The sequence below is a fragment of the Streptomyces abyssomicinicus genome (assembly GCF_008974245.1).
In the GTDB taxonomy this organism is placed as follows: domain Bacteria; phylum Actinomycetota; class Actinomycetes; order Streptomycetales; family Streptomycetaceae; genus Streptomyces; species Streptomyces abyssomicinicus.
The window spans coordinates 506338-564008 of the sequence record NZ_BBZI01000007.1 but is presented as its reverse complement, the minus strand read 5'-3'; the positions used below and the strand labels follow the sequence as shown (position 1 = coordinate 564008).

Here is a 57671-nt window from a genome sequence, read left to right as displayed (position 1 = left end):
GCCGGAGAAGTTGAGCAGGCCGACCTGGACGGTGCGCAGGTCCTGGCTGTTGGTGAAGGTCAGCGCGATCAGCAGGTCGTTCCAGATGAAGAAGAACTGGACCAGGCCGACGGTGAGCAGGGCGTTGCGGACCATGGGCACGCTGATGGTCCAGAAGGCGCGCAGGATGCCGGCGCCGTCGAGGGTGGCGGCCTCGAGGAGTTCGCGCGGAACGGTCCTGTAGTAGGTGGCCATCATGAAGACGGTCAGGGGCAGGCCGGTGCCGGTGTAGGTGAGGACGAGCGGCCACAGGGTGCCGGACAGGCCGGTCTGGAAGTAGATGGTGAACAGCGGCAGCAGGATCATCTGCGGGGGGACCATCATGCCGGCGAGGAAGACGAGGAGGGTCAGGCTTCGGCCCTTCCAGACCATGATCTGCAGGGCGAAGCCCGCCGCGGTACCGAGCAGCAGGATGAGGGCGAGTGCGGGGACGACGGCCAGCAGGCTGTTCTTGACGTAGAGGCCGATGTTGCCGGTGGTCCAGGCTTCCGCGTAGTTGCCCCATTCCCAGGTGGTGGGCAGGCTCCAGGTGGAGTTGTCGAGATAGTCGCTGTTGGATTTGACCGAGGTCAGGAACATCCAGATCAGCGGGTAGACCTCGATGATCAGGAGGACGGCGACGGCGAGCCGGACCCACATGCGGCCGCCGGCCTTGCGTGCTGCGCGGAGCGGCGACCGCTCGGTGCGCCGGTGGCCGGTGCCGGCGGTCTTCTGGAGGGTGTCGATGGCCATGGCGTTCAGCTCTCCGTGTTGTCGCGCCGCGAGACGCGGTAGACCGCCAGGCTCACCAGGAGGCAGACGACGGTGAGGAGCAGCGCGATGGTGCTGCCGTAGCCGTACTCGCTGTAGGTGAACGACGACTGGAACATGTACAGGGTCAGCGGGGTGGTGCCGTTGCCGGGCCCGCCGTTGGTGAGGGCGACGACGGAGTCGAAGACCTTCAGGGTGCCGTTGATGCTGAAGATCAGCGACGACATGAGGACGGGCATCGAGAGCGGCAGGACGATGTGGCGGATCAGACGCGGGCCGGACGCGCCGTCGAGCCGGGCCGACTCGAGGACCTCGTCGGGGATGTCGACGAGCCCGGCGAACAGCAGGACGGCGTAGAACCCCATGGAGCGCCAGATGTCCATGATGATCAGGACCCAGAAGGCGCTGCCGGCGCTGCCGAAGAAGTCGACGGACTCGAAGCCGAAAGCGTTGAGGAGGGAGTTGACCGGTCCGGGCTGGGGGGCGACCTGGAAGAGCTTCTGGAAGAGCAGGCCGACGGCGACCGTCGGGAGTACGACCGGGAAGAAGGCCAGGGTGCGGACCGGAGCGGACGCCTTCTTGAGGAAGAAGACGTAGAGCAGGGCCAGGAGGTAGCCGGCGACGACCTGGCCGGCGGTGACGACGACCGCGTACTTCAGGGTGAACCACAAGGCGTCGTGGACGGCCGGGTCGTCGAGGAGCCGGCTGAAGTTGTCCAGGCCGTTGCCGGTGAAGCCCTCGATGGAGTTGCCCTCGGTGAAGGAGTACCCGAGCGACCACACCATCGGGACCAGCATGATCAGTGAGTAGACGAGAAGTGCGGGACCGAGCAGGATCGTGATCGCCCTGCGGTCACCGAGTACGCGGTGCATGAGTGGTGTCCACTTCGTTTCTGGTGAAGGGGCGGCCGGACGGGGACGGGCGGCGCGCCTCGGCCCGGCGGGCCGCCCGTCCCGCGGGGGTTACCGACCGCCCAGTGCGGCCTGGACGGTCTCCATGAACTGCTGGGGGCTGACGCTGCCGTTGACGAGACCGGCGGCCGTGGTGTTGCTGACCGTGGTGGCCTTGGTGCTGAAGAGCGCCTCGAACCACAGGACGTTCTGCTGGGAGGAGCTGATGGTCTTCCGGACGGTGGTGGTGACCTCGTTGGCGTCCTCGACCGGGGTGTTGACCTTGAAGCCGGAGATGGCGCCGTGGTCCTTCAGGGCGGTGCTGCCGTAGTTCTTGGAGATGCAGCCGAGCCAGTCACCGGTCTTGTCGTTGAAGGTCTTCGAGCCGAAGGTGACGGCGAGACCGATGTTGGAGGGGTACTGGTCGATGGAGCCGGCTCCGCCCTTGACGGCGGGGAAGGGCATGAAGCCGACGTTCTCGGCACCGACCTTGTTCTGCTCGGGGTCGGCGATGTTGGCGAGGGCCCAGCTGCCCATGTAGAACATGCCGGACCTGCCGGTGAGGAACTGGTTCATCGCGGTGTCGTAGTCGATGGAGCCGACGCCCTTGCCGAAGTAGCCCTTCTTCCCGAGGGCGGCGACCTCCTCGGCCGCCTTGACGTACTCGGGGTCGGTCAGCTCGGCGCTGCCGTCGGCGACCTTCTCGAGGGCGTCCGGGCCGAGGCTGCGGTAGAGGTAGCCGCTGATGAGGCGGGTGAGCGGCCAGCCCTGGGCGCCGGAGGCGGAGAACGGCTGGACGCCCTTGGCGTCCAGCTCGTCCGCGGCGGCGAGCAGTTCGTCCCAGGTGCCGGGGACGGCGATGCCGTTCTCCTCGAAGAGCTTCTTGTTGTAGAAGAAGCCCTCGATGTTGTACTCGTACGGCAGCGCCATCAGCTTGCCGCCGTACAGGGCCTTGATCGTGGAGACCGCGGCCGGCTCCAGCTGGTCGAGGGCACCGTAACGCTTCAGCTCGAGCTCGATGTCCGCGACCTTGCCGCTCTTGGCGAGCTGCTTGGTCAGCGCGGGCGCGTTGCCCGCGGCGAACTGGGCGGGCAGGGCGTCCTGACCGGCGAGCAGCTGGAGCTTCTGGTCCAGCTGCGCCTGGGGGACGGTCTCGGTCTTCAGCGGCAGGGCGTCGTTCTCGGCCTTGCAGGAGCCCTCGGAGAGCGTGGCCAGCGCCGTGCGCGTGGTCGTGTTCTCGGTGACGCCGAGGTAGGTGAAGTCCTTGGGCGCCGCGGAGGTGCCACCGCCGCCTCCACCACAGGCGGTGGCGAGAAGGGCCATGGACATGGCGCCGGCCGAGACAAGAGTCAGGCGGCGGGCACGGAGCATGCGGTGGGGCACTGGAGACTCCCAGGGATCGTGAGAGAAGAAGAAGCGCTCAGCGGGCGCGAGGGGCGGCGGGAACATCGGCCGCGCAGAGACGGAGGGTGTAGAACGTTCTCCATCAGTCTGGAAACACCATGGCGTCATCCCTCTGGCGTCGTCAAGACACAGACGCGTAACATCGGCTTCGCCTGGTCGAACACAGGAATCCCTTGCCGGCTCCGGGCGTAGAACGTTGCACCGTGAACGAGGAGATCAGGGTTCTCATGGCTACGGACAGCTCAGCCAGGAACGCCAAGCGGGTGACCATCACCGATGTCGCCCGCCACGCCGGCGTATCCACCGCCGCGGTGTCCAAGGTCATGCGCAACGCCTACGGCGTCAGTCCGGCCATGCAGGAACGGGTCCGGACCGCCATGGCCGAGCTGGGCTACCGGCCCCATGCCGCCGCCCGGGGCATGCGGGGACGCACCTACACGGTCGGCGTCCTGCTCGACAACGTCCGCAACCCGTTCTTCGCCGACATCCTCGACGGCATCCGCGACCAGTTGGAGGACAGCGAGTACACGGTGCTCATCGGGGCGGCGGGTTTCGGCGCGGAGGACCAGGCGCGCACCGTCCGGGCACTGGTGGACCGTCAGATGGACGGCCTGATCCTCATCGCGCCCGGGACTCCGCGCCCGGAGGTGCTGGCGACGGCCGCGGTGACCCCTACCGTGGTCATCGGCCACCACGACGCCTCCGACGTCCACGATTCCGTCGTGGACGCGGACGACGTGGGCGCGGGGCTGGTGGTCGACCACCTCGTCGCGCTCGGCCACCGGGACATCGCCCTGGTCTCGGCGGCCGGCAACAAGGCCGGTCGCTGGCAGCGGACTCCGGAGATCGCCCTCGCCGACGGCTACCTCCGAGCCATGGACCGCCACGGCTTGTCCGGCCGCGCACGCGTGCGTCACGCCGCCTACTCCGACGACGGCGGCCACACGGCCGGCCTCGCCCTGCTGTCCGGTGACGACCGTCCCACCGCGATCCTGACCGGCGCCGACGTCGCGGCTCTGGGTATCTACCGCGCTGCCGCCGATCTCGGGCTGTCCATCCCCGGCGACGTTTCGCTGGTCGGCTACAACAACACCGCGATCGCCTCGCTCGCTCCCGTCCAGCTCACCAGCGTGGATCAGGCCGGTCACACCATGGGCGCGACCGCCGCACGCATGCTGATCGAACGCGTCGAACGACGGCGGGACCGGGCCATGCAGACCACCATGACCCCACGGCTGGTCGTCCGGCGCAGCACCGCGGCACCCGGCGTCCGGTAGCCGCGGGTCGCTGGAACGCGCCCTTCGCCGCGTGCGGTGGCGTTGCCGCCGTCGGTCCGCCGGCGCGGCGCCCACGCCGTGGGCACGCGTGCGGGCCGTGCGCTCGTCGAGCGCACGGCCGGGCAGACTCCTCAGCACGTCCACGAGGCGGGGACACCCGAAAAGGGGGGGACACCCGAACCGGTCATGCCGTTCCACCTTGGGCGTTCCGCTCGGCACCTTGCCCGGATCACTGCCGGACACTTTCGGGCGAGCCGGCGGGTACGGGGCGACGGGCGGCCGTGAGGAGCGCCGCGGCGAGGACCGCGGTGGCCACCCCGAGGAGGGCGACGGCAGTGGCGAGGCCGCCCGCCGGTTCCTTGCCGGCCAGCAGGACCAGAGGGCAGAGGAACTCGCCGAGGAAGAAGGCGGCGGTCCACAGACCCATGCCGCGGCCCCGGTCGGCGAACTCCAGGAGGGACATGGCCCGGGTGACCAGCGACGGCAACAGCAGGCCGGTGCCGACACAGTTGACGACGGCGCCGGCGATCAGGAGGGGGAGGCTGTCGGCGAGGCCCATCAGCAGGAAGCCCGCGGCGCAGAGGAGGAGCAGGGCGGGCAGGCGGTGGCGACGGTCCGGGGAGAGACGGGTGAAGGGGACGGAGCCGAGGACGGTCGCGGCGCTCGCCACCGCCGTGACGGCCCCGATGGTGCCGGTGGAGTCGGTTCCGAGGGCGTCCAGGAGGTAGGCCATCTCGACGGGGACGGTGTAGAAGACGACGGCGCCGAAGACGGTGAGGAGGCAGACGCCGGCCATACGCCGGACGGGGAACGGACGCCGCGGGAGCGGCGCCCCGGTCTCGGTGCCGCGCTTCGACGGGCCAGGCGCCGGCAGGACGCGGGCCATGACGGGCGCGATGAGCAGGCCGACGGCGTAGAGCCAGAAGGGAGCGCGCCAGTCGGCGGCCCCGAGCACTCCCCCGAGGACGAAGAAGACCGTGGCCGAGGCGGAGGCGCACATGGTCTGCAGGGCGAGGTAGCGGTCGCGGAGCTCCCCGCTGTAGTGGTCGCCGATCAGGGTGGTGCAGGCCGTCATGATCGCCGCTTCGGCGATGCCCACCAGGACACGGCTGATCAGGATGGCGTGGAGCGACTCCAGCCAGAGGGGCGCCGTCCCGAAGAGGGCGTACAGGACGGTGGCGGCGACGAGCAGGCGCTTGCGGCCGAGCCGGTCGACGATCATCCCGGCGAAGGGGGCGAGCAGGGCGAGCGCGAGCGCCGGGACGGTGAGGACGAGGGGGACCAGCGCCGCGCTGCCCGGCACGCCGCCGAAGTGGTCCTGCATACGGGGCAGCACGGGCGCCAGGAGCACCGCTCCGAGGACGGGCAGACAGCTTCCGGCCATGAGGACGACGGCGGGAAGGCGTCCGGCCGGGGCGGTGTCGGGTACGTGTTCGTGGGACGGCGGCACGACGGAAGCGGGCATCACGGCACTCCAGTAAGGGGAGGGGTGAGAGTGGCACCCGGTCGAGGTGGCTGATGGGGGTGGCGCCGGAACCGGGGCGGAATGCCCTCGACTATGCGTGTCGCCGACCGCGCTGCCCACCCTCCCCGCCATCCGGTTTCACGATGGCTGCCATCCGTTCCGTGGATCGGAGCTCCGCCGTGTTCCCGTAGCCCCTGCGCGAAGTGGCGCACGGGGGCATTCAGGGCTGCGTGTCCGCGATGCGGCGCCCGACCCTCGCCGCGGTCTCCCTGAACCAGATGTGGGCCGCGTCATGCGTTTGCACGGGATGCCACCACAGGGCCTCGCGGAGCGGCACGGCCTCGTAGGGCGGGTCGAGGACGCGTACGGCGGCGATCGGGGCGAGCCGGTGCGCGAGGCGGGCCTGCACGAGGGCGATGCGGCGGGTGCCGGCGACGAGGGCGGGCAGGGCGTGGAAGCTGTCGCAGGAGACCTCGACGCGCGGTTCGATGCCGAGCATGCCGAGCTGGCGGACCGCCGGGGCGTCGTAGGTGCGCTGGTAGGTGACCCAGGGCAGGCGGGCGAGGTCCTGGCGGGTGAGGCGGTCCTCGACGCTGGGGTGGTCGTCGGCGACGACGAAGACCCAGCGGTCGTCGTAGAGGTCGGTGGCGGGGAAGCCGCTGATGACGCCGTGGGGCATCAACAGGCCGTCGGTGGCGCTGAGCAGACTCGCGGTGTCGTCGACGACGGTGAGGGGGGTGCGGGTGAAGCGCAGGCGGATGCCCGGGGCCTCCTCGTGCACGACGCGGGCGAGCTCGACACCGAAGACGTCGACGGCGTAGTCGGAGGAGACGATGCGGAACTCGCGGGTCTCGGTGGCCGGATCGAAGTCGGCCTGACTGGTGAAGAGACGTTCGAGCACGTCGTAGGCGGTGGCGGTGCGGTCGAGGAGCACCTGGCCGAGGGCGGTGAGTTCGTACTGGCTCCCCTCGCGGGAGAGGAGTTCGTCGTCGAAGTGGCGGCGCAGCCGGGCCAGGGCGGCGCTCATCGCGGGCTGGCTCAGACCCACGCGCTGTCCGGCTCGGGTGACGTTGCGTTCTTCGAGGAGGGCGCGGAGCGCGACCACGAGGTTGAGGTCGAGGCGGGCCAGGTTCACGAGGCGAAGTCCCTTCCGGACCGACCCATCTCCAACTATTCGTCGTACTGATGGCAGTGATCCACAGAATCTATTTCCCTGATTGCGCGATGCGGGTCCAGATTAGTCCCATCGCAATCAGGAGGACATGTCGGTGAAACCTCGATCCGCTTCTGCACTCTTCGCCGGGCCCTTCGCCCTCGGCACTCTCGCGGCCGACGACGGCCGCGCCTTCCCCGCCCTCGTCGACAGCGAAGGACAGGTCGTCGACCTGCGGACGGTGCTGGACGAACCGGCGCTGACGATGCGCGGCCTGCTGGAGCAGTGGCCAACGGCGCTCCCCCGCCTGCGGGAGATCGCCGCCTGTGCGGAGCCCGTGCGGCGTCCGCTGTCGCAGTTCCGTGTGCTCGCGCCCGTCGAGCCGCGGCAGGTGTTCCAGTCCGGCGCCAACTACCGGCAGCACGTCATCGACCTGCACGTCGCGCACCGCGCGCCGGGCGACGAGCGCCCGGACGAGGAGCGCCGGGCCGAGGCGGCCGAGATCATGGACCGCCGCGCCGCCGAGGACCTGCCGTACGTGTTCATCGGTCTGCCCACTTCCCTCACGGGCCCGTACGACGACGTCACGCTGCCCGCGTGGGCGGGGAAGCCGGACTGGGAGCTCGAGCTGGCGGCGGTGATCGGCCGGCCCGCGTACCGGGTGACGCCCGAGGAGGCGCTGGAGTACGTGGCGGGCTACACCATCGCCAACGACCTGACCGACCGGGCCACGGTGTTCCGCCGGGACATGCCGCAGATCGGCACGGACTGGCTGCGCAGCAAGAACGCGCCCGGCTTCACCCCGCTCGGCCCCTGGATCGTGCCGGCGGAGTCGGTCGGCGACACCGGCGACCTGCGACTGACGCTGCGGCTGAACGGCGAGGTCATGCAGGACGAGTCCACCAAGGACATGATCTTCGACGTCGCGCGCATGGTGGCCTACGCCTCACGGACCGCGCAGCTCCTGCCCGGTGACCTCGTGCTCACCGGCTCCCCCGCAGGCAACGGCATGCACTGGGGCCGGCTCCTGCGCGACGGCGACGTCTTGGAGGCCTCCATCACCGGTCTCGGTACGCAGCGCACCCGTTGTCTCGCGGAGGAAGCGTGAACCGCGCCGACCCCGAGGGCGCGATCGCCCAGGCCGCCGAGGAGTGCTCCAACTGGGGCCGTTGGGGCGAGGACGACCGCCTCGGCACCGTCAACTTCCTCGACGACGCCAAGCGGCGCGAGGGTGCCGCGCTGATCCGCCGCGGCGTGAGCTTCTCGCTGTCGCAGCGCTTCGACATCGACGGCCCGCAGAAGGGCTGGAGGCGGCGTACCAACCCGGTCCACACCATGCTCGACACCGGCACCGACGCGGCGCTCGGCAACCAGGGCCTGCCGCACGGGATCGGCGGCGCCGACGACGTGATCGCGATGCCGCTGCAGTGCTCGACCCAGTGGGACGGCCTGGGCCACATCTTCGACCACGGCAAGGCGTGGAACGGACGTCCGGCCGAACAGGTCGTCACCTCCGACGGCGACCTGGTCACCGGCATCGAGCACCTGGCCCCGCACATCGCCGGGCGCGCCGTCCTGCTCGACGTCGGCCGCACGGCGGGCGAGGGCGGCGAACTGCCCGACGGGTTCGCGATCACCGAGGCGCACCTCGCGGCCGCCGCGGAGGCCCACGGGGTCACGGTCGGCCAAGGCGACATCGTCCTGGTGCGTACCGGGCAGCTCGCCCGGGTGCGCCGCGAGGGCTGGGGCGACTACGCGGGCGGCCCCGCCCCGGGCCTGTCGTTCACCACCGCGTCCTGGCTCCACCGCAGCGAGATCGCCGCGATCGCCACCGACACCTGGGGCTTCGAGGTGCGGCCCAACGAGTTCGACCACGCCTTCCAGCCGCTCCACCAGGTCGCCATCCCGCACATCGGCCTGCTGATCGGTGAGATGTGGGACCTCGAGGCCCTGGCCGAGGACTGCGCGGCCGACGGCGTCCACGAGTTCTGGCTCACCGCCGCCCCGCTGCCGATCACCGGCGCCGTGGGCTCCCCCGTCAACCCCGTCGCCGTCAAGTAGTCCCGGGCGCGCACCACCGTGAGAGGGATCTCCCCATGAGCACACCCCGCAGAGTCCTGGTCGTCGGCGGCGGAGCGGCCGGCAACGCCGCCACGATCCTGCTGCGCCGCGCCGGGATCGACGTCGACCTCGTCGAGGCGAAGGACGACTGGAACGCCACTGCCGGATCCGGCATCACCCTGCAGGGCAACGCCCTGCGCGTCCTGCGCGAACTCGGTGTCTGGGAGGAGGTGAGGGCCTCCGGCTTCCCCTTCGGGTCGGCCGGGATCACCGCCCCCGACGGCACCGTCCTGCACGTCCAGCGCGACCTGCGCACCGGCGGCGACGACCTGCCGGCGACACTGGGCATCGAACGCCCGCGGCTGCAGCGGATCCTCATCGACGCGGTCCGCGCGAGCGGCGCGACCGTCCGCCTCGGCTCCACCGCCACCGTCCTGGGCCAGGACACGACCGGCGTCGACGTCCGGCTGAGCGACGGCTCCGAGCACCGCTACGACCTGGTCGTCGCCGCCGACGGCCTGAACTCGGCCACCCGCGCGCAGATCGGCATCGCGGACACGCCGGAGCCGACCGGCATGGCCATCTGGCGCGCCGCCGCACCGCGGCCCGTCGGCGTCGAGCGCACCGACCTCGCCTACGGCGGTCCGGCGTACATCGCGGGCTACTGCCCCACCAGCGCCACCACGCTGTACGCGTACGTCGTGGAGAGGAACCGCGACCGCTCCTCCATACCCGTCGAGTCGTACGCCCAGGAGATGGTCCGTCTCGCGTCGGCCTACGGCGGCGCGTGGCCGGCCATCACCGCCACGCTCACCGACCCTTCGAAGGTCAACTACACGTGGTTCGACCGGCTGCTGGTCGAAGGGTCGTGGCATCGCGGCCGGGTCGTGCTCGTCGGCGACGCCGCCCACTGCTGCCCGCCCACGTTGGCGCAGGGCGCGGCGCTGTCGCTGGAGGACGCCTGGGTCCTGGCGCAGATGCTCACCGCCTCCGACGCCTGGGACGACGCACTGCTGCAGGCGTACTACGAGCGCCGGATCGCCCGGGTCCGCCCGGTCGTGGAGGGGTCGGTCCAGATCGGCCGGTGGCAGCTCGACGGCGTCCGGGACGCCGATGTCCCCGGGCTGATGGCCCGCACCATGACCATGCTCAGGGAGCTCCCGTGACCGCGCCGACCGTGGACGTCCACGCCCATGTCCTGCTGCCGCAGATCGAGGCGCTCGTCGCGGGCCTTCCCGGGCACGCCGAGGCCAAGGCCCTCGACGCCCGCCGCAACGGACCGGACGCGCTCACCGTCAGCGGCCCCATGGTCCGCGACCGCGTCCCGGCCCTGACCGACCCCGCCGTCCGGCTCGCCCGGATGGACGCCCAGGGCGTCGACGTCCAGCTCGTCAGCCCTTCGCCGTCGCATTACCACTACTGGGCGGACACCGACACGGCAGAGAAGGTCTACCGCCTGGCCAACGAGGCGACCGCCGCGCACTGCGCGGCGGCGCCCGACCGGCTGAGGGGCCTGGGGCTGGTTCCCCTGCAGCATCCCGATCTGCTCGTGCCCGCCTTGGACCACGCGCTGGAACAGGGACTCGTCGGCGTGGAGATCTCCAGCCACGCTCCCGGCCGGGAGCTGTCGGATCCGGCCTACGCGCCGCTGTGGACGCGCGCCGAGGAGACCGGAGCGGTCGTCTTCCTGCATCCGTTCGGCTGCACCCTCGACGAGCGCCTCGACCGGTGGTACCTGTCCAACACCGTGGGCCAGCCCACCGAGAACGCGGTCGCCCTCTCGCACCTGATCTTCTCCGGCGTCCTCGACCGGCACCCCGGGCTGAAGGTCGTCGCGGCCCACGGGGGCGGCTACCTGCCCACCCACATCGGGCGCAGCGACCACGCCTGGCGGGCCCGGGCCGACGCGTCGGCGGGCTGCGCCGAGCCGCCCAGCGGCTACCTGCGGCGCCTGTACTTCGACTCGCTCGTGCACGATCCGCACGTCCTGCGCGAGCTGGTCCGGGTCGCGGGGGCCGACCGGGTGCTGCTGGGCTCCGACTTCCCCTTCGACATGGGCTCCGACGACCCCGTCGCCGCTCTGCGCGCAGCCGGGCTCTCCGGCTCCGACTTCGACGCCGTCCGGGGCGGCAACGCCGCCGCCCTCCTCCGGAAGGACTGACACCGTGCGCCTGCTCACCCACCTGCGGCACGTGGACCTGGCCGTGCCCGACTACGACAAGCAGCTCGACTTCTACGCCGGCGTCTGGGGCCTGACCAAGGTGGCCGAGGACTCCGGGATCTCCTTCCTGGCCGCCGAGGGCTCCCCCGAGCAGTACGTCGTGCGCCTGCGCAAGGCCGAGGAGAAGCGTCTCGACCTCGTCTCCTACGGCGCGGCGAGCCGGGCCGACGTCGACACCCTGGCCGAGGAACTCCTCGCCGGGGGAGTCCAGTTGATCACCCGTCCGGGCCAGGTGGACACCCCTGGCGGAGGCTACGGGTTCCGCTTCTTCGACGTCGACGGCCGCACCGTCGAGGTCTCCGCCGACGTGGAGGTGCGGCAGCACCGGAAGATCGAGGAGAAGGAGGCCATCCCGGTCAAGCTGAGCCACGTCGTGCTCAACTCCCCCGATCTGAACCGCACCCGGGCCTGGTACGAGCGCCACCTCGGCTTCCGCCTCTCCGACACGCTCAGCTCCCCGCACATGGGCGAGGTCATGCACTTCATGCGGATCAGCAACCAGCACCATTCCATGGCCATCGCCCAGGGTCCGCACACCGCGCTGCACCACATCTCCTTCGAGATGCGCGGCCTCGACGAGTACATGCGCGGCTCCGGCCGCGTGATGCGCGCCGGGTTCCGCAAGATCTGGGGGCCGGGCCGGCACATGGCGGGCGACAACACCTTCACGTACTTCCTCGACCCGCACGGCAACACCGTCGAGTACACCACCGAGCTGGAGAACCTCGACGAGGACACCTGGCACCCCCACGTCTACGACTTCTCCCAGCCTGAGGTCACCGACCAGTGGGGCACCGCCAACCCGATGAACGAGCTCGTCGCCAAGGAGTCCTTCAACGACCCCGACCGCGGCGTCTTCGTCGCCCCGCCGGTCTAGTCGGGCGCCGTCCGATCCCCGGGAACGCGGCGGGCCATGTCCCCCGGACTGCCCCGCCGCGTTCCCGGCCCCGGCCCCCCGTGTCGTCCCCCGTTTCTCCACCTGGAGCCGCTCCATGCGCTTCGCCGCATTCACCCACCGGCACCGGAACCGTGTCGCTGTCGTCGAGGACGACGGCACGTTGTTCCCTCTGCCGGGAGTCACCTCGCTCACGGACCTGATCCGCGACACCGACGGCCTGCCGGGCCTTCTCACCGCCGGGGCGGCGGCGCTGGACGTCCCGCCCGGCCCCCACGTCTCCGAGGTCCGGCTGCTCCCGCCGCTCCAGCCCTCCTCGATCAGGGACTTCGTCACCTTCGAGGAGCACGTCGAGGGCGTGCGCCGCTCCGTCAGCGGTGAGGCGGGAGTGCCCGCCCAGTGGTACGAGGCCCCCACCTTCTACTTCACCAACCCCCACGCGGTCTTCGGGCCCCATGACGACGTCCCCGTGCCCCCCGGGTCGTCCGTGCTCGACTTCGAGCTGGAGGTGGCGGCCGTCATCGGTCGCGAGGGCCGTGATCTCACCCCGGAGCAGGCACGGGAGCACATCGTCGGCTACACCGTGTTCAACGACTGGTCCGCGCGCGACCTGCAGTCCGCCGAGATGAAGGTCGGGCTCGGCCCCTGCAAGGGCAAGGACACCGCCACCACCCTGGGCCCCTACCTGGTGACCGCCGACGAGCTGGAGCCGTACCGCGACGGCGACGGCTTCCTCCGGCTGGGCCTGACGGCCGAGGTCAACGGCAAGCAGGTCGGCAGCGACCTGCTGTCCAACATGAGCTGGACGTTCGAGGAGATGACCGCCTACGCCTCGCGCGGGACCCGGATCGTCGCCGGCGACGTCCTGGGTTCCGGCACCTGCGGCAACGGCGGCTGTCTCGCCGAACTGTGGGGCCGCTCCGGCGAGCAGGTACCTCCGCCGCTCAGGCCCGGCGACATCGTCACCCTCACCGTGGAGGCCATCGGGTCCCTCACCACCCGGGTGGTCCCCGGCACCGAGCCCGTCGCCCTGCCCAGGGGCCGGCGCCGCACCCGGGAGCGGCCGTGACCGGCGGGCGCCTGGCGGGAAAGGTCGTCGTCGTCACGGGTGCCGCCCGCGGCCAGGGCGCCGCCGAGGCGGCGGCCCTGGAGCGCGAGGGTGCCACGGTCGTCGCCACCGATGTGAGCGGCAAGGAGGGCGTCCGCAGGCTCGACGTCACCCTGGCCGACGACTGGGCGGACCTGGCGGACTTCCTCCGCGGCGCCTACGGGGCCGTCCACGGCCTGGTCAACAACGCCGGCATCACCTGGCGGGCCCGGCTGGACGAGGTCACCGCCGAGGACATGAGCCGCGTCCACGCCGTCAACGTGAACGGCCCGCTCCTGGGCATCCAGCACCTCGCCCCGCTGATGCCTCCGGGCTCGTCCGTCGTGAACGTCGGTTCGTCGGCAGCGCTGACCGCCCACTACCCGGTGGCGTACACGACGAGCAAGTGGGCGCTGCGCGGACTGTCAAAGACCGCCGCCCTGGAACTCGGCCCGCGGGGGATCCGGGTGAACACCATTCATCCCGGGTTCGTCGAGACGGAGATGACGGCATCGGCCGCGCCCGCGTTCCGGGAGTCGAACATCCGCGAGACGCCCCTGGGCCGGGTGGGCACGGTCGAGGAGGTGGCCCCTGTGGTGGTCTTCCTCCTCTGCGACGACTCCTCGTTCATCACGGGCGCGGAGATACCGGTCGACGGCGGCCTCACCTCGCACGGCGGGGTGAAGTCGGTGTCCGACGCGCTGCTCGACGCGACCACGCGATGACGCGTCGTCCCCACCGACGCCGGCCTGCCCCGCCGCGCACCGCATCCACGCCGACCGCGTCGGCCAAGGCCTGGTCGGCACGAAGGGGGCACGCGGCGAACTGCCCGCCGACGCCCACCTTCCCGCGCGACGCGGCCCCGCACCTCCCCCTCGGCCGGCCCGCCGGCCCGGCGGCCGGTCCGCCGTGCCGCCGGGCCCCCTCACCTGAAAGGACACCGGAACCGTGGACAAGGTCGTCCAGAAACCCGAGGACGCCGTCGCCGGCATCCCCGACGGTGCGTCGCTCGCCGTCGGCGGCTTCGGGCTCAGCGGCATCCCCGAGACCCTGATCCGCGCCCTGCACGCCCAGGGCGCCACCGGCCTGCGAGTCGTCTCCAACAACTGCGGCACCGACGACCGGGGCCTGGGAATCCTGCTGGCGGCCGGGCGTATCAGCCGGGTCACCGGCTCCTACGTGGGTGAGAACAAGGAGTTCGCCCGCCAGTACCTCAGCGGCGAGCTGGAGGTCGAACTCGTCCCGCAGGGCACCCTCGCCGAGCGGCTGCGGGCCGGCGGCTGCGGCATCCCCGCCTTCTACACCCCGGCCGGCGTCGGCACCCAGGTCGCCGAGGGGGGACTGCCCTGGCGCTACGCCCCCGACGGCACCGTCGCCGTCGCCTCCCCCGCCAAGGAGACGCGCGTCCACGACGGCCGGCCCTGCGTCCTGGAGCACGGCATCACCACCGACTTCGCCCTCGTACGGGCCTGGCGGGGCGACCGGCACGGCAACCTCGTCTTCCGCCGCGCCGCCGCCAACTTCAACCCGCTCGCCGCGATGGCCGGGCGGATCACCGTCGCCGAGGTCGAGGAACTCGTCGAGCCAGGTGCCCTGGACCCGGACCGGGTGCATCTCCCGGGCGTCTTCGTCCAGCACGTCGTACCGCTCACGCCCGCCCAGGCGGCCGACAAGCAGATCGAGAGAAGGACGGTGCGCGCCTGATGGCCTGGACCCGCGACCGGATGGCCGCACGGGCCGCCGCCGAACTCGCCGACGGCTCGTACGTGAACCTCGGCATCGGCCTGCCGACCCTGATCCCCGCGTACGTGCCGGCCGGCGTACATGTGGTGCTGCACTCGGAGAACGGCATCCTGGGCACCGGCCCCTACCCGACCGAGGACGAGGTCGACCCCGACCTGATCAACGCCGGCAAGGAGACCGTCACCACCCTGCCCGGGGCGTCGTTCTTCGACTCCGCCCTGTCCTTCGGGATGATCCGCGGCGGCCACGTCGACACCGCCGTCCTCGGCGCCATGCAGGTCTCGGCGGCCGGCGACCTCGCCAACTGGGTGATCCCCGGCAAGATGGTCAAGGGCATGGGCGGAGCCATGGACCTCGTCCACGGTGCGCGCAGGGTCGTCGTCCTGATGGAGCACACCGCCAAGGACGGCACCCCGAAGATCGTCGAGAACTGCACCCTCCCCCTGACCGGCCGCGCCTGTGTCGACCGCGTCATCACCGACCTCGGCGTCCTGGACGTCACCGGCCACGGCCTCGCCCTGGTGGAGGCGGCCCCCGGCGTCACCGTCGAGGACATCCGCGCCCGCACCGGCGCCCCCGTGCACCTCGGCAGCGACGCAGCCGCCCGCTGACCGGTCCGCCGCCCTGGGTCCGCACGCGGACCCGCGCCGAGGGCCCCGCTCCTGCCCCGATGGTCCGTACACCAATGATCCCGACGCGGAAGAGACCTCACGTCGGGAGGCGGATCGACCCCGTCCCTCAAGGAGGCCCTGCCCGTGACGACCTCGCCCCTGCACATCGCCGTCGTCGGCGGCGGCATCGGCGGCCTGGCCGCCGCCCTCGCCGCCGCTCGCGCCGGCCACCGCGTGACCGTGGTGGAGCGCGCCGCCCGGTTCGGCGAGATCGGAGCCGGCCTCCAGCTCGCTCCGAACGCCTCCCTGGCGCTGGAGGAACTCGGCGTCCTCGACGCCGTGCGGCGCTCCGCCGTCGCCCCGCCCCAGCTCGTCATGATGGACGCGCTCACCGGCCGGCAGGTCACCGCTCTCGACCTGCGCGGCGACGCCTACCGAGCCCGCTTCGGGCATCCCTACCTCGTCACCCACCGCACCGACCTTCACGGAGCGCTGCTCGCCGCCTGCCAGGAGCACCCGTCGGTCACCCTGCGCACCGGCCACACCGTCACCGACGCGGTGCAGACCCCGGCGCGGGTGCGCCTCCGCTTCGCGGAGACGGCCGAGTGGCTGTCGGCGGACGCCGTGGTGGCCGCCGACGGCCTGCACTCCCGGCTGCGGCAGATCCTCGTCGACGACGGGGACCCCGTCTGCTCGCAGTACGTGGCCTACCGCGGCGCCCTGCCCGTCGGCAGCATGACGGGCTCGATGGCCCAGCACGCCAGGACGGAGTCGGTCGTCGTCTGGGCCGGGCCGCGCATGCACCTGGTCCAGTACCCCGTACGGCGCGGCGAGCTCTACAACCAGGTCGCCGTCTTCGAGAGTGACCACTACGACCCGGATTCCGACGACTGGGGCACCGAGGCCGAGCTGGAGGAGCGGTTCGCCGGCGCCTGCGACACCGTGCGCGACGCGCTCCCTCTGGTCGCGAGGGACCGGCGCTGGCCGCTCTTCGACCGCCTGCCGATCAGCGACTGGGTCCACGGCCGCATAGTGCTGCTGGGCGACGCCGCGCATCCGATGCTGCAGTACCTGGCCCAAGGCGCCTGTCAGGCCCTGGAGGACGCCGTCGCCCTGGGCCGTGCCCTGCGCGAGCACGACCGCCCGGAAGACGCCTTCGCCGCCTACGCCGCCGTGCGAACGGAGCGGGCCGCGTCGATCCAGACCAACGCCCGGCGCTTCGGCGAGATCTGCCACCTGGACGGCATGGGCGCCGTCCTGCGCAACCAGCTCCTGTCCGGCCGCACCGCCCAGGACTTCGACGACATCGCCTGGGTGTGGACCCCCGCCGGCGACCTCCGGCACGCCATCACCCCGTGAGAGACCACCGCGAGGAGACACCATGAACGACGACCCCGCCTACAAGGCCCTCGACGGCCTCGGCGCCGCACCGCTGTGGCGGTTCTACGGCAACCTCTTCCCCGCCCAGCCCCGCAGCAGGGCCGTCCCCTACCGGTGGAGCTGGAAGGAACTGCGGCCGCACCTGCTGCACTTCTCCCGGACCCTGTCCCTGGACGAGGCCGAACGACGGGTCCTCATGCTCGTCAACCCCGGGCTCACCGACCCTCCCGCCACGGTCAGCACCCTCTACGCCGGCCTGCAGATCATCCTGCCCGGCGAGACCGCCCAGGCCCACCGGCACACCTCCAACGCCTTCCGGTTCATCCTCGAGGGCGACGGCGCCTGGACCACCGTCAACGGCGAGCGTGTCTTCATGTCACCCGGCGACCTGCTGCTCACCCCTGGCTGGCACTGGCACGACCACACCCACGAGGGCGACGCGCCGATGATCTGGCTCGACGCACTGGACTACCCCCTCGTCAACGCGCTGGAGGCGGGCTTCTACGAGAAGTACCCCCAGCGGCTGCAGCCCGTGACCCGCCCCGACGACGCCGGCAGCCGTCAGTTCCTCCACGGCCGCCTGACCCCCGCCTGGATCACTCCTGACGGGCCGAACTCGCCGGTCACCCGCTACACCTGGCAGGAGACCGGCCGGGCGCTGGAGGCCGTCGCCGACACCGCCGAGGGCAGCGACGTCGACGGCATCGTCCTGGAGTACACCAACCCCTGGACCGGCGGCCCCGTCATGCCCACCATCGGCTGCCGGATCCAGCGGCTGCGCCCCGGCTTCACGGGGGCGGGCCGCCGCCGCACCGCCTCGACCGTCTTCAGCGTCGTCCGCGGCGAAGGCACCACCGTGGTCGACGGCGAGCGCCTGGACTGGGCCGAGAACGACACCTTCGCCGTACCGGGCTGGGCCTCCTACCGGCACCTGAACGCCTCGAAGTCCGCCGACGCGGTCCTGTTCTCGTACAGCGACGAGCCCGTGATGCGTTCCCTGGGCCTGTACCGCAGCGAGAGCGCCGACCCCGGCGCCTGATCACCCCGCTACTTCGACACCCTCAAGGAGGCCACGATGCGTCTGGCCCTGTTCGACAAGGGACGTCTCGGCATCGTCGACGGCGACACCATCACCGACGTGACCGACCAGGTCGCACCCCTCTCCGCCGGCCCGGCAGGCGCGCTCCACCAGTACATCGAGGCGGCGTCCGACGGCTCCGGGCCGGTGCTCGACGCGGCCCGCGGGCCCCGGGTACCGCTGGCCGGGGTGACACTGGAGGCACCGCTGCCCCGGCCCGGCAAGATCATCGGCGCTCCGGTCAACTACCTCGACCACAAGGCCGAGATGGACTACCCCACGTCCATCGCCGATCTGGGCGTCTTCCTGAAGGCGAACTCGTCCGTGATCGGGCCCGGCCAGGACATCGTCCTGCCCTACTCCGACATCCGCACCGACCAGGAAGGCGAACTGGCCGTCGTCATCGGCCGGACCGCGTCCCACGTCAGCGCCGAGGACGCCCTCGACCACGTCTTCGGGTACACCTGCCTGCTGGACATCACCGTCCGCTCCGGCGAGGACCGCTCCACCCGCAAGTCCTTCGACACCTTCACCCCCATCGGCCCGTGGGTCGTGACCGCCGACGAGATCGCCGATCCCGACCGGCTCGACCTGCGCTGCGAGGTGGTCGGCGAGACACGGCAGAGCACCAACACCGAGTGCCTCATCTTCGGTGTCCGTGAGCTGGTCGCCTACGCCTCCTCCGTGATGACCCTGTACCCCGGCGACGTGATCGCCACGGGCACGCCCGCCGGAGTGGGCCCGCTCCGCGGCGGCGACCGCGTCGTCGTCGAGATAGAGAGGATCGGCCGTCTCGAGGTGGGCGTGGACGGCTCCTGCGCCACGCCGTACGCGTCCCGTCCGGGGCACCGCCGCGGCTGATCCGCCCGTTCGCCGTACGGGGTGGTCCCGGACCGGAGGTGCCGGTCCGGAACCGTCCCGCGCGCGTTGCCGTGCTCAACGCCTCGCGGGGCGGGGAGGATTCGACCTGAGCACCGTCGCCCGGCCGACGTCGCCGGACAGGTCGACGGCGAGTTGCTCGCCGTCTTCCCCGGTGGAGAGCGGGACGACGTGATGCGCGTCCCGGCCCGGCTCGCCGGGCGCCGGGTCTCTCGAGTCGGCGACCTCGCCCGACCCCGCGCGGCCCGAGGGGCCCCCGACACCGCGCGGCGGGAGGGCAGGCGCGGGCTCGGGTCAGGACCGCGGTGTGCTCGACCTGCGGACGACGAGCTCCGGCTGGAGGACGATGCCGGTGTGCCGGTGACCGTGCTCCAGGTCCGTCGGCTCGATCTCCCGCAGCAGGAGCCCGGCCGCGAGACGCCCGATCTCCGCGGCCGGGTGGCGCACCGAGGTCAGCGGGATGAGGCTCGCCTCCGCGAACTCGATGTCGTCGTAGCCGACGACGGCGAGGTCCTCCGGGACGCGCACGCCCGCGTCGAAGGTCGTTTGCATGACGCCCAGGGCCAGGAGGTCGTTCGCGCAGAAGACGGCCGTCGGCCGGGGCGAGAGTCCGATGAGCCGGGCCCCGGCGTCCCGGCCGGCGCCGACGTCCAGCCTCTCGGCCGGGACGTCGACGATCGCGTCGGCGCCCAGCCCCGCCTCCTCCGCCGCACGGGCCAGGCCCTCCCGCCGGTCCCGGACCTGCCGCAGCTGACCGGGACCGCCCACGTAGGCGATGCGCCGATGGCCGGCGGCGAGCAGGTGCCGGCCCGCGAGCAGGCCTCCCTGGACATCGTCGGCGGCCACCGAACAGGCCACCTGGTCGTCGACGGCCCGGTCGACGACCACGAACGGGATGCTCGCGCGCCGCAGCGCCTCCCACGGTTCCCCGTCGGACGCGACCGGCGCCAACAGGACCCCGCGGAGACGCTGCTCGGCGAAGAGCGACAAGTACGCCTGTTCGGCCGCAACGCTTTCGGCGCTGTTGCAGACCATCACGCCGAGGCCGGCTTCGGCGGCCACCCGCTCGGTGCCCCGGGCGAGGGCGGCGAAGAAGGGGTTCCCGGTGTCCATGACCAGCAGCCCGAGCATGCGGCTGTGGCCGGCGCGCAGTTGCCGTGCCGACTCGCTCCGGACGTACCCCAACAGGTCGATCGCCGCGTGGACACGGGCCCGGACCTCCCCGGAGACACGCTCGGGCCTGTTGAGGACGTTGGAGACCGTTCCCACGGAGACGCCCGCCTGACGCGCCACCTCCTTGATGCCCACCACTGCCGACCGTCCGTTCGCCTCGAATCCGTGTACGCGCCATCCTAGGCCGCCACTCCTCACCACTCCTCGCCCTTGATGAATCCTTTCAACCAATGCCCTGCATACCCCTTGACCACTCGCTCGGCCTCTGCTTCGGTAGAAATGAAACGATTCATTGTGCCGACGCTCCCAGCGCGGCCCTGGTTCCGAGGTTGCCCAATGACTGACGTGCGGGACGCCGTGAAGGCCGCGCTCAAGGCCCAGACCGTCGAGACACCCTCCTGGGGCTACGGGAACTCGGGAACCCGCTTCAAGGTGTTCGCTCAGCCAGGCGTACCCAGGACGCCGTGGGAGAAGCTCGACGACGCCGCGAAGGTGCACGAGTTCACGGGGGTCGCCCCGAAGGTCTCCCTGCACATCCCCTGGGACCGGGTCGACGACTACACCGCTCTCGCGGCGTACGCCGCGGAACGCGGTCTGCGGCTGGGCGCGATCAACTCCAACACCTTCCAGGACGACGACTACCGGCTGGGCAGCGTCTGCCACCCGGACGCGAAGGTGCGCCGCAAGGCCGTCGGCCATCTTCTGGAGTGCGTCGACATCATGGACGCCACCGGCTCGTCCGACCTGAAGCTGTGGTTCGCCGACGGCACCAACTACCCCGGCCAGGACGACGTCGTCGCCCGTCAGGACCGTCTCGCCGCCGCTCTGGCGGAGGTGTACGAGCGGCTCGGCGACGAGCAGCGCCTGCTCCTGGAGTACAAGCTCTTCGAACCGGCCTTCTACACCACCGATGTCCCGGACTGGGGTACGTCCTATGCCCACTGCCTCAAACTGGGACCCAAGGCGCGGGTGGTCGTGGACACCGGCCATCACGCCCCCGGCACCAACATCGAGTTCATCGTCGCCTTCCTCCTGCGGGAGGGGAAGCTCGGCGGTTTCGACTTCAACTCGCGCTTCTACGCCGACGACGATCTGATGGTGGGCTCGTCCGACCCCTTCCAGCTGTTCCGGATCATGCACGAGGTCACGAAGAACGGCGGCCTTGCCCCGGCCGCGGACGTGGCCTTCATGCTCGACCAGTGCCACAACATCGAGGCGAAGATCCCGGCCGTCATCCGCTCCGTGATGAACGTCCAGGAGGCCACCGCCAAGGCCCTCCTCGTCGACCTCGACGCGCTCGCCGCCGCCCAGCACGCGGGTGACGTCCTCGCCGCGAACGCGGTGCTGATGGACGCGTACAACACCGACGTGCGCCCGCTGCTGCGCGAACTGCGGGAGGAGCAGGGTCTCGCACCGGACCCTCTCGCCGCCTACGCCGCTTCCGGGTGGCAGGAGCGGATCGCCACCGACCGGGTCGGCGGCGAACAGGCCGGTTGGGGAGCATGACCGCGGCCTCCCGCTCCCGGTCCACAGGACCGGGCCGATTCCCTCCCCGTCGGAGCACGGCGCTCCCCGTTCCTCGTCCCGCTCCCTCTCGACCGTGAAGGACCGATCGCACATGGCCACCCACCCCGAAGTCGCCGCGCTCCTCGGCCGCGCGCACCGGCTGGGCTCCGACCCCCGGAACACCAACTACGCCGGCGGCAACGCCTCGGTCAAAGGCACCGTCACCGACCCGGTCACCGGCTCCGACACGGAGCTGATGTGGGTGAAGGGATCCGGCGGCGACCTCGGCACGCTCACCGAGGACGGCCTGGCCGTGCTGCGCCTCGACCGGCTGCGGGCGTTGAAGGACGTCTACCCGGGCGTCGAGCGCGAGGACGAGATGGTCGCCGCCTTCGACTACTGCCTGCACGGCAGAGGCGGCGCCGCTCCCTCGATCGACACCGCCATGCACGGCCTGGTGGACGCCCCGCACGTCGACCATCTCCACCCCGACTCCGGCATCGCCCTCGCCTGCGCCGCCGACGGCGAGAAGCTGACCGCGGAGTGCTACGGCGGGAAGGTGGCCTGGGTGCCGTGGCGCCGGCCCGGCTTCCAGCTCGGCCTGGACATCGCGGCCGTCAAGGAGGCGCACCCCGACGCCGTCGGCGTGGTCCTCGGCGGGCACGGAATCACCGCCTGGGGCGGGAGTGCCCAGGAGTGCGAGACCAACGCCCTGTGGATGATCCGCACGGCGGAGGCCTTCCTCGTCGAGCGGGGCAGGGAGCGGCCGTTCGGCGCGCCCCTGGAGGGCTACGGCGCGCTGGGCGAGGAGGAGCGTCGGGAGCGGGCCGCCGCGCTCGCGCCGGTGATCCGGTCCCTGGCCTCCCAGGACCGGCCGCAGGTCGGCCACTTCACCGACTCCCAGGTCGTCCTCGACTTCCTGGCCCACGACCAGCACCCACGCCTGGCGGCATCGGGCACGTCCTGCCCGGACCACTTCCTGCGCACCAAGGTCCGCCCGATGGTGCTGGACCTGCCGGCCGACGCGCCGCTGGACGAGGCCGTGACCCGGCTGAGGGAGCTGCACGCCGAGTACCGCGAGGAGTACGCCGCCTACTACGCCCGGCACGCCACCGCCGGCTCCCCCGCGATGCGCGGCGCCGACCCCGCGATCGCCCTGGTCCCCGGCGTCGGGATGTTCTCCTTCGGCAAGGACAAGCAGACCGCCCGGGTCGCGGGCGAGTTCTACGTCAACGCGATCAACGTGATGCGCGGCGCGGAGGCCGTCTCCTCCTACGCCCCCATCGAGGAGGCGGAGAAGTTCCGCATCGAGTACTGGGAGCTGGAGGAGGCCAAGCTGCGGCGCATGCCGAAGCCGAAGTCCCTCGCGACCCGCGTCGCACTGGTGACGGGTGCGGGGTCCGGCATCGGCAAGGCCGTCGCCCGGCGCCTGGTCGCCGAGGGTGCCTGCGTCGTGGTCGCGGACCTGAACGGCGACAACGCCGCCTCGGTCGCCGAGGAGCTGGGCGGTGCGGACAAGGCCGTGGCGGTGACCGTGGACGTCACGTCCGAGGAGCAGATCGCCGCCGCGTTCCGCGAGGCCGTTCTCGCCTTCGGCGGTGTCGACCTCGTCGTCAACAACGCCGGCATCTCCATCTCCAAGCCGCTTCTGGAGACCACCGCCCGCGACTGGGACCTCCAGCACGACATCATGGCCCGCGGCTCCTTCCTCGTCTCCCGCGAGGCCGCCCGCGTGATGACCGCCCAGGGCCTGGGCGGCGACATCGTCTACATCGCCTCCAAGAACGCCGTCTTCGCCGGCCCGAACAACATCGCCTACTCCGCCACCAAGGCCGACCAGGCCCATCAGGTGCGGCTCCTCGCCGCCGAGTTGGGCGAGCACGGGATCCGCGTCAACGGAGTGAACCCGGACGGTGTGGTGCGCGGATCCGGGATCTTCGCCGGCGGATGGGGCGCCCAGCGCGCCGCCACCTACGGAATCGAGGAGGAGAAGCTCGGCGAGTTCTACGCCCAGCGGACCCTCCTCAAGCGCGAAGTGCTCCCCGAGCACGTCGCGAACGCCGTCTTCGCCCTCACCGGCGGGGAGTTGTCCCACACCACCGGCCTGCACGTCCCCGTCGACGCCGGCGTCGCCGCGGCATTCCTGCGCTGACGGCCCTCGATCGCCCTGGGGCGGGTGACCTGACACGCCCGCCCCAGGAGCGCCCGCGGACCGGCGGCGTGACACCGCACAGGGGCCGGCCCTGACGCCGTGTTCCTCCGTGCGCCGCAGGTCCGCTCCGTTCCCCCTTCCCGCTCCGTCCGTTCCCCCTTCCCGCTCCGTTCCCCCTTCCCGCTCCGTCCCCCCGTCCTGCTCCGGCCGATCCCGCCCGCACCGCAGAGGTATTCACGTGACCACCACTCCACCGTCGTCCGCCTTCGCGTCCGCGTTCGCCGCGGTCGATCTGGGCGCCACCAGCGGACGGGTGATCGTCGGCCGGGTGGGCCGGGAGAACCTCGACCTCACCGAGGTGCACCGCTTCCCCAACACCCCTGTGCGCCTGCCGGACGGGCTGCGCTGGGACGTCCTCGCCCTGTTCCAGGGCATCCTCGACGGGCTGCGCGAGGCCGCCCGGTCCGGCGGCGTCACCTCCGTCGGCGTCGACACCTGGGCCGTGGACTACGGCCTTCTCGACGTCGACGGCGCCCTGCTCGGCCACCCGTTCCACTACCGGGACAGCCGGACCGACGGTGCCGCGGCCCGTCTCCGCTCCCGGGTCGCTCCCGAGGAGCTGTACGGGATCACCGGCCTCCAGCACCTTCCCTTCAACACGGTCTTCCAGCTCGCCGCCGCCCAGGGCACCGCCCAGCAGAAGGCCGCCCGCACGCTGCTGCTCATCCCCGACCTGCTGATCCACTGGCTGACCGGATCGATCGGCGCCGAGGAGACCAACGCCTCCACCACCGGCCTCTTCGACGCCCGCACCGGCGCCTGGTCCGAGGACCTCCTGCGTCGGCTCTCCCTGGACCCCGGCCTCCTGCCTCCGCTGCGCGCCCCCGGCGACCCGGCCGGCACCCTGCTCCCCCACGTCGCCGCGTACACCGGGCTCGACCCGCGGACACCGGTGACGACGGTCGCCTCGCACAACACCGCCTCCGCGGTCGTCTCCGTGCCCGCGACCGAGCCGGACTTCGCCTACATCTCGTGCGGCACCTGGTCGCTCGCGGGCCTCGAACTGGACGCCCCGGTGCTGACCGAGGAGTCACGGGCGGCGAACTTCACCAACGAACGCGGCATCGACGGCACCGTCCGGTACCTGCGCAACATCATGGGCATGTGGCTCCTGGAGGAGTGCCGACGTACCTGGGAGAGGGAGAACCTGCCCGCCCACCTCTCCACGCTCCTCGCCGACGCGGCGCGGGCCGAGCCCTTCGCCTCCCTCGTCGACCCGGACGCCCCGGAGTTCCTCGCCCCCGGCGACATGCCGGCCCGCATCAGGGACTACTGCGCCCGCACCGGGCAGCGCGTCCCCGGCAACCAGGGCGCGATCGTCCGCTGCGTCCTGGAGAGCCTCGCGCTCGCCCACCGCCGTGCACTGCGCCGGGCCGCCGAACTCGCCGGCCGCGACATCAACCGCGTCCACCTCGTCGGCGGCGGCTCGCGCAACGACCTGCTCTGCCAGCTCACCGCCGACGCCACCGGTCTGCCCGTCGTCGCCGGTCCCACCGAAGCCACCGCCCTGGGCAACATCCTCGTCCAGGCCCGCGCCGCCGGTTTGGTCGGAGATCTCGCGGACATGCGCCGGCTGATCGCCTCCACCCAGCACCTGCGGCACTACACCCCCCGGGGGGACACCGCCGCCTGGAACGCGGCCGCCGCCCGGCTCGCCCCGGCCCCGGGGATTCCCTGATTCGCGTCGCCAGCTTCGCCGGCCCACAGCGCGCAGGTCACCGTCTGCGACTGAGGCACGGCAAGCTCCGGGTGGCGGAGCTGAACGCCGAGGACCTGGCAGGTCGTGCCCCGCCCCGCATCGAGCGGGAGTCCCGGTTTCCGGACAAGCTGCGGGGTAGTGCGCGCGGCCGGAAAGAGCGCATCCCCTCGCAACGTCAGCCCCTTGAAGGCTTCCGTTCAACCCGCTTCGCACATCTACGGGTCCAGCGTCACGCCGCTGCGCAGCAAGATGGTTTTTCCGGACGGCGCGAACCGTCCGAACACTCGACGTGAATCCCCGCAAAGACGCACAAGGCCATGACGATCTTGGCCAGCCGAGGAAGCTGAGCCGAACCTGCCGGTTCTCGTTGTCGACGTTCGTGTCGACCAACCTCCGTTGGGGCAACCCTCAGCACAGGCGGACCCTGCCCGGCGGGAGGGCCACTCCTCAACGGGCCGACGACGCCTCGTCCTTCCCCGAGTACCTGCTGACGCGACCGGTCCGGTGCGAGATACTGCGGAGGTTGCGATCCGATGATCATGCGCTGAGCTTGGAAACCAGTGAGCATTTCCATCGTGGTCAGGCGGTGACTTCGAGGCGGCGCGGTGCGAAGCCAGGGTGCTGGCTGCCGACGCCGGCAGCGGGGTGGCGTCCGAGAAGCCGTGTCCCCGTGCATGGTGGCGGTGCCCAGCGGGCCGACGTGCGGGCTGGCGTCAGGCGTCGGAGAGGAGGGGGTCGTACGGGGTGTTCGCGCGGCGGCCCGACATGAAGGAGAGGAAGTCGCCGACGAAGGCGCTGCGCCCGTAGACGCCGTCGGTGATGGTGAGGTCGCGGTGGAAGGCGGTGCGGAAAAGCGCCCGGTACTCGTCCGCATCGATGGTCCCGTTGCCGTCCTTGTCCGTGACGTCGAAGAGCACCTCGGCAACCCGGATGAGCGCGGGGCCGGCGAGGGACGGTACGGCGGCCGCGTACTCGACGACGCTCACCCGGCCGTCGCCGTCCGTGTCCAGGGCGGCCTGGAGTTCGCGCCACCAGGCGGCGAAGGCGTCGTAGAGGCGATTCTCCTCGGATTCGTCCAGGTCCAGGCGGGTGGCCAGCTCGCGCGCCATGGCGGCGAGGTCGGGCCAGTCGAGGTGGCCGTCGCCGGTCTGGTCCAGCACCTGGCGGAAGAACTCCTCCGCCGAGTGCCGGCCCTCTCCCGTGGGCGCCGAGGCGGTCGGGGCCGCGGGGGCCGGGGCGGGGCCGGTGTCAGGACTGAGTGGTGTGGCGAGGCGGAGCAGGGCCGACGCCCACTTCAGGCGGGCGCGCAGCGCGCTGGCACTCCGGGCGCGCCGGGCGTCGCCGTGGGACGGGAGGGAGAGGATCTCGATGATGGTCCCGGCGTCGATCCAGCCTGCGGGCAGGAAGCGGGTGAGCCCGGCGGCGAGGTAGGCGCCCTGCATGAGGGTCGGGGCGCCGGGCGTCTCGGGCAGACCGGCCTTGCGCCGGTAGGCGTCGGGGAGCGAAGCGACAGTGATCGCGCCGATGAGCGGGCCGACGACGGCCCGGCCGGCCGCCCACAGCGTGGGGGCCCCCTCGAGCAGGGCCGGAGCGGGCAGGTGGTCGAAGAGCCGGAAGAGGATGAGGCGGGCTGCCTCGGTGTCCTCCAGCTCCTCCTCGACGACCCGGTCGAAGTACGGCCAGAAGTCGTTCAGGCGCTCGGGGAGTTCCCGGGCGTCGCCGTCGAGGGCGGCGAGGAAGGCGCGGTACTCGGCGTACATGCGCTCCATGGTGTCCTGGTCGAGCGGCTGGCCGCTCAGCCGGCACATGGTCACGGCGCTCTCGAAGAGGGTGGCGACCACCCAGGCGCGGGTCGGACGGTCCATGGCGTCGTAGGCGCGGCCGCCGGCGTCGGAGCCGCTCATGCGGGCGTGCAGCCTGTTGAGCCGGGCGGCCTCGCGTTCCCGCACCGCCGGATCGGCGTCGAACATGCGCCGCATGCTGAGGAAAGTGTTGCGCAGCCGACGCCAGGGGTGCGCGACGAAGGTGGAGTTCTCGGCCAGGGCGGCGCCGACCTGGGGGTGCGCGGCCTCCAGCACGGTGGCCCGGATGATGCCCAGCGCCCAGCGTGGGTCGTCGAAAAAGGCACGGAACTGTGCTTCCGGGCCGAGCAAGGAGGCCCCGTCGGGCGTCCCGGTGGTGCCGGTCGTCATGACATGTCTCTGTTCGTCTGGGGCGGCACGCCACCGAAGCGGCGGTCACGGCACCGGTAGGTGTGCAGACACGCGAGGAAGTCGGGGGCCCTGAAGTCCGGCCAGAGCACCTCGGGGAAGACCCACTCGGCGTAAGCCACCTGCCAGAGCATGAAATTGGAGATGCGCTGTTCGCCGGAGGTGCGGATGACGAGGTCGATGTCGGGGGTGTCGGGGAGCGGCAGGTGGTCCGCGAAGAGGCGCTCGGTCACCTCGTCGGCCGGCGTCCCGGTGCGGATCAGCGACCTGGCGGCCTCGACGATGTCCCGGCGGCCGCCGTGGTCGAAGGCGACGGTCAGCGTCATCCCCCGGTTCTGGGCGGTCAGCGTCGCCAGGTCCTCGAAGTCCCGGGCCAGCTCACGGGGGATGCGCGGGTCCGCGGCCCCGAGGAAGCGGCAGCGGATGCCGCGGGCGAGCAGCAGCGGCGCGTGCTTGCGCACGACCCGGCGGACCAGGCGCATCAGGTAGTCGACCTCGGTGCCGGGACGATTCCAGTTCTCGGTGGAGAAGGCGTACAGGCTCAGCCACTCGACGCCCGCCGCCCGGGCAGCCTCGATGATGTCGATGACGGTGGTCTCCGCAGCCCGGTGGCCGGCCGTCCGGGGAAGCGAACGGCGTTGGGCCCAGCGGCCGTTGCCGTCCATCACGCAGGCCACGTGCCGTGGCACCGCACGCACCGGCCCGTCGTCCCGCCGCTGCCGGTCGGCGTGCCTCGGCACACCGGGCCGGTCCTCCGTCGCCGTCCGTGCGCGCCGAACGCCATGGTCCGTCACACCCGGCTCCGCCACACCCGCTCCCGTTCCGCCCGGTCCCGTCCCGGTCGGAACGGCGCGGTCGGCCCTGCCGCGCTCGGTCACACCCACCCCGTATCCCCGCACACACGCCCCGTCGGAGCGCTCCCTCCCAGGATTGTGGCGGCACGGCACGACGCCCATCCGCCGTACGGGTGGCCATCACCCTTGGCTCATGTGCCCGATTCCCTCGTGGGTGCCGGCCGGCACCGACGGACCGTCGCCCTGCCTCGTGGACCGCGGCGGTCCTGCTCCGTGACCCGCTCGCCGAACGCGTCCCGGTGCCCGTGATCGGCGGACTCGTCCTGGTCGTGAAAGGGGTGAGCTGATCCGGGGAAGGGCGGCGCGGCATCCGGCTGGTGACGCGTAGTTGACGGAGCCGGTGTCGTTGATGATGACGGCGCTCGTCGGCGCGAACGGCTCCGGCAGGACCGCCCTCGCCAAGATCCATGGAAGGGAGAAGCAGCGGCACGGCCCCCGGTGACGCTGCCGGTCAGCCGAGGAAGCTGAGACGCACCTGCCGGTTCCGGTTGTCGACGTTCGTGTCGACCAGGCACACCGACTGCCAGGTGCCCAGTTCCAGGCGGCCCGCGATGACCGGGAGGGTGGCGTGGGGCGGCACGAAGGCGGGGAGGACGTGGTCGCGGCCGTGGCCCGGGGTGCCGTGGCGGTGGCGCCAGCGGTCGTCCGCCGGGAGAAGGTCGCGGAGCGCGGCGAGCAGGTCGTCGTCGCTGCCGGCTCCGGTCTCGATGACCGCGATGCCCGCCGTGGCGTGCGGGACGAAGACGTTGAGGAGGCCGTCCCGGCCGGCGGCGGCCTCGTTCAGGAACTCCTCGCAGTCGCGGGTGATGTCGGCGACGCGTTCGGAGGAGCCGGTGGCGACGTGCAGGACGCGGGTGTGGAAACGGTCTGACATGACTTCATCCTGACGCATCGGCCGGGCGGGGGAAGACAGCCGGGCCCCAGGTCGTTGGCACGGGTGTGGAGGAGCGGATGACGCGGGAGATCGATGTCGTGGTGGTGGGCGCCGGGCAGGCGGGGCTGTCGGCTGCCTACCACCTGCGGCGTACCGGGTTCGAGCCCGGGCGGGACTTCGTGGTGCTGGACCACGCGCCGGGCCCGGGCGGCGCGTGGCAGTTCCGGTGGCCCTCGCTGACGTACGGCAAGGTGCACGGGATGCATTCCCTGCCCGGGATGGAGCTGACCAGGGCCGATCCGGGGCGGCCGTCGTCCGAGGTGATCGCCGCGTACTTCGACGCCTACGAGCGTGCCTTCGCGCTGGACGTGGTGCGGCCCGTCGACGTGCTGGCGGTGCGGGAGGGTGAGCGGGGCCGGCTGCGGGTGGAGACCTCGGCGGGGGTGTGGTCGGCCCGCGCGCTGATCAACGCGACGGGAACCTGGGACCGGCCGTTCGTGCCGCGCGTCGCGGGCCAGGAGACGTTCCGCGGGCGGCAGCTGCACACGGTGGGGTACCGGGGCCCGGAGGATTTCGCGGGGCTGCGGGCGGTGGTGGTCGGCGGGGGCGCGTCGGGAACGCAGCACCTGCTGGAGCTGGCTCCGTACGCTGCGGCGACGGCCTGGGTGACGCGGCGGCCCCCGGTGTTCCGGGAGGGGCCGTTCGACGCGGAGGCCGGACGGGCGGCCGTGGCGCTGGTCGAGGAGCGGGTGCGGCAAGGGTTGGCGCCGCGCAGCGTGGTCTCGGTCACGGGGCTGCCGCTGAACGACGCGATCCGTGAGGGACTGCGCAGCGGGGTGCTGGACCGGCTGCCGATGTTCGACCGGATGACGCCCGAGGGCGTGGAGTGGGCGGACGGGCGGAGCTTCGCGGCGGAAGTGGTGCTGTGGGCGACCGGGTTCCGGGCCAGCGTGGGGCACCTGGCGCCGCTGCGGCTGAGGGAGCCCGGCGGTGGGATCCGCCTCGTGGGCACGCGGGCGGCGGCGGACCCGCGGGTGCAGCTCGTCGGGTACGGGCCGTCGGCCAGCACGGTGGGCGCCAACCGGGCGGGGCGGGCGGCGGTGCGGGAGGTCCGCCGCCTGCTGGAGGGCGGATCCGGGCTGTCGGGGGCTGCGGCGGCGTGAGGCGGGGGCGCGGCCACGCGGCTCGGCATGATGATGCGGGGTGACCGCCGCCCGCAACCGGGGAGCCGCCCGCGTCCGAGGACCTCGCGACTTGTCCGCGGGCCGCCATCTCCGGTGGACCGTCGCCTGCTGCTGCCGCCCACCGCCTACCGCCCACCGGGCGTTCCGCGCCACTTGCGCCGGGTCACGGCCAAGGCCACGTGAGCCGGCAAGGTCCGAACTCCCCGTTCCCTCGGGCCGTCCCCGCCGCCCGCGACCGCAGGCACGGCACCGCACGCCCCCACACGTGGCGCAGGCACCGCACACGGCACGGCGCGGCACACGGGACGGCGCGGCACACGGCACGGCACGGCACACGGCACGGCGGGCGACGCCGTCACCCCCCGGCCGCCTCCAGGCGCGTGTCACGGCGGACCAGCGCGGCGTAGCGCCCGTCGAGGTGGAGGAGTTCCTCGTGGGTGCCCCGCTCGACCACTCGGCCGCGGTCGAGGACGACGATCTGGTCGGCGCCGCGGACCGTGGAGAGCCGGTGCGCGATGGTGATGGTGGTGCGGTTGGCCGAGAGCGCGTCAATCGCCTCCTGCACCGCCCGCTCCGTGCGGGTGTCCAGCGCGCTGGTCGCCTCGTCGAGGAGGAGGACCGGCGGGTCGCGCAGGATGGTGCGGGCGATGGCGAGGCGCTGCTTCTCGCCGCCGGAGAAGCGGTGGCCGCGCTCGCCGACCACCGTGTCGTAGCCGTCGGGCAGCGACATGATGTGGTCGTGGATCTGCGCGGCGCGCGCCGCCGCGTGCAGTTCCTCCACGGTGGCGTCCGGCTTGGCGAAGCGGAGGTTGTCGGCGACCGAGGCGTGGAAGAGGTAGGTCTCCTGGGAGACCACGCCCACCGCGCGGGCCAGGCTGTCGAAGTCCAGGTCGCGGACGTCCACGCCGTCGAGGGTGACCCGGCCGCCGGTGACGTCGTAGAGTCTCGGCACCAGGTGCCCCAGCGTGGACTTTCCCGCGCCGGTGGTGCCGACCACGGCGAGGCTTCCGCCCGCGGGGACGTCGATGTCGACCCCGGTGAGGACGGGGGCGCCCTGGCCACGGCGCTCGCCCCGGTCGTGGCCGACGCCCCGGTCGTGGCCGACGCCCCGGTCGTGGCCGACGCCCCGGTCGTGGCCGACGCCCTGGTCGTCGCCGTCGCCGACGTGGTCGTCGTAACGGAACTCGACGTTCTCGAAGCGCACCTCGCCCTTGGCCCGGTCCAGCCTCACCGGGTCCTCCCGCTCGGTGATGTCCACCGGGAGGTCGAGGTACTCGAAGATGCGCTGGAAGAGGGCGAGCGAGGTCTGGATCTGGACGCCGGTGGACAGCAGGCTGACGGTCGGACGGAACAGGCCCTGCTGGAGCGAGGTGAAGGCGACCAGGGTGCCCAGGGAGACGCCGGGGCCGCCGAGGTGGAGGGCGAGGCCGGCCGTCCAGTAGATCAGGGCGGGCATGGCGGACATGACGATGCCGATGACGGCCATCCGCCACCGGCCGGCCATGTTGGACCGGACCTCGAGGTCGACCAGCTTCTCCGACTCGTCGGCGAACGACCGGGTGAGGGAGTCGGCACGGCCCATGGTGCGGCCCAGCAGGATGCCGCTCACCGACAGCGACTCGGTGACCGTCGCCGCCATCACGGCCATCTGCTTCTGCCGATGGGTGGTGATCTTCTTGCGCTCGTCGCCGACCCGGCGGCTGATCCAGACGAAGACCGGCAGCAGCAGGAGGGACACGACGGTGAGCCGCCAGTCCAGCGCCAGCATGGCCACCACGGTGGCGATGACGCCGGTGAGGTTGGAGACCAGCGAGGTGACCGTCGAGGTGACGGTGGCCTGCATGCCGCCGATGTCGTTGGCGATGCGGGACTGGACCTCGCCGGTGCGGGTGCGGGTGAAGAAGGCCAGCGACATGCGCTGAAGACGCCCGTAGACGGACGTCCGCAGGTCGTGCATCACCCGCTGCCCCACGGTGGTGGAGATCAGGGTCTGCAGCACGCCGAAGACACCGCCGAGCACGGCGCTGACGATCATGCCGAGGACCAGGAGGCTCAGCAGGCCCGTGCGCTGCTGCGGGAGGGCCACGTCGAGGATCTCGCGGAGCAGGAAAGGACTCGCCACCGAGACCAGCGAGGAGGCCCCGACCAGGACGGCGACCACGGCGAGGCGGCCCCGGTAGGGGCGGAAGAGCCGCAGGATGCGGCGCACCTGCCGCGGCCGGTTCGGGTCGGCCGGTGGCGGGGTCCAGTCGATTCGGTCGGGACGCATGGGCTCCTTCGGGGCTGTGTCCTTCGAGGTCAGGAGTGCTGTAGGGGGACGAGTCGGGGCGATGTGGGACGATGCGTGATTTCAGAGCTTAGCTCATTGTTACCCTTGCTCACAATGAACCATGTTCCTGATATCGTTCCGGCATGACGCTTCCCGACTCCGACGGGCTCCTCGCCGAGCAGTTGCTGCGCCTCACCCGCCGCGTCCACCGCATTCAGAAGCGCCATCTGGAGCAGCGGGGCATGGCCATCACGCCGGCCCAGTCCCGGGCGCTGCGCGCGCTCGCCCCGTACGCCTCGCCGCCGCGGATGGCGGATCTGGCGGAGCGGCTGGAAGTGGTACCCCGGGCCGTGACGACGCTGGTCGACGGGCTGGAGGCGAGCGGCCGGGTGCGCCGGGTGCCGGATCCGGACAACCGCCGGGTGACCCGGATCGAGCTGACCGACGCGGGCCGGGCCGCGCTGCGGGAGCTGCGGGCGGCCCGCCGTGCGGCGGCGGAGGAGATCCTGGAGCCGCTCTCCCACGACCAGCGCGAAGTGCTCGGAGGCCTGCTGAACACGCTGATCGACGGATCCCCCTCGGGCCGCCCCGGCCCCGCCTGAGCGCGGCCGCCGGGCAGCCCCGTCGCCACCCGCGCGGTTTGCGCAGCACCCGGCCCCGGTGGACGCTGGACAGTGTGAGCGGCCGCCAGGCAGCGGGAGGTACTCGTGGGCATCGCCGACGGACCCGGGGACGACGTCTACCAGCCCGACGCGTCCGACATCCAGGACGACTCGGGGCTCCTCGACGTCGAGGACACGCTGGAGACGGACGACGTCGACGACCCGCTGGACCGCGGCTGGTCCCCGCCGGAGAAACCCTGGGGAGTGGAGCGGACCGGGGAGACGGCGGCCGAGCGGCACCGGGGCGAGTCCTTGGACGAGCGGTTGGCCAAGGAGGTGCCGGACGGCCCGGACCTGCGGCTGGACGGCGACGGTATCGGCGACACCGTCGGCACCGACGGGGAAGTGATGGACTCCGAGGTCGGCGCGGTCCGTGCGGGGCGGCTGGTCGCTCCCGACGAGGGACTCCGCAGGGACGAGGAGGCGGTTCTGGCCGCGCGTGACGTGGGCATCGACGGAGCGGCCGCCTCCGCGGAGGAAGCGGCCGTCCATGTGATCGACGAGGAGTGACGACCGTGCAGCAGGACAAGCATCCCGAGTACCGTCCGGTGGTCTTCCGCGACCGGGCGGCCGGTTACGCGTTTCTCACCAGGTCGACGGCGGACAGCGACCGGACGATCGAGTGGGACGACGGGCAGACGTACCCGGTGATCGACGTGGAGATCTCCTCGGAGAGCCACCCGTTCTACACGGGCAAGGCCCGGACGGTGGACACCGAGGGCCGCGTCGCGCGCTTCGAACGCCGCTACGGCGGGGGGACGGGGGAAGACGGCGCCGGCACGGCCTGAGGCCCGGCCGCGGTCCGCCGCCGGTCCGTCACGTCACCGCAGAGGTGCTCCGCGTGCGCCCCGCTCGACGCCCGCCCGGGCCGCACCGCCGACGAGGCCGCGGATGAGGCGGGCCGCGCGGTCGCGCACCGGCTCCCCGCCCGGCATCCGGCCACGTCCGTCGTTCCGTGGCCGGTTCCGGTCAGAGAAGGAAGGCGGCGTTGATGAGCCACCCCGCGCCGATGGCGGCTCCCGAGCCGACGATCAGTGCGAGCAGTGCGTATGCGCGGTCCCGCGCACCGCGTACGACGGCGAGGGGGAGGGCGACGCCCACGACGAGGTAGCACCAGCCCGCGGTCGTTCCCGGACCACTGTTCGACTGGGCGTCGGTCGCGAGCCAGAGGAAGTTGAGACCTTCCATGATCCAGACCGAGCCCGTGACTCCGGCCGCCGAGGTCCTGACGTAACGGCGGTCGTCGTCGCGCAGTGCCGCCGCCGCGCCGAGGACCGGGCCGGCGACCACACCGGCGACGGTCCAGATCACCACCGCGGACATCCCGGCCGCGAAGCCGCGCAGCTCGGAGGTCACGTAGTAGCCGGCCACGAGGCCGGCCTGGGAGAGCATGCCCGCGCACGCCGCCCTGCGCCAGTTGCCGCCGGCGCGAAGACCGACGAGGAAGGCGACCATGGTCCACGGGGCCGCCGAGTTGACGAGCGCGTGCCACCCCCCGGTGAGAACGCTCTGGCCGAAGGAGGTCGCCGCTCCCCCCGCCAGGCCGACGGCCACGGCGGCCGCGCACAGCACCCACGCCCGGGCAGGGTCGGCGTCGAGGGAGGGCGCCCGTCTCGAGGGCTCGGTCACGGTCACGGATGTCTCCCCCTGATCACTTCGTCCTCACCGCGGCACCGCGCACGGAAAGCGCGGCTCACCCCCGGTCGCCCCACCCTATCCGGGCGGGCGGGGCGGGGAACCTGGTCCCGAACGGGGCCGAGGGAGTCCGTCAAGGCGGGCGCCGGGGCGCCGCCCGAAGGCCGGGCCGGGACGGAACTCAGTCGGCCGGGACGGAACTCAGTCGCCAGGGCCCGGGTCAGGTCGTACCGCCGCGTGCAGACCGGCCCGGGCCGCTTCGAGCTGGGCGGCGAAGGCGATGCCGAGGAAAAGGGCGATGCCGGTGAGGTTCGCCCACAGCAGCAGCGCGATGAACGCGGTGAGGGGTCCGTAGACCGCGCCGAAACCTCCGCTGTTGCTGACGTACAGCTCCAGGAGCGCGGTCGCCGTCACCCATATGACCAGGTGGACGGCGGAACCGAGCGCCAGCCAGGTGTAGCCGGGCTGACGGCGGCGGGGTGACCAGCGGAAGATCACGGCCGAGGCGGTCCAGGCGAGCAGCAGTCCCAGCGGGATGTCCAGCGGCGCCCACCACCGCTCGCCGCCCGGCAGGCCGAGGGACTCGGCGACCGCACCGGCCACCGCGTCCCCCGTGACCAGGACGAGGAAGCCCAGCACCATGGGCAGCCCGGCCGCCCCGGCCAGCACCACGGCCCGCGCGTACTTGCGCGTCGCGGGCCGGTCGCGTTCCACGCCGTAGATGCGGTTGGCGCCGCGCTCGATCTGGCCCATCGCGGAGGCGAGGTTGACCACCGCGAACACCAGGCCCAGCACCAGCGCCAGGTTGCTCCACACGCCGCCGTCGGCGGTGCGCCGGGTGCCCTCCAGGACATCGCGGACGATGTCGGCGCTGTCGCCGGGGACGATCCGCCGAAGGGTGAGTTCGATGACCCGTCCGATGTCCTCGGTGTGCGCCGACGTGGCGAGCCCCACCAGCGTGGCGGTGAACGGCACCACGCCGACGACTATCTGAAAGGCCAGGGCGCGGGCGTTGGTGAAGCCGTCGGCGTAGCGGAAACGGCTGAACGAGTCGGTGAGCAGCTGCAAGCCGCCGTACTTCCGGAGGGCGGTCAGCGCCTCGTCGCCGGAGAGTTCCTCCCCGAGCATGTCCCGGGTCTGCGGGACGTGGACGACGGTTCCCATGGTGTGAGCTCTCCTCGGACTGCGGGCGGCGGGGACCGGACTGCCCGGTCCGCGGGCCGCGACGGGACCGCCCGGCCTGCGGACCGCGGACCGCGGCCGGCGGGGGCGTTCCCCTCCTCATGCCCCGCGGCCTCGCTCCCACCGCCGGTCCCCCGCCCCCGGACGGCCTCAGATGAAGCCGAGGGCCGCCGCGGCGGCCGCACCGCCGAGGAGCATGAAGCCCGGCATCAGGACCCGGACCTCCACCCAGCTGCCGGCGCGGAAGCGCATGCCCTTCGGCGGGCCCAGCGGGTACCACCGCTTGCGGCCGATCGGGATGGGCCACAGGACGGGGCAGCCGGAGACGGTGAGCGCGTCCCCGATGCAGTGGACCAGCGCCCCCAGCACGATCGGCAGGCCCAGCCACAGGTACTCCTGGCCCGGCCCGTCGAACAGCCAGGTGGCGCCGTTGCCCGGCTTGTCCAGGACACCCGCGACGATCCACGAGCTGGTGGCGGCCAGCAGCCAGACCAGCACGTCTGCGCTGGAGCCGCGGGTGGCCCGCCACAGCAGGCCCTCGATGGCCAGCACCATGTGCACGAAGAGGATGAAGAGCACGCCCCAGCGGTCGCCCAGCGTGGCGATCGCCGCCGAGCCGGCGCCGATCAGCAGCGCCCACACCCAGGTGTGGGTCAGGGTGCGGTGGCCGCCGGAGCGTCGCGGGTCACCGGGTTTCCTCGTCGACTTGTAGACCGCGTACGACAGCTTGTCGACGATCTCGCAGATCCACTTGGAGACGGGCCCGAAGGCCCGCGAGATGGTGGCCGCCTTGTGGTCGAGGTCGGGGGCGAGGGCCGCGCCGGCGCAGATCAGGGCTCCCGCCAGCAGCACGGGCCAGGGCATCGGCTCGCCCCAGGCGGCCGCCGCCGCGCCGACACCGAGCCAGGCGGCCGCGCCCGACAGTGAATGTGCTGGTCCCATCATGGCGTTGCCCGCCCCGTTCCACGTTGTGCCGCTGTTCAGTTCGGCGGTCAGCGTAGCGGTGTCGATCTTCGATTGGTGATCCGATTCCCTGATCGTGACCTGGTCCGGGCAAGATGGGGGGTGTGACCCTCATCGATCAGTTGCCGCAGACCGCCGATCCCGACGCCCTCTACGAAGCCTTCGAGTCGTGGGCCCAGGACCGGGGCCTCACGCTCTATCCCCACCAGGAGGAGGCACTGATCGAGGTCGTCTCCGGGGCGAACGTGATCGTCTCGACGCCCACCGGGTCGGGCAAGAGCATGATCGCGGCGGCCGCCCACTTCGCGGCGCTCGCCCGGGACGAGGTCACTTTCTACACGGCGCCGATCAAGGCCCTGGTCTCCGAGAAGTTCTTCGAACTCTGCAAGATCTTCGGCACCGAGAACGTCGGCATGCTGACCGGCGACGCGTCCGTGAACGCGGACGCGCCGGTGATCTGCTGCACCGCGGAGGTGCTGGCGTCCATCGCGCTGCGTGACGGCAGGAACGCCGACGTCGGCCAGGTGGTGATGGACGAGTTCCACTTCTACGCCGAGGCGGACCGCGGCTGGGCGTGGCAGATCCCGCTGCTGGAACTGCCGCAGGCGCAGTTCGTGCTGATGTCGGCGACGCTCGGCGACGTCTCGATGTTCGAGAAGGACCTCACCCGGCGCACCGGCCGGCCGACCGCCGTGGTCCGTTCGGCGACCCGCCCGGTGCCGCTGTCGTACGACTTCAAGTACACGCCGCTGACCGAGACGCTGACCGAGCTGCTGGAGACCCGGCAGGCGCCGGTCTACATCGTGCACTTCACCCAGGCGCAGGCGGTGGAGCGGGCGCAGGCCCTGATGAGCATCAACATGTGCTCCAAGGAGGAGAAGGAGAAGATCGCCGACCTGATCGGCAACTTCCGCTTCACCACCAAGTTCGGCCAGAACCTCTCCCGTTACGTCCGGCACGGCATCGGCGTGCACCACGCCGGCATGCTGCCCAAGTACCGGCGTCTGGTGGAGAAGCTGGCGCAGGCGGGTCTGCTGAAGGTCATCTGCGGCACCGACACCCTCGGCGTGGGCGTCAACGTGCCCATCCGCACGGTGCTGTTCACGGCGCTGACCAAGTACGACGGCAACCGGGTGCGCACCCTGCGGGCGCGCGAGTTCCACCAGATCGCGGGCCGGGCGGGGCGCGCCGGGTTCGACACGGCGGGCTTCGTGGTGGCGCAGGCGCCGGAGCACGTCATCGAGAACGAGAAGGCGCTGGCCAAGGCGGGGGACGACCCGAAGAAGCGCCGCAAGGTGGTGCGCAAGAAGGCTCCGGAGGGCTTCGTCGGCTGGACCGAGAACACCTTCGAGAAGCTGATCGCCTCCGATCCCGAGCCGCTGACCTCGCGTTTCCGGGTCACCCACGCGATGCTGCTGTCGGTGATCGCCCGCCCGGGCAACGCCTTCGACGCCATGCGCCGGCTGCTGGAGGACAACCACGAGCCGCGCAGGGCACAGTTGCGGCACATCCGCCGGGCCATCGCCATCTACCGGTCGCTGCTGGACGGCGGCATCGTGGAGAAGCTGGACGCCCCGGACGCCGAGGGCCGCATCGTCCGTCTGACGGTCGACCTGCAGCAGGACTTCGCGCTCAACCAGCCGCTGTCCACCTTCGCGCTGGCCGCGTTCGAGCTGCTGGACCCCGAATCGCCGTCGTACGCCCTGGACATGGTGTCGGTGGTGGAGTCCACGCTGGACGACCCCCGGCAGATCCTGCACGCGCAGCAGAACAAGGCGCGCGGCGAGGTGGTCGCGCAGCTGAAGGCGGACGGGGTCGAGTACGAGGAGCGGATGGAGCGGCTCCAGGAGGTCAGCCACCCCAAGCCGCTGGAGGAGATCCTCTTCCACGCCTACAACACGTACCGCAGGAGCCACCCCTGGGTCAGCGACTATCCGCTGTCACCCAAGTCGGTGATCCGCGACATGTACGAACGGGCGCTCACCTTCACGGAGTTCGTCTCCCTCTACGAGCTGGCCCGCACCGAGGGCATCGTGCTGCGGTACCTGGCGAGCGCCTACAAGGCGCTGGAGCACACCGTCCCCGACGACCTGAAGTCCGAGGACCTGCAGGACTTGATCGCCTGGCTGGGCGAGATGGTCCGACAGGTCGACTCCAGCCTGCTCGACGAGTGGGAGCAGCTCGCCAACCCCGAGGTGGTGACCGCGGAGGAGGCGCAGGAGAGGGCCGACCAGGTCAAGCCGGTCACCGCCAACGCCCGCGCCTTCCGGGTGCTGGTGCGCAACGCGATGTTCCGCCGGGTGGAGCTGGCCGCCCTCGACCAGGTCCGGCAACTCGGCGAGATGGACGCCGAGTCCGGCTGGGACGCGGACCGCTGGGGCGAGGCGATGGACGCCTACTGGGACGAGTACGAGGACCTCGGGACGGGTCCCGACGCCCGCGGGCCGCGCCTGCTGATGATCGAGGAGGACGCCGAGCACGGTCTGTGGCGGGTCCGCCAGGCGTTCGCCGACCCGAACGGCGACCATGACTGGGGCATCAGCGCCGAGGTCGACCTCGCGGCGTCCGACGCCGAGGGCCGTGCGGTCGTCCGGGTCACCGACGTCGGCCAGCTGTGACCTCCGCCGCCGCACGGCGGGCGCCGGCGGTCTGCTGCGGCCCCCGGCAGCCCCGGCGGAGGCGCGATGCGCGAGACGTGACGGACGTGGGACACCTGACGGACGTGGGACAGGAGAGAAGAGACCCCTCATGACGAATCCAGCGGAGGGCCTGGTCGGCCTGCTCGACCTCGAGCAGATCGAGGTCAACATCTTCCGGGGACGCAGCCCCGACGAGTCCCTGCAGCGCGTCTTCGGCGGGCAGGTCGCCGGCCAGGCGCTGGTCGCGGCCGGACGGACCGTGGAGCAGGACCGGCCGGTGCACTCGCTGCACGCCTACTTCCTGCGGCCGGGGCGGCCCGGCGTGCCGATCGTGTACCAGGTGGAGCGGGTCCGCGACGGGCGCTCGTTCACCACCCGCCGGGTCACCGCGGTGCAGCAGGGCCGGACGATCTTCAACCTGACGGCCTCGTTCCACCTGCCGGAGGAAGGGCCGTTCACGCACCAGCTCCCGCCGGCCCGCGAGATGCCGGACCCGGAGTCGCTGCCGACGGTCGCGGACGAGATCCGCGACCACCTGGGCGCGCTGCCGGAGCAGCTGGAGCGGATGGCGCGCCGCCAGCCGTTCGACATCCGGTACGTGGACCGGATGCGGTGGACGGCCGAGGAGGTCTCGGAGGCGGAGCCGCGCAGCGCGGTGTGGATGCGCGCGGTGGGTCCGCTGGGCGACGACCCGCTGGTGCACACCTGTGCGCTGACCTACGCGAGCGACATGACGCTGCTGGACGCGGTGCGGCTGCCGGTGGAACCGCTGTGGGGGCCGCGCAACTTCGACATGGCCTCGCTGGACCACGCCATGTGGTTCCACCGGCCGTTCCGGGCGGACGACTGGCTGCTGTACGACCAGGAGTCCCCGATCGCCGTCGGCGGGCGCGGCCTGGCCCGGGGTCGCATCTACGACCGTGAGGGCCGGCTGGCGGTCTCGGTGGTGCAGGAGGGTCTCTTCCGGACCCTGTGACGGCGCGGCGCCCCGGCGCAGTCCCGGTGGCCGTCGTGGCCGGGTGTGCCGAGGATGGGGTCATGGCGCACAGGATGACCGACCAGGAGTGGCGGACGTTCGTCACCGCCGGGACACGCACCGGGAAGCTGGCCACCACCCGGGCCGACGGTTCGCCGCACGTCGCCCCCGTCTGGTTCGTGCTGGACGGGGACGAGGTGGTGCTGACCACCGGCGCGGAGACCGTGAAGGGCCGCAACCTGGCCCGGGACGGGCCGGGTGGCCCTCTGCGTGGACGACGAGCGGCCCCCGTTCTCCTTCGTCTCCCTGACGGGTCGGGCCCGGCTCGACGAGGACCTGGACCAGGTACGGCACTGGGCGACGCGGATCGCCGCCCGCTACATGGGCGAGGAGCTGGCCGAGGGATACGGCGCGCGCAACGCCGTGCCGGGTGAGCTGCTGGTGCGGCTCTCCGTCGACCGGGTCAGCGCGGTCGCCGGTCTCACCGACTGACGGCCGTCGGGCCTCCACCGTCAGGCCTCCGCCGCCCTCGGGCCTCCGCCGCCGTCGGGCCTGCGCCGTCAGCCCACCGAGTCCAGCATCCGCGCGGTGTGCATCCGCCCCGCGTGTTCCACCAAGCGGATCAGCACCTCCTTGCCGGACTCCCGTCGGCGGGCGTCGCAGAGCACCACGGGCGTGCCGGGATCCAGGTCGAGGGCGACGGAGACCTCGGCGGGCGTGTAGGAACGCGCCCCCTCGAAGCAGTTGACGGCCACCACGAACGGGATACTCCGGTGCTCGAAGTAGTCCACGGCGGGGAAGCAGTCCTCGAGCCGCCGGGTGTCGGCGAGCACCACGGCGCCCAGCGCGCCCTGGGCGAGTTCGTCCCACAGGAACCAGAAGCGGTCCTGGCCGGGGGTGCCGAAGAGGTAGAGCGAGAGCCCGGCCCGGATGGTGATCCGGCCGAAGTCCATGGCGACGGTCGTGGTGGTCTTCTGGTCGACGCCCGAGATGTCGTCGACGCCCCGGCCCGCCTCGGTGAGCAGTTCCTCGGTGCGCAGCGGCCGGATCTCGCTGACGGCGCCGACCAGGGTCGTCTTGCCGACACCGAAACCGCCTGCCACGAGGATCTTCAGCGCCAGCGGGTTCGAGGCGTCCGTGGTGGCGGCACCCGTCGTCCCGCCGGAGGTGGTGTCCGTCTGCTGGGGGGCCATCGATCACTTCTCTCGGGTTTCACGGGCGAGCGGTTCGCCGCGGGAGGTCGGTCACTGTCAGGTGGGTCGGCGGGCGGTGCGGGCACAGCTGACAGCCTTTTGGCTGCTGACAGCATCTATCAGCTCACCGGATCATAGAACTCACGCGTCCCGACGACATCGTGCAGTCACAGTGCGCGCAGACCGGCGATCACCTCACGCAGCACGCGTTCGTCCGGCAGCTGGGCGGGCGGCACCGGGCGGCTGACCCTGACGCATCCGAGCTCCAGCAGATCGCCAAGGAGCACACGGACCACGCCGACGGGCAGGTCGGCCCCGGCGGCGAGTTCCGCGACCGACTGGGTCTCGGTGCGGCACAGTTCGGCCAGCAGCCGGTGCTCGGGCCCCAGGGCGGCCGCGGCGCCCGGCGGGGCCTGCGGGTCGACGTCGACCAGGGCGATCAGGTCGAAGCCGTCTCCCGACGGGCCGGGGCTGGTGCGCCCGCCGGTCATCGCGTAGGGGCGGACCAGCGGTCCGGCCTCGCCGTCGAACCACTGGCTCTCGTACCACCGGCCGCCGGGCGGCCCCGGGTCGCCGGGGCCGCCCGGGCCGCCGGAATCCCCGGCGGGCCGGGGCTGCGTCGGGTTGTGCTCACGCATCCGGACAGCGCCTCCCCGGTCAGCCGGCGACAGGCCGCGGCGGCACCCGCGGCGACTGGTGGAGGTGCTCGCCGACCCGGTTGACCAGCCGGGCCATCTCGTAGGCGATCAGGCCGATGTCGACCTTGACACCGGTCAGGACGGCCAGGCAGGAGCCGGCACCGGCGGCGGCGACGAACAGGTAGCCGTCGTCCATCTCGACCATGGTCTGCCGGACGCCGCCGACCCCGAAGTGGCGTCCGGCACCCTTGGCGAGGCTGTTGAAACCGGAGGCGACGGCGGCGAGGTGGTCGGCGTCCTCGCGGCCGAGACCGCTGGAGGAGCCGACGGCGAGCCCGTCGTCGGAGAGCACCACGGCGTGCCGGACCTCCGAGGTCCGCAGCACCAGGTCGTCCAGCAGCCAGTCGAGTTCGACGGACCGGCGGGGCCCTCCGGTCAGGGGGTCGTGGGTCATGGTGAGGGGTTCCTGGGTCCGGGTCATGCGGGGTCTCCTTCGCTGCTGTCACTGGGGGCGGCCTGGTGGGGGCCGCGGCCGGGCGGGCGCCCGCCGCCGCGCGCCCATCCGTCGCGGTAGGCGGCCATCCGGTCCCGGACCTCCTCCGGGGTGCGGTCCTCGGCCGGGGCGGGAGCGGGGGCGGTCAGCCCGGTGGGCCGCTGCCTCAGCTGCGGGACGAGGTTGCGCTGCCGCACCCGCCGGGGCAGGGGTGTGTCGCCCGGGGCGGCGGGGTGGCCGGCCGCGTCGCCGCCGGGCGGGGTGGTCGGGGTGTCCGGGGTGTCCGGGGTGGGTGTGACGGGTGACTCCGGCGATGCCCAGAGGGCCGGCGTGCCGAGGGCCGGCGTGCCGGAGCCCGCCGGGCCGGAGGCCGGAGCGCCGAAGGCTGGTGTGCCGGAGCCCGTCGGACCGAAGGCTGATACGCCCGAGGCCGGCGCACCGAACGTCGACGTGCCGGAGGCCGGTGTGCCGGAGGCCGGAGTTCCGAAGGCCGACGTGCCGGAGGCCGGGGTTCCGGAAGCCGGTGTACCGAAAGCCGACGTGCCGGAAGCCGGGGTTCCGGAAGCCGGTGTACCGAAAGCCGACGTGCCGGAAGCCGGAGCGCCGAAAGCCGACGTGCCGGAAGCCGCGGGGCCGGAGGCCGCGGGGCCGGAGGCCGCGGGGCCGGAGGCCTCCGGATCGCTGGGGGTCCTGCCCGCGGGTCCCCCGGAGGGGGCGGGGGCCGGGTGGTCCAGGGCCGGGCCCCGGGTGGAGCCGGCGGCGGGCCCGGGGACCAGGACCTGCCGGTCAGGGGCGGGTCCGGTGGCCTCCTGGCCGGGCGCGCGGCCGGGAGCCTGCCCGTCCGGGGCGGGGCCCGGGGCGGGGCACGGCGTACCCCGGGTGGCCGGACCCGGTCCGTCGGTGGCGCGGAACGGACCGGGGGCGGGCCGGGCGGCGCGCTGTCGGTCGGCGGCACGCCGCGGGCGGAGGGCGGTGACCCCTGGCGGGGGGTCCACCGGAGGGAGCCGGTCGGCGGTCCCGTCGGGCGTCCGGCCCCGGGACCGGTCCTGGTGCCGCTCCGGGGAACGGTCCTGGGCCGGTGCCGGCGCCTGTGCCCGTGCGGGCGCGGGGACCTGGTCCGGCCCATGGACATGAGTATGGGCAGGCAGCGCCGGACGCGGACCGGCCCCCGCCGGCGAGGCCGGCCCCCGGTCCGGCCCGTGACCGCCCGCGCGGGCGGTGGCGCCCGCGCCGTCCGGCGCCCGCCCCTCCTCCTCGTGCAGCAGGTTCCTCGGCAGCAGCACCACGGCGGTGGTGCCGCCGTACGGCGAGGGCCTCAGATGCACCTTGATGCCGTGCCTGGCGGCGAGACGGCTGACCACGAAGAGCCCCAGCCGGTCGCTGTCGAACAGGTCCAGCGCCTCGGACTGCTCGATCCGCCGGTTGGCGTCGGCCAGGGTCTCCGGGCCCATGCCGAGCCCGCGGTCCTCGACCTCCACCGCGTACCCGTTGCCGACGGCTTCCCCGGTGACCCGCACCTTGGTGTGCGGAGGCGAGAACTGGGCGGCGTTCTCGACGAGTTCGGCGAGCAGGTGGGTGAGGTCGGCGACCGCCGCACCGGTGACCGCGGCCTCGGCGAGCTGCCGGACGTCGACCCGCGCGTAGTCCTCGATCTCCGAGACGGCCGCGCGCACCACGTTGGTGAGCGAGACCGGCCTGCTCCAGGCCCGGCCCGGGGCCGCGCCGGAGAGGATGATCAGCGACTCGGCGTGCCGCCGCATCCGTGTCGTGAGGTGGTCGAGGCGGAACAGGTCGCTCAGCTCGTCCGGGTCCTCGGCACGGCGTTCCATGCCGTCGAGCAGGGCCAGTTGGCGGTGCACCAGCACCTGGCTGCGCCGTGCCAGGTTGACGAAGACGCCGGAGATGCCTCCGGCCAGTTCGGCGCGCTCGGCGGCGGCGCGCAGGGCGGCGCGGTGCACGGTGCCCAGTGCCTCGGCCACCTGTCCGGTCTCGTCCTCGGCAGGCGGACCGTGCGGGGCCTCGGCGTGGACGTCGATCTCCTCGCCGGCCCGCAGCTTGCGCATGGCCTGCGGGAGTTTACGGCGGGCGATCTCCAGGGCGCTGTTGCGCAGTCCCACCAGGTCGGCGACGATCCCGCGGCCGATGCGCACCGAGATCACCAGGGAGGCGGCCACCGCGAGGAGGCCGAGGAGCACGGCGGCACCGGCGGGGGTGAACAGGGCGCGCATGAGCGGGCCGGAGCCGTCGGGGTCGGTGTGGGAGGCGTGGTCGGCGATCTCGCGCAGCGTGATCTGGACCCGGTCGTGGGCGGCCTCCCACACGTCGGCCGGCACGGCACGGGCGGCCGCCTCTCCGGGTTCGGCCCGCAGCACGGCGTCCTCGGCCCGCCCGAGCGAGGCGTGCCCGCCGTCGCGGACGAGTTCCCGCCAGGCGGCGCGCTGCGGATCGCGCAGGTCGGGGGCGGCGGATGCGACGAGCGCCCGGCGGGTGGCGGTGGAGGCGGCGAAGAGGGCGCGCCGTTCGCCGTCGAACGAGGCGTCGAGCCGTGCCGAGGCGAGCAGGGCGTCCTCCTGGGCCAGCGCCTCGCCGGCCCGGCCCAGTTCCAGCATGATCCGTGCGTCGGAACCCTCCCGTACGTGCGGGATGGAGGTGAGGGCGCCGTCCACGGCGAAGGCGTCGCCGATGACGCCGGTGTAGGCCCGGTAGGTCTCCTCCCAGCGGGCGTCTCCGTCGAGCAGGGCGGAGCGCACCGGGCGCAGGGATGCGGCGCCGGCCAGGAAGGCGCGCAGCCGCTCGGGCACCTCGGGCGGCAGTTCGCCGCTGTCGGCGACGGTGCCCGTGCCGTCGACCCGCAGCCGTGCGACGGCCCGGTCGGCGGTGGCGGTGAGGGCCCGGAACTCGCCGCGTGGCGCGCCCTCGCCGCCGGCCGCGAGCCGCACCGCGGAGGCGCGTTCGGCCTGGAGGGCGACGACGGCCTCGGCCACCGGGACACGCACCCGGGAGTCCACGCGCTCGGCCTGCCGCATGGCGGCGACGTCCTGGGCGGTGGTGACGGTGGCGTAGCCCCAGAGCGCCAGCAGCGACATCACGGGGACCATCAGCAGGCTGACGACCTTGGCTCGGACGGTGCGGGGCCGCAGCCGCATACCGCCGCCGGACGGTACGGCGCGGCGATCCGCGGCGGCCGCCGCGGCCGCCACGGCGAGTTCCTCCGCGGTCTCGTCGGCGGGTGGCCCGGCGTGGGCCCTGCGGCCCCTCACCGGGGGCGGGGTGCCCGGGCCGCCGGTGCGGGAGGTGCTAGGGGATGTACGCATGGCTCCCTCGTTCGGCGGATGCTTCCCGTCCGGTGGTTGCTTCCCGTCCGGCGGACGGTCCCCGTCCGGTGGTGGCCGCCGGTCCGCCCGGGGTCTCCTCCGGGGTCCGCCCGGTGGACGCCGGTGCGCCGCGCCAGGCCCGCCGGGCGGCCTCCTCGGCGGCCCGCTCGCCCGCCGTCGGGGAGAGCGCGACGAAGGCGGAGGTCAGGAAGAGCCAGGAGCCGAGGCCCACGGCGAGCGGGAAGACGAATTGCATGGCGGTGGCCCCGGCGAGGGGTTCGGTGGAGGGGACGACCCGCACCCGCACCGCGGACATGCCGGTGTAGTGCATGCTGCTCACCGCCAGGCCCATGACCAGGGAGGCCACGGTCACCGCGAGCGGTGCGGTGATGTTGAGGGCCGCCCAGAGGGCCGCGGTGGCCGCGACGACGGCGATCACCACCGAGACGCCGATCCTGAGCGGGTCGAAGGAGACCTCGCCGTGCAGGCGCAGGGCGGCCATTCCCAGGTAGTGCATGGAGGCGACCCCCAGGCCGGTGGTGAGCCCGCCGAGGATCAGGGCCCGGGTGCGGTCCCGGCCGTATCCGACGGCGAAGACGCCGGCGCAGACCACGACCATGGCGACGACCAGGCTGAGCACGGTCAGTGGTACGTCGTAGCGCAGGTCGGTGCCGCGGACGGCGAAGCCGAGCATGGCGGTGAAGTGCATCGTCCAGATGCCCGTGCCGATCGCGGAGGCGGCGGTGAGCAGCCAGTTGCGGCGTGAGCTGCCGGTGGCCTCCAGCGCGCGGACGGTGCAGCGCAGCCCGAGGGCGGCGCCGATGCAGGCCATCGCGTACGACAGCAGCGGTGTCAGCCAGCCGAAGGCTGCGTGGTCCAGATGTCCCATGGGACCGGGACGCTAGTCAGGCGCCCGGGGCGCGACGGCCCGCCTTTCGAAAGGTGGCGGAACATGACGCTTCACCTTGCCGGACAGATCGTCGCACGACCGAACCTGCACCGTCCGTTACGGTCTTTCCGGGGGATCATGCGGGGTATGAGCGAGCGTCGCACACGCGTGTATGACCGTGACCATGTCCGTGACTTCTTCGCCGCGCGGGCGGCGGACTGGGACCGGAGGTTCCCCGACGACGGGCCCGCCTTCGCCGCCGCCGTGGCCGTGATGGGGCTGCGGCCGGGCGACCGGGTGCTGGACGCGGGCTGCGGCACGGGCCGCGCCCTGCCGGCGCTGCGGGAGGCGGTGGGGCCGACGGGAGTGGTGCTGGGCGTGGACCTCACCGAGGCGATGCTGCGGGAGGCGGTGCGGTCCGGGCGTGACCGGGACGGGGCCCTGCTGCTGGCCGACGCGGCCGCTCCTCCGCTGCGGGCGGCCTCGCTGGACGCGGTGTTCGCGGCGGGACTGGTGGCTCATCTGCCCGCGCCGGGGCGGGATCTGGCGGCGCTGGGGCGGGCGGTGCGGCCCGGGGGCGTGCTGGCTCTCTTCCACCCCGTGGGGCGTGCGGCGCTGGCGGCACGGCAGGGGCGTGAGCTGACCGCCAACGACCTGCGGGCCTTGCCCAACCTCCGGCCGCTGCTCGCGGCGGCGGGGTGGCGGCTGACCGCGTACGTCGACGAGCCCTCGCGCTTCCTCGCGCTGGCGGTGCGGGAGGCGGTGCCGGAAGGGCCCGACGCCCTCTACTGATCGGGCCGCTCCGTGCCTACGTTGGTGGCGGAAGACCGAACGCCAGGCAACGTCACGGACAAACCCGGAAGAAGGTGGTCCGCAGTGTTCGGCAAGCTGCGCACGGTGCTCACCCGGCTGACCCGCCCCACCGTTCCCGCCCCCGGGGCGCCGGGGCCGCGGCCCCGCACCCACAACCTGTTCGACGCGGCCGCCGCCTACGTCGCGGCCTCGGCGACGGACGACGAGGACGCGATGGACGAGGCGGCCTCGTGGGTCTCCCCCGAGGCGCTGTCGTTCGGGGTGAACGAACTCGCGTGCCGGGCGGTGCTCACTCTCTCCAGGGAGCGCGGGGTGAGCCCCGACGCGATGGCCCGGGAGCTGCTCGGCCTCCCCGGGCCCCGGCCCTGACCCCGGCGGCTCTCCCTGGTGACAAGGCTGCCGCCGCCGGTCTAGGGTGCGCCGACGACCTGTGACGAAGGAGGCTGCCGGCATGGCCGGAACGGATGGGTCCGCCGTCGGCGCGAAGGGCGTGCGGGACGGGGCCGTGGAGGCGGTCGCGGCCGGAGCGGCGGGCGGCGCGGCGGACGACGACGCGCTCTCCGTGCTGACCGCCGTCCTGCTCACGCCCGGGCGGTTCCCCGGCGTCCTGGGCGACGACTATCCGCAGGCCTGTGCCGCGCTGCGGCTGGAACCGACGCTCGGCGGGTACGGCCTGGTGTTCGGTCAGGACGGCGACGGCGCGCGCTGGACCGTGGTCGTCGACGACGTCCCGCTGGTCGCCACGGCCATCGCCTCGTGGGACTGCGGCATGGAGTACGACCTCTCCCCCGACGAACGGTCCATGGTGGTCGCCCTGCCGGGGTGGCCGCTGTCGGTGGCCGTGAAGGCACCGGGCCTGCCCGAGCCGCACGACCCGGACCCCGCCGAGGCCGGGCCCGCCCTGGTCCCGCCGGACACCACGGTGTGGGGGCCGGCCCAGCGGCGTCTGGGCGCCGACGAGATCGCGGCGCACTGGGCCCACTGGCGGACCCAGCTGGGCGATGCGGATTTCGCGGTGGCCCAGGGGACCGACGGTGCGGGGTCGACGGTGGGGGGCGCTCCCTCCCGTCCGGGCGTGCGCCGGGTCCTCGGGGAGGCCCGCGCCTACCTCGGCTCGCCTCCCCCGCTCGGCCGGATACGCACGTTCCTCGCCGACGGTGACGCGCGCACCGTGCGGGCCGACGGGCCGGGGTGGTCGCTGGTCGCCCGGACCGACGACATCGCGTTCCTGCTGCTGGACGACGAACCGGGGGAGATCATCCCGGTGGGCCGCGGGCCGGAGCTGCCCACCTTGCTGATGGGCCTCGCCGATCTCGCCGTGGTCCCCGTCTGACACCGGCTCCCGCCCCCAAACCGGAGGTCGCACCCGACCGAAGGCCTCGACCGACGGCCCCGACCGGTCCGGGCCCCACCACTCGGCCACGCCGCCCGGCCGAAGGCCGCCACTCGGCCGGGACCCCGGCCGGACCGGCTCCCACCGCTCGATCGCAACTCCCCGGCGCGGCGAGGCCGCCAACCGCCCGCAGAGCCCGGCCGGACCCGAGACCCCCAGCCCGACCGGAAGGCACCGCCCTGCCGGGGGGGCCAGAAGCGGCCGCCCGGCAGGGAGCCACCCCTCGGGCGGCGGCCGGGTCCGGACCGGGCCACGTCCCTCGGCCGAACGACCCAGCGCCCTGTCCTCCGCCCAGTCCGGTCCGTCCGGCCGTCCGAACCGTCCGGCAGCCCACGCTCTCCGGACCGTCCGGCTCGGGGACCCGCCGCCCCCGCCGACCGGCCGGCTCGCCCGCCCCGGTCCTCCCCCGCGGCGCCCCGGCCCATGCGGACACCCGCACCCCGAACCCTGCCGAGGCCGGCCTCGCCGCCGCGCCCGCCGCCGGACGGCGTCACACCGGCCGACCGCGCTCCGTCCCGCGGGCGGCCGGGCCTCGTGAGGGGGGCGACGGGAGGTCCAGCCGCCTCCCCCGCGGCAGGACACCGACACATGTGGCACCCCTCCACGCACCCTCGCCCATCACTGGTGCCCCACCACATGGTTGACGGCCCGTCGGCCCACCACGATGAGGCAGCCCGCGGCTCCGCCGTGACGTGCCGCAGCCGCATCCCGGCGCGCCACATCCGGCACCCGGCCACGCGCCGCCCGCACCGTTCCGCTCTCTCAGCCTCTGGAGGCCGTTCATGCGTCTGTCCCCAGGTGTGCCCTGGGTCGCCGCGACCCTGCTGGCCGTGACCGCACTCGGCGCCTCGCCCGCCGCCGCCGGCACCTCCGCGCAGGCCGGCGCCTCGGGTCACTGCGCCCGCCATGACCTCCTCAAGGTGCCCGCCGCGGACCACCAGGAGAACGCCTGCCTCCCCGACCTGACCACCACGGGCCTGGCCGGCACCCCGTACACCGACATGGCCGACCAGGCGGGCCTGACGTCCGTCGCGACCCGCAAGCCCTCCGGCGTGCCGGGCGTGCAGATCGACGGCTACTTCCCCGACACCTCCTCCTTCAACACCACCCACGGCTGGAACCACGACGCCCAGTTCGTGATCCGGCTGCCCGACGACTGGAACGGCGGCCTGGTGGTCGCCGGCGCTCCCGGCACGCGCAAGCAGTACGCGTCGGACACCGCCATCTCCGACCACGTGCTGTCCCTGGGCTACGCCTACGCCGCCACCGACAAGGGCAACAGCACGCCGGACTTCTACAGGGACGGCAGGCGTCCCGGCGACGCGATCGTCGAGTGGAACGACCGGGTCACCCAGCTCACCCGGGCCGCCAGGGCGACGGTCGCCCAGCGGTACGGCACCGCCCCGCGGCGGACCTACGTCACCGGCATCTCCAACGGCGGCTACCTCACCCGCTGGCAGCTGGAGAACCACCCCGAGCTGTACGACGGCGGCGTGGACTGGGAGGGCACACTGTGGACCGCGGACGGCCCCAACATGTTCACCTCCCTGCCGACGACGATCGCGCACACGCGCGGTGAGGCCGACGACCAGGACCTGTACGCGGCCGGCTTCGCCCGCGGTTCGGAGTTCCTGTGGCCGTACCACGCCACCGCGTACTGGGGCGTGACGCAGAAGACCTACCGCGCCGAGTTCGACCCGGCGTACGACCGGGCCTGCCCGGGCCCGTCGGCGGGATCCACCGTGGCGGAGATCCTGGCTCCGTGCGCCTCCGACGCCGCCTACGACTACGCCTCGCGTCCGCGGGCCGTGCGCGACGCGGTGAAGCGGGTCTCGCTGACCGGCCGCATCGGCCGTCCGATGATCACGCTCCACGGCGACCTGGACACCCTGCTGCCCAAGGCGGCCGACTCCGACGTGTACGCCCGCATGATCGACAAGGCGGGGCGCGGCGCCCTGCACCGCTACTACGGCATCGAGGGCGGCACCCACGTCGACGGGCTGTACGACACCTACCCCACGGCCCTGCGCCCGATCCTGCCCTGCCACCGCGCCGCCTTCGACGCGCTGACCGCCTGGGTGGAGGACGGCGTCCGTCCGCCGGCCGACCACGACGTGGCACGGCCCGCCGAGGGTGACGTGGTCAACGACTGCTCACTGGACGGCTAGCGCGACCCGGCGGAGGCGGGCCGCCGGAGCCGCCTGTCTCCGCCCCGAGGCCCCGCGGCGCCGTAGCGCCGTAGCGCCGTAGCGCCTCGAGCGGCCCGGGGGCGTACCGGCCGGCGCACCTCGACGGTCCCGGCCCGCGCACCGCGCGCACCGCGCCCGCGCCCGCGGCCCCCGCCGCGCCCGGGCCTCAGCGCCCGATCTGCTTGCGCGACACCTGGCGGAGCCGTCGCCGCTGACCGGGGTCCAGGGCGAAGTAGGCGGCGGGAACCCCGAGCACTATCAGCAGGGACACCCACCACGGCAGCCAGATCAGCAGGACCAGTCCGGCCGCCGTGGCCCCTGCGGCGATCTTCGCGTTCCTCGACATCTTCGGTCGCCTCCTCAGCGGCCCGTTGCCGCTCTCTGTCCAGTGAACGCCATCACGCTCCCGGACGGTTCCTCCGGCGTCCCCCACGCGCCCCCGACCCGTCCCGGAGAAAACCCTGAGACGACGCCCCTTACACCCATCGGCGTCGCGGGGTCACGCCGCAGTCGGGGCCACACCGCAGGTGGAGCCATGCCGCGGACGGGCCCACACCGGCAGACGGGCCCACGCCACCGGCGCAACGCACACCGCCCCGTACCGCGGGAAGCGGTACGGGGCGGTGTGCAGCGGTGCCGGACGCGGCGGAGGTCAGCCGCGGGCGCCGAGCAGGTGCTCCATGGCCAGCTGGTCGAGGCGCTCGAACGCCATGCCACGGGCGGCGGCGGCGTCGACGTCGAACTCCTCGAACGCGGAGCGGTCGGCGAGCAGGCCCTCGACGCCGTCGGCGGCGGTCTGCTGGGCCAGCTCGTCGAGGCGGGAGGCGCGCAGGGCCTCCTGGACCTCCGGGTCGGCGCGGAAGGCCAGCGCGCGCTCCTTGAGCAGGAGGTAGTTGCGCATGTTGCCCGCGGCGGACTCCCAGACGCCGTCGAAGTCCTCGGTCCGCGGCGGCTTGAAGTCGAAGTGCTTCGGGCCGTCGTAGTCGGAGCTCTCCAGCAGGTCGACCAGCCAGAACGCCTGGCGCAGGTCACCGGCGCCGAAGCGGAAGTCCTGGTCGTACTTGATGCCGGACTGGCCGTTGAGGTCGATGTGGAAGAGCTTGCCCGCCCACAGCGCCTGGGCGATGCCGTGCGGGAAGTTCAGACCGGCCATCTGCTCGTGACCGACCTCCGGGTTGAGGCCGACCAGCTCGGGGCGCTCGAGGCGGTCGATGAACGCCAGGGCGTGGCCGATGGTCGGGAGGAGGATGTCGCCGCGGGGCTCGTTCGGCTTGGGCTCGATGGCGAAGCGCAGGTCGTAGCCCTGGGAGACGACGTAGTCACCGAGGAGGTCGAACGCCTCCTTCATGCGGTCGAGGGCGACGCGGACGTCCTTGGCGGCACCGGACTCGGCACCCTCGCGGCCGCCCCAGGCGACGTAGGTGGTGGCGCCCAGCTCGACGGCGAGGTCGATGTTGCGGATGACCTTGCGCAGCGCGTAGCGGCGGATGTCGCGGTCGTTGGCGGTGAAGCCGCCGTCCTTGAAGACCGGGTGGGTGAAGAGGTTGGTGGTGGCCATCGGCACCTTCATGCCGGTGGCGTCCAGTGCCCCGCGGAAGCGCTTGACGATGGCCTCACGCTCGGCGTCGGAGGAGCCGAAAGGTATCAGGTCGTCGTCGTGGAAGGTCACGCCGTGGGCGCCGAGCTCGGCGAGACGCTGCACGGTCTCGACCGGGTCCAGGGCGGGACGGGTGGCGTCGCCGAACGGGTCCTTGCCCTGCCAGCCGACGGTCCAAAGACCAAAGGTGAACTTGTCCTCGGGGGTGGGCTGGATGCTCATGGGGTGGCTCCTTGCTTGAGGTCGACTATTTCGTCAGGCCGGTTTACAAATTAGTATGCATTGACGTCGCTGGGAAGAGACAACCTGGGGCTTCCGCCCGCAAAGGGGTCCGGACCGGCGACCGAACGAGGGACCGCGGCCCCAAGGTCGCGAGTACCACCGTCCACCAGGCAGAATCCGCATGTCGCGGAACCACAGGGAGAGCCCGATGTCAGCCAGCGAGGGTACGTACGTCGTCGGTGTGGATTCGTCCACCCAGTCCACCAAGGCGCTGGTCGTCGACGTCGCCACCGGGCGCGTCGTGGCGAGCGGCCAGGCCAAGCACACCGTCACCGGCGGCGACCGCCGTGAGAGCGACCCGCGGCAGTGGTGGGACGCGCTGTGCGCGGCGCTGGAGCAGTGCGGCGACGTGGTCCGCGAGGCCAAGGCGATATCGGTCGGCGGCCAGCAGCACGGCCTGGTGACCCTGGACGCCGACGGCGACCCTGTCCGCCCCGCGATGCTGTGGAACGACGTCCGCTCGGCGCCGCAGACCCGCCGGCTGATCGAGGAGCTCGGCGGCCCGGAGGCGTGGGCCGAGCGCACCGGCTCGGTGCCCAGCACGTCGTTCACGGTGACCAAGTGGGCCTGGCTGATGGAGCACGAGCCGGAGGCCGCCGCCCGCGTCGCCGCCGTGCGCCTCCCTCACGACTACCTGACCGAGCGCCTGACGGGCGAGGGCACCACCGACCGCGGCGACGCCTCCGGCACCGGCTGGTGGGCGTCCGCGACGGAGGAGTACGACGCCAAGACCCTCGAGCACATCGGTCTGGACGCCGCGCTGCTCCCCCGCGTCGTCCGCCCCGGCGAGGCCGCGGGCACGGTCCGTTCCGGCCTGCCGCTGGCCGAGGGCGTGCTGGTCGCCCCCGGCACGGGTGACAACGCCGCCGCCGCGCTCGGCCTGGGCGTGCGTCCGGGCACCCCGGTGATGAGCCTGGGCACCTCCGGCGTCGTCTACGCGGTGACCGGGCGCCGTCCGGCCGACCCGACGGGCACGGTGGCGGGCTTCGCCGCGGCCAACGACGGCTGGCTGCCGCTGGCCTGCACCCTGAACTGCACCCTGGCCGTCGACCGCATGGCCGAGCTGCTCGGCCTCGACCGGCAGGCCGTCGAGCCCGGCTCCGGCGTGACGATGCTGCCGTACCTGGACGGCGAGCGGACCCCTGCCCTGCCGCACGCCTCCGGCCTGATCCACGGCCTGCGCCACGACACCACGCCGGGTCAGCTGCTGCAGGCGGCCTACGACGGCGCGGTGCACTCGCTGCTGGCCGCGCTCGACCTGGTCCTGGACGAGGACGCGGACCGCACCTCGCCGCTGCTGCTGATCGGCGGCGGCGCGCGCGGCGACGCCTGGCGCAACACCGTGCGCCGCCTCTCCGGCCGCCCGGTGCAGATCCCGCAGGCCCAGGAGCTGGTGGCGCTGGGCGCCGCCGCCCAGGCCGCGGGCCTGCTCACCGGCGAGGACCCGGCGGCCGTCGCCCGTCGCTGGAACACCGCGGAGGGCCCGGTGCTGGACGCCGTGGAGCGGGACGACGCCGCGCTGGAGCGGATCGGCTCGGTGCTCTCCGCCGCGACGCCGCTGCTGGACCGGCCCTGACCCGGCCCGCGCGGTTCCCCGCCGGGACCGCGCGGACGGCAGCCAGGGGTTGACGACCGCCCGGCCCCGCGGATCCGCGGGGCCGGGCCCAGGAAGAGGTATGACCGCACGCAAGCAGCTCCCCGACACCCAGGCCGGCATGCGCCGCCGCAACCTCGCCCGCGTGATGCACACCGTGCGGGACGAGGGGCCGCTCTCCCGCGCCGCGGTGGCCTCGCACATCGGTCTGACCAGGGCCGCCGTCTCCACACTGGTCGACGACCTGGTGCGGTGGGGTCTGCTGGAGGAGCTGGGGCCGGAGCGCAACGGCTCGACGGGGCGCGGACGTCCCGGCTCGGCGCTCGCGGTGAGCGCGCACGGGCCGGCCGGCATCGGCGCCGAGGTGGGGGTCGACCACCTGGCGGTGTGCGCGGTCGACCTGCGCGGCGAGGTCCGCGCCCGGGCGGTCCGCTACGGACCCAACCGGGGGCGGGCACCGGAGTCGGCCCTGGAGGAACTCGGCGCTCTGGTCCGCCATGTGGTGGCCGAGGCCGAGGGCGCGGGGCTGTGGGCCGCGGGGCTGACGGTCGCGGTGCCGGGTCTGGTGGCGCGCGACGCCCGGACGGTGGTCCGCGCCCCCAACCTGGGCTGGCACCGCACCGACCTGGGCGCACTGCTGTCCTGCGGGCTGGAGCCGACCGTCGACAACGAGGCCAACCTCGGCGGCCTGGCCGAGCTGTGGCTCGGCAAGGACACCCCGCCCGACTTCCTGCACGTCTCCGCGGAGATCGGCATCGGTGCCGCCCTGGTGGTGGACGGCCGGCTGCTGCGCGGTGTGCGGGGGTTCGCGGGCGAGCTCGGCCATGTGCCGGTGCGCCCGGACGGGCCGCCGTGCGGCTGTGGCGGCATCGGGTGCCTGGAGCAGTACGCCGGTGAGGACGCGGTGCTGCGCAAGGTCGGACTCGACCCGGGCGAGGGCCGCGTCGGCCTGCTCGCCGAACGCGCCGCGGCGGGCGACGAGGCCGTGCGCGCCGCGCTGCACGACGCGGGGACGGCGCTGGGGATCGCGCTGACCGGCGCCGTGAACCTGCTCGACCCGCAGGCCGTGGTGCTGGGCGGCGAGCTGTCGGCGCTCGCGCCGTGGGTGCTGCCGTCGCTGCGGGCGGAGCTGTCCGGGCGGACGGCCGGGCGGTCCTGCGAGGTGTCGGTCTCCCGGCTGGGCCCCGAGGGGCCGCTGCTGGGGGCCGCGCACTCGGTCATCCGCGGCGTCCTGGACGACCCCGCCTCGGTGGCGGAACGCGAGGACGCCTGAGCGCCCGCGGTCACCGGCAGGTGTCCTGCGTGTCCCCGGCCCGCGTCCGCGCGGCCGGGGCGCACGGCACCTTTGAAGTCAGCAGAACCAGCCGTTCTGCACCCAGCCCCGGCGGTTGATGTCTCCGTAGGCGAAGCCGTACACCCACTCGCCCCCGGCCTGTTCGACCAGGAAGGTCTGGCCCCGGTACAGCGTTCCCGTCCAGGCTCCGTGCGGCGCGGAGGTCCGCACGAAGAGGTCCTGGGCGCAGACCGTCTCCCGTACGCCCGCCCTGCCGTCGGCGGCGGCCGCGGGGCCCGTGGTCACCGCGGCCGTCCCGGCGAGGGCCAGGACCAGGGCGGCGAGCCTGCCGGTACGCGTCATGGGGTGCCCTCCGTGTCGTCCATGCCGTCCATGCCCTCCGTGTCGTCCGTGTCGTCCGGTCGCGTGGTCACCAGGAGCCGAACCCGCCCAGGCACTCCTGCCTGACGTAGCCCCAGTCGTTGGGCCCGAAGTCGAACGTGGCCGCCCAGCCGTTGTGGACCGGGTGGGCGCCACGGGTGTGACCGACCTTGTCCCCGCGCGGAAGGACCCGCTTCAGGCCGGCCGGGCCCGAGGAACTGTCGTAGTTGGCGTAGAAGCTCGCGCTGTCGCAGACGATGACCGCGTGCTCCGGAACCGTGGGCGCCGCCTGCCCGGCGCCGGTGGCACCCAGCAGGAGGAGACCGGCCACGGACAGGACGAGACCCGCCCGAGAAGACGTGTTCATGACAGACGTCACAGTCATGACAGGCATGATGACGCACTTCGCGCCGGAAGTCAGCACCCCGACCGCACCACCGCACACGGCGGACGCGGCACACGAGGACGACCCGGACGAGCACACGACGAGGGCGCGCGCGAGGGGCGGCCCCGCCGTGCGGAGCCGCCCCTCGGTCTGTGCGTCCCGGTGCGTCCTAGCGCTCCTCGCGGAACAGGACGTGCTCCCGCGCCACCGGGTCGTACTTGCGCAGGACCATCCGGTCCGGGTCGCTGAGCCGGTTCTTCCTCGTC

General features: G+C 73.0%; 51 protein-coding genes and 1 pseudogene (2 of these 52 only partly in view). 29 read left to right on the top strand and 23 right to left on the bottom strand.

All coding sequences use genetic code 11. The annotated features are described in order from the left end of the window. From GBN72_RS15850 to GBN72_RS15840, 3 genes are all read right to left on the bottom strand, one after another. Positions 1-771, bottom strand: the 5' portion of a protein-coding gene (locus tag GBN72_RS15850) for a carbohydrate ABC transporter permease (protein WP_246212524.1). The gene continues 132 nt to the left of window position 1, outside the view; only the first 771 of its 903 coding nucleotides appear in the window; it begins with the start codon at positions 769-771; its stop codon lies off the left edge, out of view. A 5-nt stretch (positions 772-776) separates the two neighbouring features. Further along, positions 777-1661 (bottom strand): carbohydrate ABC transporter permease, encoded by an 885-nt coding sequence (locus GBN72_RS15845; RefSeq protein ID WP_151772432.1) that lies wholly within the window; start codon positions 1659-1661, stop codon positions 777-779. Positions 1662-1751: 90 nt separating this feature from the next. Beyond that, positions 1752-3062: an ABC transporter substrate-binding protein gene (locus tag GBN72_RS15840; protein WP_151772431.1), complete on the bottom strand. Its 1311-nt coding sequence runs from the start codon at positions 3060-3062 to the stop codon at positions 1752-1754. Between the two features lie 248 nt (positions 3063-3310). Between GBN72_RS15840 and GBN72_RS15835 the strand changes: the two genes are divergently transcribed. Then, on the top strand, positions 3311-4360 hold the full coding sequence (locus tag GBN72_RS15835; protein ID WP_151772430.1) for a LacI family DNA-binding transcriptional regulator: 1050 nt from the start codon (positions 3311-3313) through the stop codon (positions 4358-4360). A 229-nt stretch (positions 4361-4589) separates the two neighbouring features. Here the strand turns inward: GBN72_RS15835 and GBN72_RS15830 are convergent, their stop codons facing one another. Together GBN72_RS15830 and GBN72_RS15825 are read right to left on the bottom strand one after the other, a co-directional pair. Next, the gene (locus tag GBN72_RS15830) at positions 4590-5825 is read right to left on the bottom strand and encodes an MFS transporter (RefSeq protein WP_151772429.1); all 1236 of its coding nucleotides are present in this window, start codon (positions 5823-5825) and stop codon (positions 4590-4592) included. Between the two features lie 220 nt (positions 5826-6045). Then, positions 6046-6960 (bottom strand): LysR family transcriptional regulator, encoded by a 915-nt coding sequence (locus tag GBN72_RS15825; RefSeq protein ID WP_151772428.1) that lies wholly within the window; start codon positions 6958-6960, stop codon positions 6046-6048. A gap of 127 nt (positions 6961-7087) precedes the next feature. On the opposite strand from GBN72_RS15825, the gene GBN72_RS15820 reads away from it, so the two are divergent. From GBN72_RS15820 to GBN72_RS15765, 12 genes are all read left to right on the top strand, one after another. Continuing rightward, entirely contained in the window at positions 7088-8086 is a 999-nt protein-coding gene (locus tag GBN72_RS15820) for a fumarylacetoacetate hydrolase family protein (protein WP_151772427.1), read from the top strand. Beyond that, a complete protein-coding gene (locus tag GBN72_RS15815; protein WP_151772426.1) occupies positions 8083-9039 on the top strand; it encodes a cyclase family protein in 957 nt (318 codons plus the stop codon). Before GBN72_RS15820 ends, GBN72_RS15815 begins: the two co-directional genes overlap by 4 nt. Before the next feature lie 35 nt (positions 9040-9074). Beyond that, a complete protein-coding gene (locus tag GBN72_RS15810; RefSeq protein ID WP_151772425.1) occupies positions 9075-10205 on the top strand; it encodes an FAD-dependent oxidoreductase in 1131 nt (376 codons plus the stop codon). Further along, positions 10202-11200 (top strand): amidohydrolase family protein, encoded by a 999-nt coding sequence (locus GBN72_RS15805; protein WP_151772424.1) that lies wholly within the window; start codon positions 10202-10204, stop codon positions 11198-11200. The genes GBN72_RS15810 and GBN72_RS15805 overlap by 4 nt, the downstream gene beginning before the upstream one ends. A 4-nt stretch (positions 11201-11204) precedes the next feature. Beyond that, positions 11205-12137 (top strand): VOC family protein, encoded by a 933-nt coding sequence (locus GBN72_RS15800; RefSeq protein ID WP_151772423.1) that lies wholly within the window; start codon positions 11205-11207, stop codon positions 12135-12137. Between the two features lie 115 nt (positions 12138-12252). Next, the gene (locus tag GBN72_RS15795) at positions 12253-13224 is read left to right on the top strand and encodes a fumarylacetoacetate hydrolase family protein (protein WP_151772422.1); all 972 of its coding nucleotides are present in this window, start codon (positions 12253-12255) and stop codon (positions 13222-13224) included. Next, the gene (locus tag GBN72_RS15790) at positions 13221-13967 is read left to right on the top strand and encodes an SDR family NAD(P)-dependent oxidoreductase (RefSeq protein WP_151772421.1); all 747 of its coding nucleotides are present in this window, start codon (positions 13221-13223) and stop codon (positions 13965-13967) included. Before GBN72_RS15795 ends, GBN72_RS15790 begins: the two co-directional genes overlap by 4 nt. Positions 13968-14190: 223 nt before the next feature. Continuing rightward, a complete protein-coding gene (locus GBN72_RS15785) occupies positions 14191-14946 on the top strand; it encodes a CoA transferase subunit A (protein ID WP_151772420.1) in 756 nt (251 codons plus the stop codon). Further along, positions 14946-15596 (top strand): 3-oxoacid CoA-transferase subunit B, encoded by a 651-nt coding sequence (locus GBN72_RS15780; RefSeq protein ID WP_151772419.1) that lies wholly within the window; start codon positions 14946-14948, stop codon positions 15594-15596. Before GBN72_RS15785 ends, GBN72_RS15780 begins: the two co-directional genes overlap by 1 nt. Before the next feature lie 138 nt (positions 15597-15734). Next, positions 15735-16955, top strand: a complete 1221-nt coding sequence (locus GBN72_RS15775; protein WP_151772418.1) for an FAD-dependent monooxygenase — start codon at positions 15735-15737, stop codon at positions 16953-16955. 22 nt (positions 16956-16977) lie between these two features. Beyond that, complete coding sequence (locus GBN72_RS15770; RefSeq protein WP_151772417.1) at positions 16978-18015, top strand: cupin domain-containing protein; 1038 nt, start codon at positions 16978-16980, stop codon at positions 18013-18015. A 36-nt stretch (positions 18016-18051) separates the two neighbouring features. After that, positions 18052-18915 carry a fumarylacetoacetate hydrolase family protein gene (locus GBN72_RS15765; protein WP_151772416.1) on the top strand — a complete coding sequence of 288 codons (864 nt, stop codon included), beginning with the start codon at positions 18052-18054 and terminating at the stop codon, positions 18913-18915. Positions 18916-19227: 312 nt separating this feature from the next. On the opposite strand, the gene GBN72_RS15760 is transcribed toward GBN72_RS15765, so the two are convergent. Further along, complete coding sequence (locus tag GBN72_RS15760; RefSeq protein WP_151772415.1) at positions 19228-20244, bottom strand: LacI family DNA-binding transcriptional regulator; 1017 nt, start codon at positions 20242-20244, stop codon at positions 19228-19230. A 198-nt stretch (positions 20245-20442) separates the two neighbouring features. Between GBN72_RS15760 and rhaI the strand changes: the two genes are divergently transcribed. From rhaI to GBN72_RS15745, 3 genes are all read left to right on the top strand, one after another. Then, positions 20443-21612 (top strand): L-rhamnose isomerase, encoded by a 1170-nt coding sequence (gene rhaI, locus GBN72_RS15755; protein ID WP_151772414.1) that lies wholly within the window; start codon positions 20443-20445, stop codon positions 21610-21612. Positions 21613-21649: 37 nt separating this feature from the next. Further along, entirely contained in the window at positions 21650-23764 is a 2115-nt protein-coding gene (locus tag GBN72_RS15750; protein ID WP_281371838.1) for a bifunctional aldolase/short-chain dehydrogenase, read from the top strand. Between the two features lie 238 nt (positions 23765-24002). Continuing rightward, positions 24003-25502, top strand: coding sequence for a rhamnulokinase (locus tag GBN72_RS15745; RefSeq protein WP_151772412.1), 1500 nt, complete (start codon positions 24003-24005; stop codon positions 25500-25502). Between the two features lie 734 nt (positions 25503-26236). Here the strand turns inward: GBN72_RS15745 and GBN72_RS15740 are convergent. From GBN72_RS15740 to GBN72_RS15730, 3 genes are all read right to left on the bottom strand, one after another. Continuing rightward, the gene (locus GBN72_RS15740; RefSeq protein ID WP_151772411.1) at positions 26237-27715 is read right to left on the bottom strand and encodes an oxygenase MpaB family protein; all 1479 of its coding nucleotides are present in this window, start codon (positions 27713-27715) and stop codon (positions 26237-26239) included. Beyond that, a complete protein-coding gene (gene uppS, locus GBN72_RS15735; RefSeq protein ID WP_151772670.1) occupies positions 27712-28431 on the bottom strand; it encodes a polyprenyl diphosphate synthase in 720 nt (239 codons plus the stop codon). The genes GBN72_RS15740 and uppS overlap by 4 nt, the downstream gene beginning before the upstream one ends. A 607-nt stretch (positions 28432-29038) precedes the next feature. After that, positions 29039-29461: a secondary thiamine-phosphate synthase enzyme YjbQ gene (locus tag GBN72_RS15730; RefSeq protein ID WP_151772410.1), complete on the bottom strand. Its 423-nt coding sequence runs from the start codon at positions 29459-29461 to the stop codon at positions 29039-29041. A 77-nt stretch (positions 29462-29538) separates the two neighbouring features. Between GBN72_RS15730 and GBN72_RS15725 the strand changes: the two genes are divergently transcribed. After that, on the top strand, positions 29539-30624 hold the full coding sequence (locus tag GBN72_RS15725; RefSeq protein ID WP_151772409.1) for an NAD(P)-binding domain-containing protein: 1086 nt from the start codon (positions 29539-29541) through the stop codon (positions 30622-30624). Between the two features lie 376 nt (positions 30625-31000). Here the strand turns inward: GBN72_RS15725 and GBN72_RS15720 are convergent, their stop codons facing one another. Further along, on the bottom strand, positions 31001-32914 hold the full coding sequence (locus tag GBN72_RS15720) for an ABC transporter ATP-binding protein (RefSeq protein ID WP_151772408.1): 1914 nt from the start codon (positions 32912-32914) through the stop codon (positions 31001-31003). 143 nt (positions 32915-33057) lie between these two features. On the opposite strand from GBN72_RS15720, the gene GBN72_RS15715 reads away from it, so the two are divergent. The 3 genes from GBN72_RS15715 (at position 33058) to GBN72_RS15705 (ending at position 34364) form a co-directional block, all read left to right on the top strand. Next, a complete protein-coding gene (locus GBN72_RS15715; RefSeq protein WP_151772407.1) occupies positions 33058-33516 on the top strand; it encodes a MarR family winged helix-turn-helix transcriptional regulator in 459 nt (152 codons plus the stop codon). 105 nt (positions 33517-33621) lie between these two features. Then, on the top strand, positions 33622-34086 hold the full coding sequence (locus tag GBN72_RS15710; RefSeq protein WP_151772406.1) for a DUF5709 domain-containing protein: 465 nt from the start codon (positions 33622-33624) through the stop codon (positions 34084-34086). A 5-nt stretch (positions 34087-34091) separates the two neighbouring features. After that, positions 34092-34364, top strand: a complete 273-nt coding sequence (locus GBN72_RS15705) for a type B 50S ribosomal protein L31 (RefSeq protein WP_151772405.1) — start codon at positions 34092-34094, stop codon at positions 34362-34364. 181 nt (positions 34365-34545) lie between these two features. Here GBN72_RS15705 and GBN72_RS15700 read toward each other — a convergent pair whose 3' ends face one another. The 3 genes from GBN72_RS15700 to GBN72_RS15690 form a co-directional block, all read right to left on the bottom strand. After that, entirely contained in the window at positions 34546-35211 is a 666-nt protein-coding gene (locus GBN72_RS15700) for a DUF6518 family protein (protein ID WP_151772404.1), read from the bottom strand. A 201-nt stretch (positions 35212-35412) separates the two neighbouring features. Further along, positions 35413-36375 carry a YihY/virulence factor BrkB family protein gene (locus GBN72_RS15695; RefSeq protein ID WP_151772403.1) on the bottom strand — a complete coding sequence of 321 codons (963 nt, stop codon included), beginning with the start codon at positions 36373-36375 and terminating at the stop codon, positions 35413-35415. 168 nt (positions 36376-36543) lie between these two features. Beyond that, positions 36544-37338 (bottom strand): metal-dependent hydrolase, encoded by a 795-nt coding sequence (locus tag GBN72_RS15690; protein WP_151772402.1) that lies wholly within the window; start codon positions 37336-37338, stop codon positions 36544-36546. Positions 37339-37460: 122 nt separating this feature from the next. On the opposite strand from GBN72_RS15690, the gene GBN72_RS15685 reads away from it, so the two are divergent. The 3 genes and pseudogenes from GBN72_RS15685 to GBN72_RS15675 all read left to right on the top strand — a co-directional run bounded on the left by GBN72_RS15685 (position 37461) and on the right by GBN72_RS15675 (position 41463). Next, positions 37461-39974, top strand: a complete 2514-nt coding sequence (locus GBN72_RS15685; protein WP_151772401.1) for a DEAD/DEAH box helicase — start codon at positions 37461-37463, stop codon at positions 39972-39974. A gap of 130 nt (positions 39975-40104) precedes the next feature. Then, on the top strand, positions 40105-40971 hold the full coding sequence (locus GBN72_RS15680; RefSeq protein ID WP_151772400.1) for an acyl-CoA thioesterase: 867 nt from the start codon (positions 40105-40107) through the stop codon (positions 40969-40971). Between the two features lie 62 nt (positions 40972-41033). Then, a pseudogene (locus GBN72_RS15675) lies at positions 41034-41463 on the top strand (PPOX class F420-dependent oxidoreductase). A 68-nt stretch (positions 41464-41531) separates the two neighbouring features. Here the strand turns inward: GBN72_RS15675 and GBN72_RS15670 are convergent. From GBN72_RS15670 to GBN72_RS15650, 5 genes are all read right to left on the bottom strand, one after another. Beyond that, on the bottom strand, positions 41532-42164 hold the full coding sequence (locus GBN72_RS15670) for a GTP-binding protein (RefSeq protein WP_151772399.1): 633 nt from the start codon (positions 42162-42164) through the stop codon (positions 41532-41534). Between the two features lie 167 nt (positions 42165-42331). Continuing rightward, a complete protein-coding gene (locus GBN72_RS15665) occupies positions 42332-42802 on the bottom strand; it encodes a DUF742 domain-containing protein (RefSeq protein WP_151772398.1) in 471 nt (156 codons plus the stop codon). 19 nt (positions 42803-42821) lie between these two features. Next, complete coding sequence (locus GBN72_RS15660) at positions 42822-43256, bottom strand: roadblock/LC7 domain-containing protein (RefSeq protein WP_151772669.1); 435 nt, start codon at positions 43254-43256, stop codon at positions 42822-42824. Between the two features lie 23 nt (positions 43257-43279). Next, positions 43280-46609 (bottom strand): sensor histidine kinase, encoded by a 3330-nt coding sequence (locus GBN72_RS15655; protein WP_151772397.1) that lies wholly within the window; start codon positions 46607-46609, stop codon positions 43280-43282. Next, positions 46593-47498 carry an MHYT domain-containing protein gene (locus tag GBN72_RS15650; RefSeq protein ID WP_151772396.1) on the bottom strand — a complete coding sequence of 302 codons (906 nt, stop codon included), beginning with the start codon at positions 47496-47498 and terminating at the stop codon, positions 46593-46595. The genes GBN72_RS15655 and GBN72_RS15650 overlap by 17 nt, the downstream gene beginning before the upstream one ends. Positions 47499-47636: 138 nt before the next feature. Between GBN72_RS15650 and GBN72_RS15645 the strand changes: the two genes are divergently transcribed. The 4 genes from GBN72_RS15645 to GBN72_RS15630 all read left to right on the top strand — a co-directional run bounded on the left by GBN72_RS15645 (position 47637) and on the right by GBN72_RS15630 (position 51872). Next, on the top strand, positions 47637-48290 hold the full coding sequence (locus tag GBN72_RS15645) for a class I SAM-dependent methyltransferase (RefSeq protein WP_151772668.1): 654 nt from the start codon (positions 47637-47639) through the stop codon (positions 48288-48290). Between the two features lie 105 nt (positions 48291-48395). Next, positions 48396-48680 (top strand): hypothetical protein, encoded by a 285-nt coding sequence (locus GBN72_RS15640; protein ID WP_151772667.1) that lies wholly within the window; start codon positions 48396-48398, stop codon positions 48678-48680. 82 nt (positions 48681-48762) lie between these two features. Beyond that, the gene (locus GBN72_RS15635) at positions 48763-49644 is read left to right on the top strand and encodes a hypothetical protein (protein ID WP_246212520.1); all 882 of its coding nucleotides are present in this window, start codon (positions 48763-48765) and stop codon (positions 49642-49644) included. An 842-nt stretch (positions 49645-50486) separates the two neighbouring features. Continuing rightward, on the top strand, positions 50487-51872 hold the full coding sequence (locus tag GBN72_RS15630; protein WP_151772395.1) for a tannase/feruloyl esterase family alpha/beta hydrolase: 1386 nt from the start codon (positions 50487-50489) through the stop codon (positions 51870-51872). A 187-nt stretch (positions 51873-52059) separates the two neighbouring features. Here GBN72_RS15630 and GBN72_RS15625 read toward each other — a convergent pair whose 3' ends face one another. Continuing rightward, a complete protein-coding gene (locus tag GBN72_RS15625; RefSeq protein WP_151772394.1) occupies positions 52060-52239 on the bottom strand; it encodes a tail-anchor membrane protein in 180 nt (59 codons plus the stop codon). A 306-nt stretch (positions 52240-52545) separates the two neighbouring features. Then, the gene (gene xylA, locus GBN72_RS15620) at positions 52546-53712 is read right to left on the bottom strand and encodes a xylose isomerase (RefSeq protein WP_151772393.1); all 1167 of its coding nucleotides are present in this window, start codon (positions 53710-53712) and stop codon (positions 52546-52548) included. A gap of 208 nt (positions 53713-53920) precedes the next feature. Between xylA and xylB the strand changes: the two genes are divergently transcribed. Both xylB and GBN72_RS15610 read left to right on the top strand, forming a co-directional pair. Beyond that, complete coding sequence (gene xylB / locus GBN72_RS15615; protein WP_151772392.1) at positions 53921-55348, top strand: xylulokinase; 1428 nt, start codon at positions 53921-53923, stop codon at positions 55346-55348. Positions 55349-55448: 100 nt separating this feature from the next. Further along, the gene (locus tag GBN72_RS15610) at positions 55449-56639 is read left to right on the top strand and encodes an ROK family transcriptional regulator (RefSeq protein ID WP_151772391.1); all 1191 of its coding nucleotides are present in this window, start codon (positions 55449-55451) and stop codon (positions 56637-56639) included. A gap of 78 nt (positions 56640-56717) precedes the next feature. Here GBN72_RS15610 and GBN72_RS15605 read toward each other — a convergent pair whose 3' ends face one another. The 3 genes from GBN72_RS15605 to rpmG form a co-directional block, all read right to left on the bottom strand. Beyond that, positions 56718-57002: a hypothetical protein gene (locus tag GBN72_RS15605; RefSeq protein ID WP_174887142.1), complete on the bottom strand. Its 285-nt coding sequence runs from the start codon at positions 57000-57002 to the stop codon at positions 56718-56720. A gap of 67 nt (positions 57003-57069) precedes the next feature. Further along, positions 57070-57405 (bottom strand): hypothetical protein, encoded by a 336-nt coding sequence (locus GBN72_RS15600; RefSeq protein WP_151772390.1) that lies wholly within the window; start codon positions 57403-57405, stop codon positions 57070-57072. Positions 57406-57574: 169 nt separating this feature from the next. Beyond that, positions 57575-57671: the 3' portion of a 50S ribosomal protein L33 gene (gene rpmG, locus GBN72_RS15595; RefSeq protein ID WP_151772389.1), read on the bottom strand. Its footprint extends 68 nt past the window's final position; the window shows 97 of its 165 coding nt (coding positions 69-165); its start codon lies beyond the right edge, outside the window; the stop codon is at positions 57575-57577.

Bases quoted from the DNA above. Each gene is read 5' to 3' on its own strand.
- GBN72_RS15630 (WP_151772395.1), top strand. From the start codon at position 50,487: ATGCGTCTGTCCCCAGGTGTGCCCTGGGTCGCCGCGACCCTGCTGGCC.
- GBN72_RS15650 (WP_151772396.1), bottom strand. From the start codon at position 47,498: ATGGGACATCTGGACCACGCAGCCTTCGGCTGGCTGACACCGCTGCTG.
- GBN72_RS15680 (WP_151772400.1), top strand. From the start codon at position 40,105: ATGACGAATCCAGCGGAGGGCCTGGTCGGCCTGCTCGACCTCGAGCAG.
- GBN72_RS15835 (WP_151772430.1), top strand. From the start codon at position 3,311: ATGGCTACGGACAGCTCAGCCAGGAACGCCAAGCGGGTGACCATCACC.
- GBN72_RS15625 (WP_151772394.1), bottom strand. From the start codon at position 52,239: ATGTCGAGGAACGCGAAGATCGCCGCAGGGGCCACGGCGGCCGGACTG.
- xylA (WP_151772393.1), bottom strand. From the start codon at position 53,712: ATGAGCATCCAGCCCACCCCCGAGGACAAGTTCACCTTTGGTCTTTGG.
- GBN72_RS15645 (WP_151772668.1), top strand. From the start codon at position 47,637: ATGCGGGGTATGAGCGAGCGTCGCACACGCGTGTATGACCGTGACCAT.
- GBN72_RS15600 (WP_151772390.1), bottom strand. From the start codon at position 57,405: ATGACTGTGACGTCTGTCATGAACACGTCTTCTCGGGCGGGTCTCGTC.
- GBN72_RS15730 (WP_151772410.1), bottom strand. From the start codon at position 29,461: ATGTCAGACCGTTTCCACACCCGCGTCCTGCACGTCGCCACCGGCTCC.
- GBN72_RS15820 (WP_151772427.1), top strand. From the start codon at position 7,088: ATGTCGGTGAAACCTCGATCCGCTTCTGCACTCTTCGCCGGGCCCTTC.
- GBN72_RS15660 (WP_151772669.1), bottom strand. From the start codon at position 43,256: ATGACCCACGACCCCCTGACCGGAGGGCCCCGCCGGTCCGTCGAACTC.
- GBN72_RS15725 (WP_151772409.1), top strand. From the start codon at position 29,539: ATGACGCGGGAGATCGATGTCGTGGTGGTGGGCGCCGGGCAGGCGGGG.
- GBN72_RS15720 (WP_151772408.1), bottom strand. From the start codon at position 32,914: ATGCGTCCCGACCGAATCGACTGGACCCCGCCACCGGCCGACCCGAAC.
- GBN72_RS15690 (WP_151772402.1), bottom strand. From the start codon at position 37,338: ATGATGGGACCAGCACATTCACTGTCGGGCGCGGCCGCCTGGCTCGGT.
- GBN72_RS15605 (WP_174887142.1), bottom strand. From the start codon at position 57,002: ATGACGCGTACCGGCAGGCTCGCCGCCCTGGTCCTGGCCCTCGCCGGG.
- GBN72_RS15845 (WP_151772432.1), bottom strand. From the start codon at position 1,661: ATGCACCGCGTACTCGGTGACCGCAGGGCGATCACGATCCTGCTCGGT.
- GBN72_RS15795 (WP_151772422.1), top strand. From the start codon at position 12,253: ATGCGCTTCGCCGCATTCACCCACCGGCACCGGAACCGTGTCGCTGTC.
- GBN72_RS15665 (WP_151772398.1), bottom strand. From the start codon at position 42,802: ATGCGTGAGCACAACCCGACGCAGCCCCGGCCCGCCGGGGATTCCGGC.
- GBN72_RS15655 (WP_151772397.1), bottom strand. From the start codon at position 46,609: ATGCGTACATCCCCTAGCACCTCCCGCACCGGCGGCCCGGGCACCCCG.
- GBN72_RS15830 (WP_151772429.1), bottom strand. From the start codon at position 5,825: ATGCCCGCTTCCGTCGTGCCGCCGTCCCACGAACACGTACCCGACACC.
- GBN72_RS15635 (WP_246212520.1), top strand. From the start codon at position 48,763: ATGGCCGGAACGGATGGGTCCGCCGTCGGCGCGAAGGGCGTGCGGGAC.
- xylB (WP_151772392.1), top strand. From the start codon at position 53,921: ATGTCAGCCAGCGAGGGTACGTACGTCGTCGGTGTGGATTCGTCCACC.
- GBN72_RS15770 (WP_151772417.1), top strand. From the start codon at position 16,978: ATGAACGACGACCCCGCCTACAAGGCCCTCGACGGCCTCGGCGCCGCA.
- GBN72_RS15780 (WP_151772419.1), top strand. From the start codon at position 14,946: ATGGCCTGGACCCGCGACCGGATGGCCGCACGGGCCGCCGCCGAACTC.
- GBN72_RS15810 (WP_151772425.1), top strand. From the start codon at position 9,075: ATGAGCACACCCCGCAGAGTCCTGGTCGTCGGCGGCGGAGCGGCCGGC.
- GBN72_RS15695 (WP_151772403.1), bottom strand. From the start codon at position 36,375: ATGGGAACCGTCGTCCACGTCCCGCAGACCCGGGACATGCTCGGGGAG.
- GBN72_RS15715 (WP_151772407.1), top strand. From the start codon at position 33,058: ATGACGCTTCCCGACTCCGACGGGCTCCTCGCCGAGCAGTTGCTGCGC.
- GBN72_RS15610 (WP_151772391.1), top strand. From the start codon at position 55,449: ATGACCGCACGCAAGCAGCTCCCCGACACCCAGGCCGGCATGCGCCGC.
- rhaI (WP_151772414.1), top strand. From the start codon at position 20,443: ATGACTGACGTGCGGGACGCCGTGAAGGCCGCGCTCAAGGCCCAGACC.
- GBN72_RS15765 (WP_151772416.1), top strand. From the start codon at position 18,052: ATGCGTCTGGCCCTGTTCGACAAGGGACGTCTCGGCATCGTCGACGGC.
- GBN72_RS15740 (WP_151772411.1), bottom strand. From the start codon at position 27,715: ATGACGACCGGCACCACCGGGACGCCCGACGGGGCCTCCTTGCTCGGC.
- GBN72_RS15670 (WP_151772399.1), bottom strand. From the start codon at position 42,164: ATGGCCCCCCAGCAGACGGACACCACCTCCGGCGGGACGACGGGTGCC.